This is a genomic window from Ruegeria lacuscaerulensis (genome assembly GCF_013033355.1).
GTDB lineage: Bacteria > Pseudomonadota > Alphaproteobacteria > Rhodobacterales > Rhodobacteraceae > Ruegeria > Ruegeria lacuscaerulensis_A.
Map to the genome: position 1 here is coordinate 228,211 of NZ_WQDY01000005.1, position 54,680 is coordinate 282,890.

At 55.7% G+C, this 54,680-nt stretch carries 60 protein-coding genes and 1 tRNA gene (1 of these 61 running past the window's edge); 36 read left to right on the plus strand and 25 right to left on the minus strand.

Annotated elements, in window-relative coordinates; genetic code table 11:
* Positions 1 to 53 precede the first annotated feature (53 nt).
* Both GOW48_RS11650 and GOW48_RS11655 read left to right on the plus strand, forming a co-directional pair.
* Entirely contained in the window at positions 54 to 1,016 is a 963-nt protein-coding gene (locus tag GOW48_RS11650; RefSeq protein ID WP_170753849.1) for a pirin family protein, read from the plus strand.
* A 67-nt stretch (positions 1,017 to 1,083) separates the two neighbouring features.
* The gene (locus tag GOW48_RS11655) at positions 1,084 to 2,052 is read left to right on the plus strand and encodes a 2-dehydropantoate 2-reductase (protein ID WP_170753851.1); all 969 of its coding nucleotides are present in this window, start codon (positions 1,084 to 1,086) and stop codon (positions 2,050 to 2,052) included.
* 8 nt (positions 2,053 to 2,060) lie between these two features.
* On the opposite strand, the gene GOW48_RS11660 is transcribed toward GOW48_RS11655, so the two are convergent.
* The 3 genes from GOW48_RS11660 to hrpB all read right to left on the minus strand — a co-directional run bounded on the left by GOW48_RS11660 (position 2,061) and on the right by hrpB (position 6,662).
* On the minus strand, positions 2,061 to 3,539 hold the full coding sequence (locus GOW48_RS11660) for an inorganic phosphate transporter (RefSeq protein WP_170753854.1): 1,479 nt from the start codon (positions 3,537 to 3,539) through the stop codon (positions 2,061 to 2,063).
* Positions 3,540 to 3,631: 92 nt separating this feature from the next.
* Positions 3,632 to 4,090 (minus strand): NUDIX hydrolase, encoded by a 459-nt coding sequence (locus tag GOW48_RS11665; RefSeq protein WP_170753857.1) that lies wholly within the window; start codon positions 4,088 to 4,090, stop codon positions 3,632 to 3,634.
* A 139-nt stretch (positions 4,091 to 4,229) separates the two neighbouring features.
* On the minus strand, positions 4,230 to 6,662 hold the full coding sequence (gene hrpB, locus GOW48_RS11670; RefSeq protein ID WP_170753859.1) for an ATP-dependent helicase HrpB: 2,433 nt from the start codon (positions 6,660 to 6,662) through the stop codon (positions 4,230 to 4,232).
* Positions 6,663 to 6,815: 153 nt separating this feature from the next.
* Here hrpB and meaB point away from each other — a divergent pair, with 153 nt between their 5' ends.
* From meaB to GOW48_RS11695, 5 genes are all read left to right on the plus strand, one after another.
* Positions 6,816 to 7,805, plus strand: coding sequence for a methylmalonyl Co-A mutase-associated GTPase MeaB (gene meaB / locus GOW48_RS11675; protein WP_170753995.1), 990 nt, complete (start codon positions 6,816 to 6,818; stop codon positions 7,803 to 7,805).
* 108 nt (positions 7,806 to 7,913) lie between these two features.
* Entirely contained in the window at positions 7,914 to 9,065 is a 1,152-nt protein-coding gene (locus tag GOW48_RS11680) for a Hint domain-containing protein (protein ID WP_170753862.1), read from the plus strand.
* A 160-nt stretch (positions 9,066 to 9,225) separates the two neighbouring features.
* The gene (rpmB, locus tag GOW48_RS11685; RefSeq protein ID WP_008756960.1) at positions 9,226 to 9,513 is read left to right on the plus strand and encodes a 50S ribosomal protein L28; all 288 of its coding nucleotides are present in this window, start codon (positions 9,226 to 9,228) and stop codon (positions 9,511 to 9,513) included.
* Between the two features lie 414 nt (positions 9,514 to 9,927).
* Complete coding sequence (locus tag GOW48_RS11690; protein WP_170355001.1) at positions 9,928 to 10,278, plus strand: hypothetical protein; 351 nt, start codon at positions 9,928 to 9,930, stop codon at positions 10,276 to 10,278.
* Positions 10,279 to 10,319: 41 nt separating this feature from the next.
* Positions 10,320 to 10,793 (plus strand): copper chaperone PCu(A)C, encoded by a 474-nt coding sequence (locus tag GOW48_RS11695; RefSeq protein WP_170753864.1) that lies wholly within the window; start codon positions 10,320 to 10,322, stop codon positions 10,791 to 10,793.
* A gap of 80 nt (positions 10,794 to 10,873) precedes the next feature.
* On the opposite strand, the gene GOW48_RS11700 is transcribed toward GOW48_RS11695, so the two are convergent.
* Positions 10,874 to 11,482 (minus strand): HdeD family acid-resistance protein, encoded by a 609-nt coding sequence (locus GOW48_RS11700; protein ID WP_170753866.1) that lies wholly within the window; start codon positions 11,480 to 11,482, stop codon positions 10,874 to 10,876.
* 60 nt (positions 11,483 to 11,542) lie between these two features.
* The gene (locus GOW48_RS11705; protein ID WP_170753868.1) at positions 11,543 to 12,238 is read right to left on the minus strand and encodes an NAD-dependent deacylase; all 696 of its coding nucleotides are present in this window, start codon (positions 12,236 to 12,238) and stop codon (positions 11,543 to 11,545) included.
* Positions 12,239 to 12,266: 28 nt separating this feature from the next.
* Between GOW48_RS11705 and GOW48_RS11710 the strand changes: the two genes are divergently transcribed.
* Entirely contained in the window at positions 12,267 to 12,710 is a 444-nt protein-coding gene (locus GOW48_RS11710) for a low molecular weight protein-tyrosine-phosphatase (RefSeq protein ID WP_170753870.1), read from the plus strand.
* Here the strand turns inward: GOW48_RS11710 and GOW48_RS11715 are convergent.
* Complete coding sequence (locus tag GOW48_RS11715; protein ID WP_170355006.1) at positions 12,707 to 13,648, minus strand: LysR family transcriptional regulator; 942 nt, start codon at positions 13,646 to 13,648, stop codon at positions 12,707 to 12,709. The genes GOW48_RS11710 and GOW48_RS11715 overlap by 4 nt on opposite strands.
* Positions 13,649 to 13,714: 66 nt before the next feature.
* The gene (locus GOW48_RS11720; protein WP_170753872.1) at positions 13,715 to 14,023 is read right to left on the minus strand and encodes a hypothetical protein; all 309 of its coding nucleotides are present in this window, start codon (positions 14,021 to 14,023) and stop codon (positions 13,715 to 13,717) included.
* A gap of 109 nt (positions 14,024 to 14,132) precedes the next feature.
* Between GOW48_RS11720 and GOW48_RS11725 the strand changes: the two genes are divergently transcribed.
* Together GOW48_RS11725 and lepA are read left to right on the plus strand one after the other, a co-directional pair.
* Positions 14,133 to 14,813 (plus strand): RNA ligase family protein, encoded by a 681-nt coding sequence (locus tag GOW48_RS11725; protein ID WP_331251796.1) that lies wholly within the window; start codon positions 14,133 to 14,135, stop codon positions 14,811 to 14,813.
* 86 nt (positions 14,814 to 14,899) lie between these two features.
* Positions 14,900 to 16,699 carry a translation elongation factor 4 gene (gene lepA, locus GOW48_RS11730; RefSeq protein ID WP_170753874.1) on the plus strand — a complete coding sequence of 600 codons (1,800 nt, stop codon included), beginning with the start codon at positions 14,900 to 14,902 and terminating at the stop codon, positions 16,697 to 16,699.
* A 34-nt stretch (positions 16,700 to 16,733) separates the two neighbouring features.
* Here lepA and GOW48_RS11735 read toward each other — a convergent pair whose 3' ends face one another.
* Positions 16,734 to 17,681, minus strand: coding sequence for an aldo/keto reductase (locus GOW48_RS11735; RefSeq protein WP_170753876.1), 948 nt, complete (start codon positions 17,679 to 17,681; stop codon positions 16,734 to 16,736).
* Positions 17,682 to 17,873: 192 nt separating this feature from the next.
* On the opposite strand from GOW48_RS11735, the gene GOW48_RS11740 reads away from it, so the two are divergent.
* Positions 17,874 to 18,188: a hypothetical protein gene (locus GOW48_RS11740; RefSeq protein WP_234899444.1), complete on the plus strand. Its 315-nt coding sequence runs from the start codon at positions 17,874 to 17,876 to the stop codon at positions 18,186 to 18,188.
* 116 nt (positions 18,189 to 18,304) lie between these two features.
* Positions 18,305 to 18,754 (plus strand): hypothetical protein, encoded by a 450-nt coding sequence (locus tag GOW48_RS11745; protein ID WP_234899443.1) that lies wholly within the window; start codon positions 18,305 to 18,307, stop codon positions 18,752 to 18,754.
* A gap of 384 nt (positions 18,755 to 19,138) precedes the next feature.
* Here the strand turns inward: GOW48_RS11745 and GOW48_RS11750 are convergent, their stop codons facing one another.
* From GOW48_RS11750 to GOW48_RS11765, 4 genes are all read right to left on the minus strand, one after another.
* Complete coding sequence (locus tag GOW48_RS11750) at positions 19,139 to 19,276, minus strand: entericidin A/B family lipoprotein (protein WP_209194128.1); 138 nt, start codon at positions 19,274 to 19,276, stop codon at positions 19,139 to 19,141.
* A gap of 74 nt (positions 19,277 to 19,350) precedes the next feature.
* Positions 19,351 to 20,145 carry a metal ABC transporter permease gene (locus GOW48_RS11755; RefSeq protein ID WP_170753878.1) on the minus strand — a complete coding sequence of 265 codons (795 nt, stop codon included), beginning with the start codon at positions 20,143 to 20,145 and terminating at the stop codon, positions 19,351 to 19,353.
* Positions 20,145 to 20,900 (minus strand): metal ABC transporter ATP-binding protein, encoded by a 756-nt coding sequence (locus tag GOW48_RS11760; RefSeq protein ID WP_331251797.1) that lies wholly within the window; start codon positions 20,898 to 20,900, stop codon positions 20,145 to 20,147. Before GOW48_RS11760 ends, GOW48_RS11755 begins: the two co-directional genes overlap by 1 nt.
* Positions 20,897 to 21,376: a Fur family transcriptional regulator gene (locus GOW48_RS11765; RefSeq protein ID WP_170753880.1), complete on the minus strand. Its 480-nt coding sequence runs from the start codon at positions 21,374 to 21,376 to the stop codon at positions 20,897 to 20,899. The genes GOW48_RS11760 and GOW48_RS11765 overlap by 4 nt, the downstream gene beginning before the upstream one ends.
* Positions 21,377 to 21,468: 92 nt before the next feature.
* Here GOW48_RS11765 and GOW48_RS11770 point away from each other — a divergent pair, with 92 nt between their 5' ends.
* Positions 21,469 to 22,527: a zinc ABC transporter substrate-binding protein gene (locus tag GOW48_RS11770; RefSeq protein ID WP_170753883.1), complete on the plus strand. Its 1,059-nt coding sequence runs from the start codon at positions 21,469 to 21,471 to the stop codon at positions 22,525 to 22,527.
* A gap of 15 nt (positions 22,528 to 22,542) precedes the next feature.
* Here the strand turns inward: GOW48_RS11770 and GOW48_RS11775 are convergent, their stop codons facing one another.
* Positions 22,543 to 22,884 carry an ArsR/SmtB family transcription factor gene (locus GOW48_RS11775; RefSeq protein ID WP_170355015.1) on the minus strand — a complete coding sequence of 114 codons (342 nt, stop codon included), beginning with the start codon at positions 22,882 to 22,884 and terminating at the stop codon, positions 22,543 to 22,545.
* A 338-nt stretch (positions 22,885 to 23,222) separates the two neighbouring features.
* Here GOW48_RS11775 and GOW48_RS11780 point away from each other — a divergent pair, with 338 nt between their 5' ends.
* The 6 genes from GOW48_RS11780 (at position 23,223) to GOW48_RS11805 (ending at position 26,972) form a co-directional block, all read left to right on the plus strand.
* Complete coding sequence (locus tag GOW48_RS11780; RefSeq protein ID WP_170753885.1) at positions 23,223 to 23,855, plus strand: ATP-dependent Clp protease proteolytic subunit; 633 nt, start codon at positions 23,223 to 23,225, stop codon at positions 23,853 to 23,855.
* Positions 23,856 to 23,990: 135 nt separating this feature from the next.
* Positions 23,991 to 25,256: an ATP-dependent Clp protease ATP-binding subunit ClpX gene (gene clpX, locus GOW48_RS11785; RefSeq protein WP_170355017.1), complete on the plus strand. Its 1,266-nt coding sequence runs from the start codon at positions 23,991 to 23,993 to the stop codon at positions 25,254 to 25,256.
* Positions 25,257 to 25,319: 63 nt separating this feature from the next.
* Positions 25,320 to 25,679: a RidA family protein gene (locus tag GOW48_RS11790; RefSeq protein ID WP_170753888.1), complete on the plus strand. Its 360-nt coding sequence runs from the start codon at positions 25,320 to 25,322 to the stop codon at positions 25,677 to 25,679.
* A 79-nt stretch (positions 25,680 to 25,758) separates the two neighbouring features.
* On the plus strand, positions 25,759 to 26,142 hold the full coding sequence (locus GOW48_RS11795) for an NADH:ubiquinone oxidoreductase subunit NDUFA12 (protein ID WP_170355019.1): 384 nt from the start codon (positions 25,759 to 25,761) through the stop codon (positions 26,140 to 26,142).
* Between the two features lie 12 nt (positions 26,143 to 26,154).
* Positions 26,155 to 26,604, plus strand: a complete 450-nt coding sequence (mlaD, locus tag GOW48_RS11800) for an outer membrane lipid asymmetry maintenance protein MlaD (RefSeq protein WP_170753891.1) — start codon at positions 26,155 to 26,157, stop codon at positions 26,602 to 26,604.
* Positions 26,604 to 26,972: a DUF2155 domain-containing protein gene (locus GOW48_RS11805; protein WP_170753893.1), complete on the plus strand. Its 369-nt coding sequence runs from the start codon at positions 26,604 to 26,606 to the stop codon at positions 26,970 to 26,972. Before mlaD ends, GOW48_RS11805 begins: the two co-directional genes overlap by 1 nt.
* Here the strand turns inward: GOW48_RS11805 and aat are convergent.
* The 4 genes from aat to GOW48_RS11825 form a co-directional block, all read right to left on the minus strand.
* Positions 26,927 to 27,559: a leucyl/phenylalanyl-tRNA--protein transferase gene (gene aat, locus GOW48_RS11810; RefSeq protein WP_170753895.1), complete on the minus strand. Its 633-nt coding sequence runs from the start codon at positions 27,557 to 27,559 to the stop codon at positions 26,927 to 26,929. The genes GOW48_RS11805 and aat overlap by 46 nt on opposite strands.
* Before the next feature lie 48 nt (positions 27,560 to 27,607).
* Complete coding sequence (accC, locus tag GOW48_RS11815; RefSeq protein ID WP_170753898.1) at positions 27,608 to 28,957, minus strand: acetyl-CoA carboxylase biotin carboxylase subunit; 1,350 nt, start codon at positions 28,955 to 28,957, stop codon at positions 27,608 to 27,610.
* Between the two features lie 9 nt (positions 28,958 to 28,966).
* On the minus strand, positions 28,967 to 29,464 hold the full coding sequence (accB, locus tag GOW48_RS11820; RefSeq protein ID WP_170355024.1) for an acetyl-CoA carboxylase biotin carboxyl carrier protein: 498 nt from the start codon (positions 29,462 to 29,464) through the stop codon (positions 28,967 to 28,969).
* Between the two features lie 150 nt (positions 29,465 to 29,614).
* Positions 29,615 to 30,151, minus strand: coding sequence for a LuxR C-terminal-related transcriptional regulator (locus GOW48_RS11825; protein ID WP_170355025.1), 537 nt, complete (start codon positions 30,149 to 30,151; stop codon positions 29,615 to 29,617).
* A 206-nt stretch (positions 30,152 to 30,357) separates the two neighbouring features.
* Here GOW48_RS11825 and GOW48_RS11830 point away from each other — a divergent pair, with 206 nt between their 5' ends.
* The 5 genes from GOW48_RS11830 (at position 30,358) to GOW48_RS11850 (ending at position 36,243) form a co-directional block, all read left to right on the plus strand.
* Positions 30,358 to 31,653, plus strand: a complete 1,296-nt coding sequence (locus GOW48_RS11830; RefSeq protein WP_170753900.1) for a helix-turn-helix domain-containing protein — start codon at positions 30,358 to 30,360, stop codon at positions 31,651 to 31,653.
* Between the two features lie 78 nt (positions 31,654 to 31,731).
* Positions 31,732 to 32,112 carry a response regulator transcription factor gene (locus GOW48_RS11835; protein ID WP_170355027.1) on the plus strand — a complete coding sequence of 127 codons (381 nt, stop codon included), beginning with the start codon at positions 31,732 to 31,734 and terminating at the stop codon, positions 32,110 to 32,112.
* On the plus strand, positions 32,109 to 32,411 hold the full coding sequence (locus GOW48_RS11840) for a hypothetical protein (RefSeq protein WP_170355028.1): 303 nt from the start codon (positions 32,109 to 32,111) through the stop codon (positions 32,409 to 32,411). The genes GOW48_RS11835 and GOW48_RS11840 overlap by 4 nt, the downstream gene beginning before the upstream one ends.
* Positions 32,411 to 35,089 (plus strand): ATP-binding protein, encoded by a 2,679-nt coding sequence (locus GOW48_RS11845; protein WP_170753902.1) that lies wholly within the window; start codon positions 32,411 to 32,413, stop codon positions 35,087 to 35,089. The genes GOW48_RS11840 and GOW48_RS11845 overlap by 1 nt, the downstream gene beginning before the upstream one ends.
* A gap of 77 nt (positions 35,090 to 35,166) precedes the next feature.
* Positions 35,167 to 36,243, plus strand: coding sequence for a FliM/FliN family flagellar motor C-terminal domain-containing protein (locus GOW48_RS11850; RefSeq protein WP_170753905.1), 1,077 nt, complete (start codon positions 35,167 to 35,169; stop codon positions 36,241 to 36,243).
* A 6-nt stretch (positions 36,244 to 36,249) separates the two neighbouring features.
* On the opposite strand, the gene GOW48_RS11855 is transcribed toward GOW48_RS11850, so the two are convergent.
* The 4 genes from GOW48_RS11855 to GOW48_RS11870 are packed head-to-tail and all read right to left on the minus strand — an operon-like array spanning position 36,250 to position 38,427.
* Complete coding sequence (locus tag GOW48_RS11855) at positions 36,250 to 36,681, minus strand: protein tyrosine phosphatase family protein (RefSeq protein WP_170753907.1); 432 nt, start codon at positions 36,679 to 36,681, stop codon at positions 36,250 to 36,252.
* A gap of 9 nt (positions 36,682 to 36,690) precedes the next feature.
* On the minus strand, positions 36,691 to 37,122 hold the full coding sequence (locus GOW48_RS11860; RefSeq protein WP_170753910.1) for a DUF6691 family protein: 432 nt from the start codon (positions 37,120 to 37,122) through the stop codon (positions 36,691 to 36,693).
* On the minus strand, positions 37,122 to 37,544 hold the full coding sequence (locus GOW48_RS11865; RefSeq protein ID WP_170753912.1) for a YeeE/YedE family protein: 423 nt from the start codon (positions 37,542 to 37,544) through the stop codon (positions 37,122 to 37,124). Before GOW48_RS11865 ends, GOW48_RS11860 begins: the two co-directional genes overlap by 1 nt.
* A gap of 19 nt (positions 37,545 to 37,563) precedes the next feature.
* Positions 37,564 to 38,427 (minus strand): MBL fold metallo-hydrolase, encoded by an 864-nt coding sequence (locus tag GOW48_RS11870; protein WP_170355034.1) that lies wholly within the window; start codon positions 38,425 to 38,427, stop codon positions 37,564 to 37,566.
* A gap of 246 nt (positions 38,428 to 38,673) precedes the next feature.
* Between GOW48_RS11870 and GOW48_RS11875 the strand changes: the two genes are divergently transcribed.
* Positions 38,674 to 38,889, plus strand: a complete 216-nt coding sequence (locus tag GOW48_RS11875; RefSeq protein WP_170355035.1) for a hypothetical protein — start codon at positions 38,674 to 38,676, stop codon at positions 38,887 to 38,889.
* 9 nt (positions 38,890 to 38,898) lie between these two features.
* Here GOW48_RS11875 and GOW48_RS11880 read toward each other — a convergent pair whose 3' ends face one another.
* Positions 38,899 to 39,117: a hypothetical protein gene (locus GOW48_RS11880; protein ID WP_170355036.1), complete on the minus strand. Its 219-nt coding sequence runs from the start codon at positions 39,115 to 39,117 to the stop codon at positions 38,899 to 38,901.
* Positions 39,118 to 39,279: 162 nt separating this feature from the next.
* Here GOW48_RS11880 and GOW48_RS11885 point away from each other — a divergent pair, with 162 nt between their 5' ends.
* A complete protein-coding gene (locus GOW48_RS11885; protein WP_170355037.1) occupies positions 39,280 to 39,549 on the plus strand; it encodes a DUF2312 domain-containing protein in 270 nt (89 codons plus the stop codon).
* A gap of 127 nt (positions 39,550 to 39,676) precedes the next feature.
* Here GOW48_RS11885 and GOW48_RS11890 read toward each other — a convergent pair whose 3' ends face one another.
* Complete coding sequence (locus GOW48_RS11890; RefSeq protein ID WP_170753914.1) at positions 39,677 to 40,552, minus strand: hypothetical protein; 876 nt, start codon at positions 40,550 to 40,552, stop codon at positions 39,677 to 39,679.
* A gap of 184 nt (positions 40,553 to 40,736) precedes the next feature.
* Between GOW48_RS11890 and GOW48_RS11895 the strand changes: the two genes are divergently transcribed.
* From GOW48_RS11895 to GOW48_RS11920, 6 genes are all read left to right on the plus strand, one after another.
* Positions 40,737 to 40,812: transfer RNA gene (locus GOW48_RS11895), tRNA-Thr, on the plus strand.
* Between the two features lie 164 nt (positions 40,813 to 40,976).
* Entirely contained in the window at positions 40,977 to 42,182 is a 1,206-nt protein-coding gene (locus tag GOW48_RS11900) for a tyrosine-type recombinase/integrase (protein WP_108861800.1), read from the plus strand.
* 94 nt (positions 42,183 to 42,276) lie between these two features.
* Complete coding sequence (locus tag GOW48_RS11905) at positions 42,277 to 43,194, plus strand: hypothetical protein (RefSeq protein ID WP_170756467.1); 918 nt, start codon at positions 42,277 to 42,279, stop codon at positions 43,192 to 43,194.
* A 116-nt stretch (positions 43,195 to 43,310) separates the two neighbouring features.
* A complete protein-coding gene (locus GOW48_RS11910) occupies positions 43,311 to 43,511 on the plus strand; it encodes a helix-turn-helix transcriptional regulator (protein ID WP_170753919.1) in 201 nt (66 codons plus the stop codon).
* Between the two features lie 60 nt (positions 43,512 to 43,571).
* On the plus strand, positions 43,572 to 43,988 hold the full coding sequence (locus tag GOW48_RS11915) for a helix-turn-helix transcriptional regulator (RefSeq protein WP_170753921.1): 417 nt from the start codon (positions 43,572 to 43,574) through the stop codon (positions 43,986 to 43,988).
* Positions 43,985 to 45,598 (plus strand): tyrosine-type recombinase/integrase, encoded by a 1,614-nt coding sequence (locus GOW48_RS11920; RefSeq protein ID WP_170753924.1) that lies wholly within the window; start codon positions 43,985 to 43,987, stop codon positions 45,596 to 45,598. Before GOW48_RS11915 ends, GOW48_RS11920 begins: the two co-directional genes overlap by 4 nt.
* Positions 45,599 to 45,958: 360 nt before the next feature.
* On the opposite strand, the gene GOW48_RS11925 is transcribed toward GOW48_RS11920, so the two are convergent.
* Both GOW48_RS11925 and GOW48_RS11930 read right to left on the minus strand, forming a co-directional pair.
* Positions 45,959 to 49,003 carry an efflux RND transporter permease subunit gene (locus GOW48_RS11925; protein ID WP_170753926.1) on the minus strand — a complete coding sequence of 1,015 codons (3,045 nt, stop codon included), beginning with the start codon at positions 49,001 to 49,003 and terminating at the stop codon, positions 45,959 to 45,961.
* A 3-nt stretch (positions 49,004 to 49,006) separates the two neighbouring features.
* Positions 49,007 to 50,266, minus strand: a complete 1,260-nt coding sequence (locus GOW48_RS11930) for an efflux RND transporter periplasmic adaptor subunit (RefSeq protein ID WP_170753928.1) — start codon at positions 50,264 to 50,266, stop codon at positions 49,007 to 49,009.
* A gap of 397 nt (positions 50,267 to 50,663) precedes the next feature.
* Between GOW48_RS11930 and GOW48_RS11935 the strand changes: the two genes are divergently transcribed.
* The 4 genes from GOW48_RS11935 to ppk2 all read left to right on the plus strand — a co-directional run.
* Complete coding sequence (locus tag GOW48_RS11935; protein WP_170753930.1) at positions 50,664 to 51,929, plus strand: MFS transporter; 1,266 nt, start codon at positions 50,664 to 50,666, stop codon at positions 51,927 to 51,929.
* Between the two features lie 159 nt (positions 51,930 to 52,088).
* Positions 52,089 to 53,240 carry a patatin-like phospholipase family protein gene (locus tag GOW48_RS11940; protein ID WP_170527435.1) on the plus strand — a complete coding sequence of 384 codons (1,152 nt, stop codon included), beginning with the start codon at positions 52,089 to 52,091 and terminating at the stop codon, positions 53,238 to 53,240.
* 295 nt (positions 53,241 to 53,535) lie between these two features.
* Positions 53,536 to 53,769: a hypothetical protein gene (locus tag GOW48_RS11945; protein WP_170527438.1), complete on the plus strand. Its 234-nt coding sequence runs from the start codon at positions 53,536 to 53,538 to the stop codon at positions 53,767 to 53,769.
* A 159-nt stretch (positions 53,770 to 53,928) separates the two neighbouring features.
* Positions 53,929 to 54,680, plus strand: partial view of a polyphosphate kinase 2 gene (gene ppk2 / locus GOW48_RS11950; protein WP_331251871.1) — the 5' portion only. 37 nt of this gene lie beyond the right edge of the window; only the first 752 of its 789 coding nucleotides appear in the window; the start codon lies at positions 53,929 to 53,931; its stop codon lies beyond the right edge, outside the window.

The following is a 54,680-nucleotide window of genomic DNA, read 5'->3' on the forward strand; positions in this document are numbered from 1 at the left end:
AATGTGTTATACATTGCAAAAATGCACGAAATACAGATCGCAGGAGCATAGCAATGAGTTGGAATCCGACCCACAGCCCCGAATGCATGTCCGAAAACACCTCTCTTGAGACGTTGATCATTCCTCGCGCGCGTGATCTGGGCGGGTTCGAGGTGCGCCGGGCTTTGCCCTCAGTCGAGCGGCAGCTTGTGGGGCCGTTCATATTCTTCGATCAGATGGGCCCGGCCGAATTCATAACCGATGGCGGCATCGATGTGCGTCCGCACCCTCATATCGGGTTAGGCACTGTGACCTATCTGTATCGGGGCGAATTTGAACATCGCGACAGTCTGGGCACCCATCAGATGATCTATCCCGGTGAGGTCAACTGGATGGTGGCCGGGCGCGGTGTGACCCATTCCGAGCGGACAAGCGACCAGACTCGCGGTACACGGCACAGTCTGTTCGGCATCCAGACCTGGATCGCCTTGCCTGAACAACACGAGGATATGGCCCCGGATTTTGAACATCATAAGCAAGGCGCGCTGCCCCATATCCAGGATCACGGCGTGTCCGCTCGCTTGATTCTGGGGTCAGCCTATGGCGAGACCAGCCCTGTGACGATGCTGTCCGAAACGTTTTATCTGGATGTGCAGCTTGATCCGGGCGCGTCCTTTCCCCTGCCAGATGATCATGAGGACCGAGGGGTCTATGTCACCCAAGGCGCGGTCGAGATCGCAAATGATACATTTGATGCGGGCCGCATGATGGTGTTCCGCCCCGGCGACCGGTTGTCTGTGAAGGCCGGCCCGACCGGCGCGCGCCTGATGCTGCTGGGGGGCGCAACGATGAACGAGGATCGTTACATCTGGTGGAACTTCGTGTCGTCCTCGAAAGAAAAGATCGAGGTCGCGACACGGGAATGGAAAACGGCAGATTGGGCGAACGGGGCGTTCCACCTGCCGCCCGGCGATGATCAAGAGTACATTCCGATCTCGGCCGAGCTGGAACGCAGCCGCCCAAGGCTTGCTCGCTGACGACGCGTCAGGGGGCCTTGTCCACGACTTCGATCCCGGCGATCTTTACCGAAAGGGGAGGGTCGCCATGAAAATCGTGATCGCTGGCGCGGGCAGCATCGGGTGTTATTGCGGGGCTTTGCTGTCTCAGGGCGGCCACGATGTCACACTGCTTGGACGTGCGCGTATCTTTGCTCCGATCAAGGACCGAGGTCTGACGGTCACCGACTTCTCGGGTCTGCAGCAACATGTCTCGGACCTGACCCTGTCCGAAGTTCCAGCCTGCCTTGCAGATGCCGACGCCGTCATCGTTGCTGTCAAAACCCCGGCGACGGCCGAGATGGCTGAATTAATCGCGCGATACGCACCGTCGTCAGCGCCAATATTGTCGTGGCAGAATGGGATGGAAAACACCCGGACTTTGCGCGCGGCCCTGCCGGGGCGGGACGTGCGGGCCGGGATGGTTCCGTTCAATGTGGTCCCGACCGACCCCGGCAGTTTCCACCGGGCGACTTCGGGAGAGATTGTAATCGAGAGCGGTGCCGGCGCGCTGGGGCAAAAGCTGAGCAGTCCGAACCTGCCAGTTGTTGAAAGCGATCAGATCGAGGCGGTGCAATGGGGCAAGTTGCTGATCAACCTCAATAATGCGCTGAATGCCTTGTCGGGACTGACGTTGAAGGACCAGCTTTTGGATCGGGAATGGCGTAAGCTGATGGCCGATCAGATGGCCGAAGCCCATGCGGTTCTGAAATCAGCAGGTCTTTCCGTGGCCTCGACCACACCGCTTCCGGCTTGGATGACGCCTTTCATCCTGCGCCTGCCGACCCTGCTGTTTAGTCGAATAGCCGCCCGGATGTTGACGATTGATCCTTCGGCGCGCACATCCATGGCCTATGATCTGATGGACGGTAGGCCAACCGAGATTGACAGCCTGCAAGGCGAGATCCTTCGCCTCGCAGCTGTCCAGGGCCGGGCTGCGCCGATTTGCCAGAAGGTTCGCGACCTTATCGAAGGTCGACCCACCACTTCGATGACCCCGCGGCAAATCAGGGGTTGAGCATTGTTTTATTGAAAGGCCGTCAGTATCCAGAAGATCACGGCTGACATAGCAGCAGCAGCCGGAACCGTAACAACCCATGCCGCGATAATGGTCATGAAATGCGAACGCCGCACCAGTTTGCGCCGCTTATGCTCTTCCCGCGCCAAACGACGCTGGGGCGGTCGCTGCTGGTTCGAGGCTTTCCAGCGGCGATCTGAATGCCATTCACGATAAAAACCAACGCCGAACACGGCGCCAACAGCGATATGTGTCGAACTGACGGGCAGACCCAGCCAGCTTGCCACGATCACGGTAATCGCAGCCGACAGAGCCACGCAAAAGGCACGCATCGGGTTCAGTTTGGTGATTTGGCTGCCAACCATGCGGATCAGTTTGGGACCGAACAGGAACAAGCCGAAAGATATCCCGAAGGCCCCGATCACCATAACCCATGTCGGAATCGCAACTTTTGAGGCAAAGTCACCGAACTCGGCCGCGTGCACGATTGCAGCCAAGGGGCCGACTGCGTTGGCGACATCGTTGGCGCCGTGGGCGAAGCTCAGGAATGTAGCCGAGATGACCAGCGGCAAACCGAACAAGGACTTCAGTGATTTGGTCCGGTTTTCCAGTCCTTCGGATTTGCGGCGCACCCATGGAATAGTTGCCGACCACGCCAAAATTCCTGACAGCAGCCCAACCAGCAGTGCGATTTCCAGATCGACTTTCACGATCCGCTTCAGCCCTTTAACGGCCAAATATGTTGCGAATGCTCCGGCCATGACGCCGACCAGAATGGGAACCCATCGCCGTGCAGCAGCGATCTTGTCATCCTGATATTGAATTTTGGCCTTGATCAACCCAAGGAAACCCGCAGCAATCACCCCACCCAATACCGGAGAGATGACCCAGCTTGCCGCAATGGCGCTCATGGTTGCCCAGTTGACGGCGCTTAGACCGGCTGCGGCAATACCTGCGCCCATAACTCCACCCACGACCGAATGTGTGGTCGAAACCGGAGCGCCAACCCAAGTGGCAAGGTTAACCCACATCGCCGAAGATATCAGCGCAGCCATCATAGCCCAGATAAACACGTTGCTTGTCTGAACCGAGGCCGGGTCGATGATGCCTTTCGAAATCGTGGAAACCACGTCTCCTCCGGCGAGCAATGCTCCAGCGCTTTCGGCAATCGCTGCGATAACAATGGCGCCACCCATGGACAGCGCATTGGCGCCGACGGCTGGGCCCATGTTGTTGGCCACGTCATTGGCGCCGATGTTGATTGCCATGTATGCGCCGAACGCGGCTGCTGCGACTACGATTAGTCCACCATCTGCCTGGCCAAACAGAACTGCCGCCGACAAACCGGCAAGGGCAATAAAGGCCAGCGCAATCCCCGGTGCCAGCATGGGGCGTGCCACGTGGACATTCGCGGTTTCAACGCGTGAGATACGGTTCAGATCGCTGTCCAGCGTCTGCCATCGGGTTTTTGAGCTTTGGTCTGACATAGTGTTTCATACCGAAAATCGGATCGACGCATGCCGCTATCCGGTTTCCGGTTCAGGGACAACACCGTTGTAATCAATTTGTCGCTTAATTGTTACAATTGCCTCAGCAAGTCACGCAACTCGGGCTCGTGCACCCTCTTGGCTGCGGTCGTGGGCGATACCCACTCGCGTGTGCGCTGATCTTTTTCTGGGAAGTCTTCGGCTAGGTCCTGAACCTCGATGCGGAAAACCGTCGTCAGAACGGGTTGTGCCGAGCCATCCTTGAGGACTTTCTCATATGCAAATTGCCCGACGGGTTTTTCCTGAACGGTTCGCGCCCTTACCCCGGCTTCTTCCCAGGCTTCCTGTCTTGCGGTCTGTGCACCATTGAGCCCGTCAATCGGCCAACCTTTTGGTATGATCCAACGTCCGGTATCGCGGCTTGTAATCAGCAGAACCTGCACGCCCTCGTTTGTATTCCGAGTGCACAACGCGGCAAATTGCACCCTGCGCGGGCGCAGGATCAGAGGTCTTGCGACCTCTTCCCAGATATTGTGCAGCCATTTTGTCATGCTCTTACGCCCTGTGGTCAGGGCGCCTCCTCAGAGCAGCACATAACAACGAAATGGTATATGTTCAATGAAGGGGTGAAGGTTTGATAGGTGTTGGCGGTCTTTGTGCCCGGAAAATGATCAGACTGTCATCAGCGGATCAACGTCGGCGTTTTGCGCGCAGTGTCGGATCAGCTTGGGTTGGATCCTCTGGCCACGGGTGTTTTGGATACTGGGCGCGCATATCCTTGCGAACGTCTTCGTACGAGCCGGCCCAGAACCCCGGTAAGTCCCGTGTGATCTGGATTGGGCGCTGGGCAGGGGACAGCAGAGTGATCTTGAGGGGCTCGCCGCCCACCATCGGATGGCGGGTTACTCCGAACAGTTCTTGCAACCGGACCGAGATTTCGGGGGCCGCACCGCCGTAGTCAATCGGCACTTTCCGACCCAAAGGTGTTTCGAATGATCCGGGCGCGCGTCGGTCCAGCTCCTGTGTCTGGTTCCAATCCAACCGGGCGCGCAATGCAGGTAGCAGGTCGAACTTTTTCCAGTCGTCAGCCGATCGCACGCCGGAGAGCATCGGCAGCAACCAGTCCTCTAACGACGCGGCCAGCCCGGCAGGCGAGAAGTCGGGCAGGTCAACGCCCTCGGCCCTGACCAATTCGACCCGCGCGGCCAGACGCGCCGATGCGCCGTTCAACCGCAGACCCAGATCGCGCACTCCGTCCAGCATTGCCATAGCCAGTATGTCTTCGGGCACGTCTTTCCAAATGCGGTCGTCCAGAGTTATGGTACCCAGCCGCTCTTGCCGACGCGCAACAACGCGGCGGTCCCGTTTGGACCAGACGCAGCTATCAACCCAGTCGATCTGATCCGCGAACAGATCGCGAATTTCGCGCTCGGATATTTGCGCGGCCATGCGCACACGCGCCTCACGGGGGTTGCCGTCGGTGTCTGTGACAACCAGATAAGGGCTCGCTGCCAAAGTGTCGGCACTGTCCAACACCACACCTTTTCCGCCAGACAGAACATATCGCGGATCGTCACCCTTGCGACGCTGGCCGATACGGTCGGGGTAGGCCAGCGCAGCCATGGCTGCGGGGCTCAGATCAGATGGCTTTCCATTTCGGCGCAGCCGCTTGGCTTCGGCCTTTATGCGGTCAATTGCCCCCGAATTCACTTGCCAGATGCGATTGCGCTGAAAAGCGCGCAGATCGCGTAGTGCTTCTAGCCGCAGCAACATATCGGTCGGCGCGCCGCGCAGCGGGTCTCGTTCGGCCATCAGCGCGGCCAGAGAAGATGCGTCCGACCCGGCACGCTCTAGCATGTGGCCTAACCGGGGATGCAGGGGCAGGGCCGAAAGGGCGCGTCCGTGATCGGTGATCCGCCCCTTGCCGTCCAAAGCGCCCAACATGGTCAACAAGCTGCGGGCTTCGGCCATGGTGCCTTCGGGCGGAGGGGTCAGAAAAGCGAGGTCGTTTGATTCAGCCCCCCAAAGCGCAAGCTCCAGCGCCAGACCGGTTAGGTCGGCGGCTTCGATCTCGGCTGGGGGGTAGGCCGCGAGCGCGCCCTCTTCTCCTTTGGACCAAAGGCGATAGCAGACCCCTTCTGCCACGCGCCCCGCGCGGCCTGCGCGCTGGGTAGCCTCGGCACGTGTGACGCGTTCGGTGACCAACCTGGACATCCCCGAGCCCGGATCAAACCGCGCGCGTCGCGCCTGCCCCATATCGACCACAACACGAATATCTGGAATGGTCAGAGAGGTTTCGGCAATCGACGTGGCAAGAACGATCTTACGCCCCTCCTCAATCGGAGCTATGGCCTTGCGTTGTGCTGCAAAGGGCATTGCGCCGAACAGGGGGCGCAGCGTGCATCTGTTAGGCAAGCGTCCGGCCAAAGCGGCCTCGGCGCGGCGAATTTCACCTTCCCCGGGCAGGAACACAAGCATCCCACCTGCCGTTTCACGCTCGGCCTGAACCACCAGATCGACCAACGCATCCAACCGCCGTGCTTGCGGACCAAGCGGGCGGTCCAGCCAGCGTGTCTCGACCGGAAAACTGCGGCCCGCAGACGTCACTAGCGGAGCGCCCATCAAATGTCCGACCGGTTCAGCGTCCAATGTCGCGGACATTGCCAGCAGGATCAGATCGTCGCGCAGCGCGCCCATCACTTCGAGGCAAAGCGCCAGCCCTAGATCGGCATTCAAGGACCGTTCGTGGAATTCATCGAAGATCACCGCGCTGACGCCGGGCAGATCGGGTTCGGATTGCAGCATCCGGGTCAGAATGCCTTCGGTCACAACCTCGATCCGGGTGGATTTGGACACTTTTGCCTCGCCACGCACCCGGTAGCCGATAGTTTCCCCCACGCGCTCGCCCAGCGTTTCGGCCATGCGTTCCGCTGCGGCACGGGCAGCCAGCCGACGGGGTTCCAGCATCACGATCTTGTCAGCGCACAGCCCTGCCTCGAGCATTGCTAAAGGCACACGAGTCGTCTTGCCCGCGCCCGGGGGCGCTTGCAGCACGGCGCGCCCCGAAGCTCGTAGGGCGTCCAGCAGATCGGGGATGGCGTCTTCAATGGGCAGGCGAGTCATGCGGGCTTTATCCGCCAAGCATCGGGCCGCGTCCAGTTCTGTGGTTTGCGGGTGACGACCTGCTTACATCCAGACGGATTCCGGCGCAGTCCGGTCTGGACAAATCGGCTTCAGCGACGGCAAGTAGTCGTGCCGCAAAAGATCGGGGTTAAAATGGAAATAGACAGCCTGAGTGACAGGATTTTAAACGGGGATCGGCGCGCGCTGGCCCGTGCAATAACCTTGGTAGAAAGCGGCCGCGCCGACCACCGAGCGCAGGCCAGCGAATTGCTGGCGCGTCTCGCAGGCGCGGGGAGACAGGCATTGCGGATTGGGCTGTCAGGTACGCCGGGCGTCGGTAAATCCACGTTCATCGAAAGCTTTGGCATGATGCTGATCAGTCAGGGATTGCGCGTGGCGGTTCTGGCCGTCGATCCCAGTTCGACCCGTTCTGGGGGCTCGATTTTGGGCGACAAGACCCGGATGGAGCGCCTAAGCCGGGAACCTGCCGCCTTTATCCGACCTTCCCCCAGCCAAAGCCATTTGGGCGGTGTTGCGCGTCGAACGCGCGAAGCCATCGCCCTGTGCGAGGCAGCTGGGTTTGACGTGGTTTTGATTGAAACGGTTGGAGTAGGGCAGTCGGAAACCGTGGTGTCCGAGATGTCAGACCTGTTTCTTTTGCTGCTGGCCCCTGCAGGTGGGGACGAGCTGCAAGGGGTCAAGCGCGGTATTATGGAGATGGCCGACATTATTCTTGTCAACAAGGCGGATGGAGATCTCAAGGCAACGGCCACACGGACCTGTGCCGACTATGCAGGAGCGCTGCGTTTGCTGAGAAAGCGCCCGCAAGACCCTGAAGGATTCCCCAAGGCCATGACGGTCTCTGCGGTTGAAGAGCATGGGCTTGAGCAATCCTGGGACGAAATGCGCTCTTTAACAAATTGGCGCAAGGAAAGCGGTTATTGGTCCACGAACAGAGCGGAGCAGGCGCAGTTCTGGTTTGAACAGGAAGTGCGCAATGCGCTCTTGTCGCGGCTTGCGACCCCACAGGCCCGCGCCGAGATGGAACGGCTGGGCAACGCGGTTCGAGAAGAGGGACTAAGCCCGTCAGTGGCGGCAGAAACACTGTTATCGAACCTGATGCCAGGCCAGGGATACTCCTGAAGACAAGAATTGCGTGATGTGAACCGAGTTTCCCGTACTGCGTGCGGGGGGCTGTCGAGTGCGCGTAAAGATGGTATTGTGATCGTATAAATCGCAGGACCTGAGACTATGCCTCGTATCAATGGGACCAACAGTGGCGATGATATTGACGTCACAAACGACAGCGGGACGCTGAACGGCACTCCCCAAGGGTCTCCTATTGATAACATTCGCGGTCGAGGCGGCGATGACGATATCACGGTCACGGACAGCACGATTTCCGACAACGTGGTTGGGAATACGGGTAACGACAACATCGTCATTTCCAATAGTACTGTGATTGGACGAGTCTCGGGCGGTGCAAATTCCGATACGATAACAGTCAGCGGGTCTGATGTCGGCTCTATCAGGCTTGGGGCGGGTAATGACACGCTCAATTTCAGCAGTACGACCGTCAACGATGACGTCGTCGGCGGAAGCGGTACAGACACGCTGAACCTACCGGAAGGCACGGTCGTTAACGACGCCACATTCGGTACGTTCACGGTTGAGGCCGGGGTTGCCTATTCGGTGTCCAGTGGCACGTTCACGCTGCCGTCGGGCGCAACCGTCACATACAGTGCTTTCGAAAACGGGTCGGGCGTGCCGTGCTTTACTCGAGACACCAAGATTTTGACGACCAAAGGTGACCGTTGCATCCAGACGCTGAAGGTTGGGGACGAAGTTCTGACGCTGGGACAAGGCGTGCAAGCGCTGCGATGGATTGGGCGACGCAGCATTTTCAAGGCAGATTTACAGGCCAACCCTCGTCTGCGACCAGTTCGTATATCAGCAGGGGCGCTTGGTGATGGCCTGCCGCACGAAGACCTTTTGGTATCGCGACAGCATCGAATGCTAGTGCGGTCCTGGATCGCGCAGCGAATGTTTGGTGCGCCTGAAGTTCTTGTTGCCGCGATCAGACTTGTTGATACGCCCGGCATTTTCGTTGACGAGAACGTGGATGAGGTGGAGTATTTCCACCTGCTGTTTGATGCGCATCAGGTTGTTTTTGCCGGAGGAGCGCCGACTGAAAGCCTTTTCACCGGTGTTGAGGCGTTGCGGGCGTTGGACCCCAATGCGCGGCGTGAGATTTTCGAGATTTTCCCAGACTTGGCCAAGGGTCTTCCCACGCGAGAAACCGCCAGATTGATACCTGAGGCACGGCAGCAAGCCCGGTTGTTGGAACGCCATCTTAAAAACGGTAAACCGCTTTTGTGGTCGCAATCGGGACCTGCTGGCTGAACAAACAAAGTTGGCGTAAAGAATCCGCGCGATCCGTCTTGACCCTTCCGTCGATTCCCACTACACGCATCCAACCAGTTTTCGGGCGCGACTTCGGGTTGCGCCCCTTGTGATTTGGCCGAGGTGTTATGCCGGGCCTCCAGAAACAAAGGAAGAAACCATGTCGCGCCGTTGCGAACTGACCGGAAAAGGCCCGATGACTGGCAACAATGTCAGCCACGCCAAAAACAGAACTCGTCGTCGTTTCCTGCCGAACCTGAACGACGTTACCCTGCAGTCGGAAACCCTGGGTCGTGGCGTAAAGCTGCGCATCTCGGCGGCTGCTCTGCGCTCGGTCGACCACCGCGGTGGTCTGGACGCGTTCCTGGCCAAAGCCAAGGACGACGAACTGTCGGCTAACGCGCTGAAAGTGAAAAAGGAAATCGCCAAGGCGCAAGCCTCGGCCTAAGCCTTTTTCACATGTAAAATATTCGGCCCTGTACCCATGATGGCGCAGGGCCTTTTCTATTGCATCAAAGCCAAAAAGCGCGATTTGGTGACAATCCGTGGATATGGAGTGATTTTGTTCACATACCTCCGCTCTGAATGACGTTATGTTTAAGCATATTCATCCGACGGAGATCATTCTCATGTCTTTCAAATCTCTCGAATCTTTCTCCCTGTTGGCCGCTTTTTTCGGCAAAACCTTTGGGACATGTTTTCGGATGCAACGTCAGGTGAACAGGTTGCATACAAGCCTGACCAAAGGGTCTGTCAAGCGTACCGAACGGGACGGTTGATACTTTCCTCCTGACCCACGGGCTTCAAGCGTATTCGATTGCGCTTGAAGCCCTCTTAACGTCCGGCCTATATCAAAGGCGAAATGAAAGCTGTTCTGCATAAGACGTTGCCTTTTGTATTGTCGCTGCTTGTCTTGCTCACCGGGCAAGGAGTAGCCGCGTCTAGGGGCATGGAAACTGCCGTTGGGCAGATGGTCTTGTGTACCGGAGACGGCCCTGTGGTCGTCTATACGGATGCGGATGGACAACCCACGCAGCCTCCGCATTTCTGTCCGGACTATGCGATGACGTTGCTTGGGGCGGTCCTTGATGTTTCGTCCCGCGTGCCCGAAGCGCCAAAGCCCGATCAGGTTCAACCCGCACGGACACGCCGCAACCTGATTGCGGCACCAATTCCACATCACCCTGCGCGGGCTCCTCCTGTCGTGTTCTGACAATCAACTTATTCTCAGACACTTAAAGCAGGAGAAGCCAGATGCGCTTTTCATTCAAACTATTGGCCACTCTGGCCGCCGCCACCATTGCAACCGCCGCAGTGGCACAGGATTCGATTGCCGTCGAAGATGCTTATGCGCGTTCGTCCGGCAAGACTGCCAAAGCCGGTGCGGCGTTCATGATGATCGAAAACACCGGTGACGCAGATGACCGGTTGATCGCCGTTGAATCTGAGGCTGCGGCGCGGGTTGAACTGCACACGCATGAGGTTGATGCCAACGGCGTTGCCAAGATGATCCATGTCGAGCAAGGGTTCGTGATCCCGGCGGGTGAAGCTCGTGCGCTGAAACGCGGAGGGGACCACGTCATGTTCATGGGGCTGACGGCGCCTTTCGAAGAAGGATCCACTGTCCCCGTCACTTTGATCTTCGAAAAGGCAGGCGAGGTCGAGGTCGACATTCCGGTTGATCTGAAGCGTCACGACGCTGGTGGGCACGGGTCGCATTCGCACTGAAGCTACGCGCGTCTTCGCGCCGCTTTGCGGCGGTCATCCACGCGTCAGGCCGGGCTGAGCCCGGCCTGTTTGCGTCGAGTCTAGCGGTTGACGACGCGCATCGAAACGCGGTCGCGGGCGGATTTGAAACGCAATGCGAGGAAGATCATGACCCCCGAGAAGGCCAGCGCCGAGAACGCAATGGCCCAGCCCAGTGCCACCATTCCGCTGCCTGGCCAGAACATCAGAACCAGCCCAATCAGCAACGCGACGATCCCTGAATTGCGGAAGGTTGCCGAATCTGGATGCTGATCCGGTATTTGTCGCCACGCTGCCAGCGAACCGACGCCAACAATCAGGGCCCATGCACCCAAAAGGAAGAAGGTCAGTCGCGCCACGCCCTCGGGCCAGATCAGAAGGACCAGCCCAATAAGCAAAGCGCCTATTCCGAATCCTCCGATCAGGCCGCGTCGACCGAACCCAAACAGGGTGACGCCGCCGTCAAGCACCAGTAGCAGACCGACTAGACGCAACAGAAGCGAAATGCTGCCCGTCGGCCAGAACAACGCTGCAACCCCCAACACACCGGCGAGAATGCCGCGCAACAAAAAAGTCCACCACAGATTGGCCAGCTGCTCTCCCATCGCTTCGCGACCGTCCAGGCTGTGGCTATCAAGGATTTCTTCGTGCGGCGTATGAGGGTCGGTCATGTGGGCCTCCGGTTGTGGTCGCGGGTTCAGTATACAATAAATCTCTTTTGTATCTGACATCTATTGTTGCCCCAGCAGGTCGTCGACCCAGCGTGGGACTGTTTCCGACGCCGGGCCGAGGATGACCGTTTCAAAGCTGGACGCGCCATCCGAGGGTTCAAGGTTTAATTCGACGGTCCGTGCACCAGCATTGGCAGCCTCGTGCACGAAAGCGGCGGCCGGATAGACCTGCCCAGAAGTTCCGATCGAAGCAAAGATCGCAGCCTCGGAAAGGTGATCGTAGATGGTTTCCATGTGATAAGGCATCTCTCCGAACCAAACTACGTCGGGTCTGGCAGACGGTGCGGCACATGCGGGACAGGATTCACCCACGGACATCTCCGGGGGGGCAACCCAGCGGTGGTCGCACGCGGCGCAAAGCGCCCCTGCAAGGGTTCCGTGCATATGAAGAACGTTTTTGGCCCCGCCGGCTTCGTGCAGGCTATCTACGTTTTGGGTCACGATCACAACATCACCGGGCCAGTTGCGTTGCAACCGGGTCAGCGCTTGATGGGCCGGATTAGGTTGCGCGTTCGCCGCCTGAATGCGGCGGGCATTGTAGAACCCCTGTACCAAAGCCGGGTCACGCGCAAACCCTTCGGGTGTAGCGACATCTTCTATCCGATGCTGAGACCAAAGCCTGCCTTCGTCCCGAAATGTGCCCAACCCGCTTTCGGCCGAGATTCCTGCTCCGGTCAGGATGACAATCTTTTCCATTCCTACCTCACACGTTACACCTTGGTGCATGAGCCACCGTATCCTGTTTGTCTGTTTGGGCAATATCTGCCGTTCACCCGCTGCCGAGGGCGTGTTTCGCGCCCGTGCACCACATTATGCGACTGATAGCGCCGGGACCTCGAGCTGGCATGTCGGCGACCCGCCCTATGGGCCGATGCAGAAGGCAGCAATGGCACGGGGGGTAGCACTGGGCGATTTGCGCGCCCGGAAATTTGTGGCCGAGGATTTCAACCGGTTTGATTTGATCCTTGGTATGGATGCCGACAACATCGCCAATATCGAGGATCTGCGCCCCGAGGGCAGCGACACTCCGGTCCGCTTGCTGACCGATTTTGCCCTAGAAACCTGCGCGGACCATGTGCCCGACCCCTATTACACCCGTGATTTTGACGGAGCTTTGGACTTGATCGAGGCCGCTGTGGAAGGCCTCGCCGCTCATCTGCGTGGTTAGGCCATCACCTTAAGCCGACCGTCCAGCCAAGGCAGTTGCGTCAAGGCTGGGTCCACGATCTGGCTGCGCATCAGTCGGCGCATCATATCGGCCACCTCTTGCGGAACCTGATCGGACCAGTCGGTGCGGGTGAACAGCGAGATCATTCGAGAAAAGTCCCCAAACGGGGCAGGGTGCGCCTCAAGCCCGTCGTGGAACCGGGCGGCGCGCATGAACCCTAAGGGCGTGGTGATGGCCCAGCCAAGGCCGCGCGCGACCATCGCCATCAACGCAAGGTGCGAACCGATCTCGAACCGTTCCTCGAACTCTAGTTTCTGGCGGGCCAGATGTGCCTCGATCTGGCGACTGATAAGCTGTTCACGGGCATAACGCAGAAAGGGTAGGGTCTGCACTGCATCCTGCGCTCCTTTAGGGGTCACCAGAATGAACGGGTCCTGCACCAGCGGGTATTCAGCAACGCCTTCAAGCACTTCACCCGAATGGGCTGATACGGCCATGTGCAGGCGCTGTGCCTCGAGATCGGCGAACAGATCAAGACTGGGCAGGGTGATCAGTTTGAATTTCGAACGCGTCAGGCTGTCGGCCAGCAATGTCGCCAGTCTGGGTGTCAGGTCATTGTCGAAATCGTCGATCAGCCCGATGGACAAGGTAGTCAGATGACCCAGATCCATCACGGTCAATTCGCTCTGGGCCATTTGCAATTCGGCCAAAACCGTCTCAGCGCGGGTCAGAAAGCTGCGCCCGGCCTGCGTCAGCCGCATTGGGCGGCGTCCGTGGTCGACCAGTTCGGTGCCCAACGCGTTTTCCAGATTGCGTAATTGCTGGCTTACCGATGGCTGGCTGAGCCCGGTGATCTCGGCCGCCTGCGCCACCGAACCGGTGCGCGCCAAGGCCTCGAACACTTCAAGGCCCCGCAAAGTCAGCCCTTTCATCACCATCGCACACCCCTTTTGCTGCGCCTTTTCTGGGGCGCAGGACGGGTCAGGTCAAGGATGCTGAGGTATTTAGCTACAGATCGCCTGCGCCATCTGGCCAAAATTCTGATATCGATCCCATAGCGCATCATCCCGCGCGGTGCGTGACATTTTCAGCTCCTGCGCCTGATGGGGGTCAGCGAACCATTTCGAGACGGTCTTTTGGTCGCTGCGCGTCAGCGCCTGATCGGCCACGCGTTGAATGCAACTGCACCGATCCCGCGTCGCAGCCGAACGGTCCGACGCCAGACACGCCCGCTTGATTTGCGCGGCCTCAACCGCCAACGGAGAACTTGCCACGGACGCAGCACAGAATGCTATTAAGAGGAACTTTTTCATGCTCGAGCCTCGTTTTTGCCTGCCCGGAGGGATCTTGTGCCCCTCTCGGCCTTAAGCGGAGTATGAATCAAACTGGTTTAGGGATCAATCGGGGGGTGCGAAAATGTGATTGGGCAGTGGAGCAAAGTCGCATTTGCTTAGGCAAACCAACGAATTTGAAAACAAAATGCTTAAGAAATACGGCGGCGCATTCCATTTGCCACAATCCCCTGGGGCTACCAGCGATGACAAAATCATGCGCAGTGTCGACGGGCTGGTTGCCGCCGATGAGGTGGTCTTCACCGAGAAAATGGACGGTGAGAATTCGACTATTCACAACCAGGGCTGCCAACCACGCAGCCTTGATGCCCGATACCATCCGTCGCGCGATTGGATGAAAGCTTTTGCGGCTGGCATCTCACCTCAACTGGCCGAGAATGAGCGTATTGTTGGCGAGCATCTCTTTGCACGCCACTCTATCGTATATCGCGCTTTACCATCCTGTTTTCTGGGTTTTGTATGGATCAAACAAGAGGAGGTTCAGGCCTGGGACGCGACTCTCTTTCGCTTTGCCGAACTTGGGATCGCGCCGGTACCAGAACTGCATCGCGGGCCGTTTTCGGATCAAGTTGTTAGCACTGTTCTTTCCAACCTCGATCTCGATAGGCAAGAGGGTTTCGTGGTTCGTGATATGGCTGCATTTTCGGAACAGGATATGCCAACCCGCCTGGCCAAGTATGTGCGCGAAGATCATGTGCAAAGCGACACGCATTGGATGAATGCTGAACTGATCAAAAACGAGCTTGCATGACATCCGACAAGCCGCGCGAACAAAGGCGTTCGCATGGGGCTGTCCCACCTTGACCAGCGACTGTTTTCGAACCATATCCCGTCGCTATGACAGACCTCGCTCATATCCGCAATTTCTCCATCGTCGCGCATATCGACCATGGCAAATCCACCCTTGCTGACCGGCTCATCCAAGAGACCGGAACGGTCAAGGATCGCGACATGAAGGAACAGCTGCTCGACAGCATGGATATCGAGCGTGAACGCGGCATCACAATCAAGGCCAACACGGTCCGCATCGACTATACCGCCGACAATGGCGAGGCATATGTGCTGAACCTGATCGACACCCCCGGCCACGTGGATTTCGCCTATGAGGTCAGCCGGTCGATGCGCGCGGTCGAGGGCTCTCTGCTGGTCGTGGACTCGACCCAGGGGGTCGAGGCGCAGACGCTGGCAAATGTATACCAAGCCATCGACGCTGATCATGAGATCGTGCCGGTGCTGAACAAGATCGACCTGCCCGCGTCCGACTGTGACCGTGTGGCAGAACAGATTGAGGATGTGATCGGCATCGACGCGACCGACGCCATTCAGGTTTCGGCCAAAACGGGGCAGGGTATCCACGAGACGCTGGAAGCCATCGTGCAGCAACTGCCCGCGCCGCAGGGCAACCTCGACGCGCCGCTCAAGGCGATGCTGGTGGATTCGTGGTATGACGCCTATCTCGGCGTGATCGTTCTGGTCCGCATCATGGACGGCACGCTGAAAAAGGGGATGCGGGTCAAGTTCATGTCGAACGGCACTCTGCATCACGTCGACCGAGTCGGTGTCTTCCGGCCCGAGATGGAGATGGTCGATAGCCTCGGCCCCGGTGAGATCGGTTTCCTGACGGCCTCGATCAAGCAGGTCCGCGACACGCGCGTGGGCGACACGATCACCAATGACCGCAACGGCACCGAGGACGCGCTGGACGGCTTCAAACCCGCGCAGCCGGTGGTGTTTTGTGGCCTCTTCCCCGTCGACAGTTCCGAATTCGAAGACCTGCGGGATGCGATCGACAAACTGGCGCTGAACGACGCTTCGTTCTCGTTCGAAATGGAAACCTCGGCGGCACTTGGTTTTGGTTTCCGCTGCGGCTTCCTAGGGCTGTTGCACCTTGAGGTCATCCGCGACCGCATCGAACGCGAATATGATATCGAGCTCATCACCACTGCGCCCTCTGTGATCTATCACGTCTACATGAAAGACGGCGAGATGATCGAGCTGCACAACCCCGCCGATATGCCTGACCCGTCCAAAGTGGATCATATCGAGGAACCGCGCATCAAGGCGACCATTCTGGTGCCCGATGAATACCTCGGCGACGTGTTGAAACTGTGTCAGGACAGGCGTGGCATCCAGATGGACCTGACCTATGCGGGCAGCCGCGCCATGGTCGTCTATGACCTGCCGCTGAACGAGGTCGTTTTTGACTTCTACGACCGCCTGAAATCGGTGACCAAGGGCTATGCCTCGTTCGACTACCAGATGACCGGTTATACCGAGGATAATCTGGTCAAGATGTCGGTTCTGGTGAATGACGAACCGGTCGACGCGCTGTCAACCATGGTTCACCGCGACCGGGCCGAGATGCGGGGCCGCGCGATGTGCGAAAAGCTCAAGGACCTGATCCCGCGCCACATGTTCAAAATCCCGATCCAGGCGGCGATCGGAGGCAAAGTCATCGCGCGCGAGACCCTCTCGGCCCTGCGCAAGGACGTGACCGCGAAATGCTACGGAGGCGACGCCACGCGGAAACGCAAACTGCTGGACAAGCAGAAGGCGGGGAAAAAGAAGATGCGTCAGTTCGGCAAGGTGGATATCCCCCAGGAGGCGTTTATTTCGGCGCTGAAGATGGACAGCTGAGGCTGTCCATTTCTTCCTCTTGGTTTGTCCAAGTTTACGCGGATTCTGGATCGGCGTCCGATTGTCCGAGGTCGGTGAGTTCAGTCCAGACCGCCTCAGGTATGTCCCAATCGGCCCACTCAAGCGTTTGGTTTACATGCTGGGGCCACGTCACCCCGCAAACTGTTGAAGCAATGTTTGCATCTCGAAGCGAGAATTGTAGCGCCAGCGCGCCCATTGGAACATCGTATCGGGCGCAGATATCTTCGACCGCGCGCACAGGCGCGAGCATTTCTTCTGTTGCTGGCCGGTAAACGTAAAAGTGGTGAACCGCGCTACCTCTTGCCAGAATTCCTCCCGCGTAGGGTGCTGCATTTAAGACGGTGACACCCTTGGAAACGGCTTGTTCGATTAGGGGCGAAGCATTCACGTTTACAAGTGTGTGCCGGTTATGCGTCATCACAACATCGAAGTCCCAGTCGCGCAGCATAGGCGACAAGACGTCCAGCCGTCCGCCGGCCAAACCAACGGCAGTTGCAAGGCCTTCCTCTTTGATTTTGAACAATTCGTCCAGCGCACCTCCGCTGCGCGTGATCTCTGACATATCACCAGCGTATTCCGGGTCGTGGAGGTGAAGGATGTCGACGCTGTCTACGCCGAGTGCCTTCAGGCTTTGTTCTAAAGACCGCCTCGCTTGGGTAGCGTCGAACACGCTCGTCTCCATGTCGCGGTCGATTTTCGTGGACAATACACAGCCTTCTGGCAAACCACCGAGTTCACGAATTACGCTCCCAATGCGGTCTTCACTTCGGCCCATAGCATAGCCGCGGGCGGTATCGATAAACCCGTCGGGGCGGGTAAGTATTGTGCGCAAGGTTTCTCGCGCCCTATTCTCATCAACTTCGTAACCATAGATTTGCGGAATGCTACCTATTCCTGTTGACCCAAAACCAATTCGAGGAATTCGCACCCCGGTTAGACCGATTTCGTGAAACGTCGTCATGGCTCCCCCTCTTCTGAAATTCGAATCAGAATATATGAATATTCGACGGGATTCTTATGCACTTCAAGCTGGAGGGCTGAGTAAAATCACTCGAAAGCCAAACAGGATATCCAAATATGTGATCCTCCTCACAGCCCAACTTTTTGAAACTTGTTAGTGTTGACCTAGCGGCAACTTCGGCAGGAGGCCCCTATGTCCATGGTCCCCATAATCGCCCTCGGATCGGCAGGTCTCTATTCCATTGCCATGATCTCGATGAAGTTCTGGTGGAAAATCCCCGGCCTCGGCCTTAGCCTGTTGATCGTGGCAACCCTGCTGGCCGCCGCAACGCTGGAGCTTGCCGCGCTGCGCGAGGAGCGGTTGGGCATCATCTATACCGGCATTCTGGGGGCCGAGGTTGTGCTGATCGCCATTGCCTCGTTCTTCTTGTTCGGTGAAGACTTCTCGATGCGGGAAGGGATCGGGATTGCCTTGGTTGTCGCCGGAACCGCCTTGGCGTGGGCCTGATTAACCGCAATCTGAACCCTTCATGAAGCTTCCTTCACAAATGTTGTAACGCGTCTGCACCCTCCCAATCTGTTCAGCAGGCCAGCACCGGCCTGGACAAAACGGAGGAAGAGACAATGACCAGATTTATGACTGCCGGAGCAGCCGCTCTGGCCACGAGCCTTACTCTTGCAACAACAGCCATGGCCGACACGCCCGACCTGCGCGGCACGTGGGTGGGCAGCTATACTGCCGTCGGCCCGAACCGGACAACGACCGGCGATGTGCCCCGGTTCAACAACGCCGAGTGGGTGCTGGATATCCAGAAGCAGCAGGACAATGTGTTCTGGGGGCCCAGCAAGTGGCGGTCAAGTGCCGCTCAGGACTGGCGAATGCTGGATGCCACCGGGACCATCAGCCTGGACGACCCGACCCGGATCAGCATCGTCGAAAGCTCGGCCAATCCCGAGATCGGTGTGAATGCGCTGATTGATGCTCGGTATGAGGACGGCAAGATTTATGCGGATTTCCGTAGCCTGCGTCGCGGAACGACCTACAGCACCGTTCTGGAACGTCAGGTGAACTGAAGCGTTTCCGGTCCGGTTGGGCTGTAGGGGGTACCGGCTGTAGTTAATCTGCAGCGCTTAGTGGGTAATTCCGGCCGGGTCGGAGCGCTTCTCAAATTGGTCTCCACAGGGAGGAGACGGGTCGGGCGGTGGCTGGATCGCTCGCGATAAGGGCAGGATGGCCCGATGTCGGAATGTGTTCCCGGCATCGGTTTCCTAACCCGTGCGGACCTTCAGCGCAGCCTCGTGTGGCGAAACGAAGCCGCTGTCCGACCCAACTTGTTGAAAATCCTGAAAATGGTGCGGCTGCGCGTTCGCCAGATTTTTGGTTGCCCCGGTGATCGCGTCACCGAGTGTAGAGAATGCGCTGCTGTATCACCGGCTTCAGGTCACAAGCCGCAGTCGTTAAATAGCCTGCTGTACGTCACTTGCAGTGTTGCTAATCGCGTCGCCAGCTTTGCCGATGTCTTTCCCGACACCTTTTGCCGTTTCACACGCTGTCAAAGTCAATAGGGCGGCCCCAATTAGTAGAGTGCGGATCATCGTTTGCTCCATAGGTTTTGTTCTCTGAGCGTCGTAGCAGTTTTTCCCGTATGTAACCAGCGGTTTGGGCGGTTTCAGTTTCGGTAAAGGTAGGGGCCGCTGACCCCGGTTACCAGAAACACCAGGGCCGCGGCGCAGACAATGCTGGGACCGGCGGGCGTATCGGCCATATAAGCCCCCGCCAACCCACCCAACGCCGCCAAAGAGCCAAGGATCGCGGCGCAGACAGCCATGGCTTCGGGGGTTCGGACCAAAGATCGCGCAGCCGCTGCAGGGATGACCAGAAGCGCCGCAATCAGCAGAATACCCACGACTTTGATCGCCACGGCCACAGCCAGGGCCATAGCCAATGTCAGCCAAAGTTCCTCGCGTTTGGGATCAATACCAGACGCATAGGCCAAGTCTGGATTAAGTGTGGAAACCAGCAGGGCAGACCATCTCTGAACCATCACGGCCAGAATAAGAGCGCCACCGACCCAGATCGTCACCAAGTCTGTTTTTGCCACGGCCAAAATGTCGCCGAATAGAAAGGCATCCAGGTCAAGCCGGACGTCCGACAGAAGTGCGACGCTCACCAGTCCGGCCGCCAGTGCGGTGTGGGCGATGACTCCTAACAGAGTATCCATCGCGAAGCCTTTTCCCCTCAGCAGCGTTACGGTTAGTCCCATTGTAAGGGCCGCAACGATGATCGCGGGCAAAATTGGCAGGGAAAATGCGAGGGCCAGAGCAATTCCCAACACAGAAGCGTGCGCGGTTGCTTCACCCAAGTAAGCCATGCGGCGCCAAACCACGAAACATCCAAGCGGAGCGGCTGCGATGGCTACTCCGACACCAGCGAGGGCCGCGCGTACCATAAAGTCATCCAGCATCAGTCTGCCTTTTCCTGCGAGAGTGTCGAGCCGTGATCATGGTCGTGTGAATGACTATGTTGGTGTTGGTAAAGCGCCATTGTTCCCTTCGTCCCACTTCCGAACAAGGCGCGGTATTCCGGTGCGTCTGCGACCGAGCGCGGAGAGCCCTCGCAGCAGATATGCCCGTTCAGACACAACACACGGTCTGAGGCCGCCATAACGACATGCAAGTCGTGGCTGACCATTACGATCGCGCATCCCAGATCGTGTCTAACCTGCTCGATACGTTGATAAAACGCGGCGGCACCCGGCTGGTCTAGCCCCTGGGTTGCCTCGTCCAGAAGAAGCAATTGCGGCTTCTCCAGCAACGCGCGCGCCAAAAGGACACGCTGAAACTGGCCGCCGGACAGCTTGGTCATCTGACGGTTTCGCAAGTCAGGTACACCCGCATGGTCCAACGCGGTTATGGCGTCACGTGCGGAAACGCGGCGGGGCAGGCTGAGGAACCGTTGAACCGTCATGGGCAAAGCCGCGTCCAGTGCCAGCTTTTGCGGAACATAACCAATCCGCAGGTTTTTGGCCTGTTTGACAGTCCCATGTGCGGGCAAAGCCGCCCCGATCATCGCGCGTAGTAACGTGGACTTACCTGATCCGTTTGGCCCGACAATCGTTACGATCTCACCTTCCGAGACAGTTGCGTTCACATGTTCAAGGATAGTTCTGCCGTCCGCGCGGATCGACAGGTCTTTCAGCGTAATCAGAGTTCTTTTCACGCCTGCAATCCTATGCATTCGGGGCACAGACCCTCGGCTTCGACAACGACGCGTTCGATCTGGAAGCCCGAAGTGTTCGCGGCAGCGCCCAGCCTGCCCTGAGTCAGTTCAGTTTCTGTTTCCGCGACGGCCTTGCACGCCCGGCATATCAGGAAGGCCGGTACATGGTCGTGTGTCGGATGCGCGCAGGCAGCATATGCATTAAGTTGTTCGATACGGTGGACAAACCCGTTTTGAACCAGAAAATCCAGGGCTCGATACGCGACAGGCGGTTGCGACCCCATCCCTTCGGTGGATAACACTGCAAGAATTTCATAGGCTCCCATGGCCTTATGTTTTTCAAGCAGGATCTCTAGGACGCGCCGCCTGACAGGCGTAAAGTGCAAGCGTTTCGCTTTGCATTTGGCCTCGGCTTGCGCAAGGGCAGTCTGAACGCAATGCGTGTGATCATGTTGCCTGAAACCGACTGTACTCATTAGGGGCTCCGTCATTTTGTGGCTTGATATGTTATAACGTGGGGCATATCAAGCGACCAGTAAATGTAATAACATATCATTCAGGAGGCATTATGCTGCGTTCCACGGTATGCGTTCTTGGCGCTGTTATGACTAGTCAGGTTGTTGCGGAACCGCCCAAGGTAGTTGCTGATATTGCGCCGATTCATTCGCTTGTTGCGCGCGTTATGGATGGTGTCGCGGAGCCCGTACTGATCGTGCCGCCTGGGGCGTCGCCTCACAGCCACGCGATGCGCCCGTCCGAGGCGCGCGCGTTGCAATCTGCTGACATTGTCTTTTGGGTTGGTGAGGAATTGACGCCTTGGATGGACAAGCCGCTGAGCACTTTGTCGGCAGGGTCAAAAAAGATTTCTTTGCTGGAGGTTGACGGTACGATCCTGCATGAATACCGCGATGTTGTTGAAGAGAGTGGTCATGACGACCACACGGATCACGACGACCATGCTGGTCACAAGGACCACGAAGACCATGGTCATGAGGACCACGCGGATCATGATGACCATGGTCATGAGGACCACGCGGATCATGATGACTATGCTGGTCACAAGGACCACGACGACCATGGTCATGATGATCATGCTCATGACCACGACGGAACAGACCCACATGCGTGGCTTGATCCGGAGAATGCGCGGACATGGGCTTTTGCGATTGCCAATATTCTTGCCGAGGTCGACATCGAAAATGCGCAGGCATACCAAGACAATGCCAAAGCGTTCGACAATGAATTGACTCTGCTTGGCGACCAGATCAACGCAGATTTGGCCGACATGAAGGCGCATCGTTTCATCACGTTCCACGACGCCTATCAGTATTTCGAAAAGCGTTTTGGGTTGGAAACATCAGGCTCTGTCAGCTTGGGGGACGCGGCCAACCCCGGTCCCGCGCGCTTGGCAACGCTTCGGGAAAAAGTTTCAGAAGATCAAATAGACTGCGCTTTTGCCGAGCCTCAATACGACACCCGGCTGGTAGAGACCGCGATTGAGGGGTCAGGCGCCACGATCCTTGATCTGGACCCTGTCGGAATCGCTGTTGATCCAGGTCCGAAGCTCTATCCCACGTTGTTGCAGGCTATGGCACAGAGCTTTTTGGTTTGCGCAAACGGGTCGTGATTTTAACAGTTCGGCTCATGCTGTCTGTTCCTCACAAAACAATTCATAGACCACTTCGAGCATGCGTTTGGGGCGGTCATCAGCAAGGCGGTAATAGATCGCCTTGCCCTCGCGGCGCGGCATAACAAGCCCTTCAAGGCGAAGTCGTGACAACTGTTGCGACACAGCAGCCTGACGCGCTGACAGCAACTCTTCTAGCTCTGTCACAGATTTTTCGCCGGATATAAGATGACACAGGATCATCAGCCGTCCTTCGTGGCTGATCGCCTTCAGAAAATTCGAAGCCCGCGTCGCGCTTCCTGCAATGAGCTCGATGTTATCGTTTGGTATGTCCTGCTTAACCTGCGCCAGTGCCATTATCTTGTCCTTTATGCCCAGTCGGGCGATGGTCTACGTAAAATCCGGACTCGGTTACTCGAGCCGCTTAAGTGCACATACTGACCAAATCTGTCCATATGCATGAATCAAAATGACGTGATGGGAAAGAGAGCATCCGCAGACAAAAGAAGCCCCTAGTTGAAAACGGGCAGTGGCGGTGTCGCGCCACGCAGAAACAACTGCCGATGGCCGACAAAAAGCAATGTGTTGATCAGAAGTCTCCAGCCCCCCTTGCAGCCCCTCTATGGCAACACTAAGACTCAGGTAACGTTTCTTCGGGTAAAGTCCCGATCCATAGCAAAGCAGGCAGGTTCCTAATGTTTGATCCCGTTGATACCTACATGAATACGCTCGTCCCCATGGTCGTTGAGCAGACCAGCCGGGGTGAGCGCGCCTATGATATTTTCTCGCGCCTGTTGAAAGAGCGGATCATTTTTATCAATGGCCCGATCCATGACGGAATGAGCCATCTGGTGGTGGCTCAGTTGCTGCATCTTGAGGCCGAGAATCCTAACAAAGAAATCTCAATCTACATCAATTCGCCTGGCGGTGTCGTGACAAGCGGTTTGTCGATTTACGACACAATGCAGTATATTAAACCTAAGTGTTCGACATTGGTGATCGGTCAGGCGGCCTCGATGGGGTCGGTTCTGTTGGCCGGGGGCGAGAAAGGAATGCGCTTTTCGCTGCCCAACAGCCGTATCATGGTGCACCAGCCCAGCGGCGGATATCAGGGGCAGGCGAGCGATATCATGATCCACGCCGCCGAGACGCAAAAGCTGAAAGATCGACTGTATGACATCTATGTGCGTCATACAGGGCAGACAAAAAAGGCTGTTGAGAAAGCACTGGATCGCGACAACTTCATGAGCCCGGAAGAAGCAAAAGACTGGGGTCATATCGACGAAATCGTCGAAAACCGTGCGAAAATGGACGGCGAAGAGAGCTGAGAATAAGTCCTCGCGTCACGTGCGCGAGGTACATTTTTGAGATTGTAGCCGCCTCAGTGGTGGCCTAAGCTGCAGCAACATGCGGCAAGCGCGGCCCCGGGCGGGGCCGCAGGGACGAAGCCCGAAAGGTAGAACATGGCGACGAATTCAGGCGGTGACGGCAAAAACACGCTCTACTGTAGCTTCTGCGGCAAGAGCCAGCATGAGGTGCGCAAGCTGATTGCCGGACCCACAGTGTTTATCTGTGACGAATGCGTCGAACTGTGCATGGACATCATCCGCGAAGAGACAAAGGCCAGCGGCCTGAAATCCAGCGACGGAGTGCCGACACCCAAGGATATCTGCGAAGTGCTGGACGATTACGTGATCGGTCAGGCCACGGCCAAGCGGGTCCTGTCGGTGGCCGTGCACAACCACTACAAGCGTCTGAACCACGCGCAGAAGGCGGGCAGCGATATTGAGCTTGCCAAGTCCAACATCCTTCTGATTGGCCCCACGGGGTGCGGCAAGACGCTGCTGGCCCAAACTCTGGCGCGAATTCTGGATGTGCCGTTCACCATGGCGGATGCGACGACTCTGACCGAAGCGGGATACGTGGGTGAGGACGTCGAAAACATCATTCTGAAACTGCTGCAGGCGTCCGAATACAATGTCGAACGTGCGCAGCGCGGCATCGTCTATATCGACGAGGTCGACAAGATTACGCGCAAATCTGAAAACCCGTCGATCACGCGCGACGTATCGGGTGAGGGTGTACAGCAGGCGCTGCTGAAACTGATGGAAGGCACCGTGGCCAGCGTTCCGCCGCAGGGCGGGCGTAAGCATCCGCAGCAGGAGTTCCTGCAGGTGGACACGACCAACATCCTGTTTATATGCGGCGGTGCATTTGCCGGTCTGGACAGGATCATTGCACAGCGTGGCAAGGGCTCGGCCATGGGTTTCGGGGCAGACGTGCGTGACAATGATGAGCGTGGCGTCGGTGAGATTTTCAAGGATCTGGAACCTGAGGATCTGTTGAAATTTGGCCTGATCCCTGAATTTGTTGGACGTCTGCCGGTTCTGGCAACGCTTGAGGATCTGGACGAGGATGCTCTGGTCACGATCCTGACCAAGCCCAAGAACGCGCTGGTCAAGCAATATCAGCGCCTGTTTGAACTGGAAGATGCCGAGCTGGCCTTTACCGATGATGCGCTCAAGGCGATTGCCAAGAAAGCCATCGAACGGAAAACCGGGGCACGTGGTTTGCGTTCGATTCTGGAAGACATCCTGCTGGATACGATGTTCGAGCTTCCGGGTCTGAAAAACGTGACCGAAGTTGTGGTCAACGAAGAGGCCGTGACATCTGAATCGCAGCCTCTAATCATTTATGCGGATGCGGCCGAATCTGCTTCGGCGGGTTAAGACCTTACATATCTGATCCATGCGGCGCGGTTCTCCGCGCCGTTTTCTTATGAGGATACTGAAATGATCAAGCGCATCTCATCAGGTGGCGAATTTGAACCTAAGCTAGGGTATTGCCGCGCCGTGGTTGCCGGAGGTTGGGTGCACGTCTCTGGTACTGTCGGGCAGGGTGATACCGTGGTTGAGCAGTGCCGTTCGGCACTGACGGTGATTGAAAAGGCACTGACCGAAGCTGGTGCAGGCTTTTCAGACGTCGTTCGTGTAACTTACATGTTACCCGACAAGGCTGAGTTTGAGCCATGCTGGCCAATTTTGAGCGAGACATTTGGTGCGAATCCTCCGGCCGCAACAATGATCGAATGCGATTTGATCGACCCGAAATACCGAATTGAAATAGAAGTGACCGCGTATTTGCCGGAATAGGGGGTGCGGTCCTTGTGACACTGGACCTTGGCGCGCCTTTGGTCCATATCTGCGGAAACAGAATTGCCGGAGGCAGCCCATGGGGATCCTGAACAGTCTTTTGCGAGCCGTGACCTGGTGGAACGGGGCCACTCTGAACACGCAGATTTACACTGCGCGCAAGGGTGAAAAGGTCGGCGAGGACAACCAGGGCAATGTGTTCTACCGCAATGCGGATGACAGCAAGCGCTGGGTCATTTTCAATGGCGAAGCCGAGGCGAGCCGTGTCGATCCTGACTGGCATGGTTGGCTGCACCGTACATGGGACGAGCCCCCGACTGACAAACCATTGCCGCACAAATCGTGGGAAAAACCACATCAGGAAAACCTGACCGGTTCGGCGCTTGCCTATACTCCTGCAGGGTCCCTGCGTCGCCCGGACCCGATTGAACGTTCCGATTACGAGGCTTGGAGCCCCGAATAAACGAGGCAAATTATGTCGAGCTACAATGTTTCCGAAGTCCTGGTTGGCGGCGCCGTGTTGGCCTGTGCCGTTGCTTTTGGGGTCTATGCCAGCCAGTCCACCGGCCTGTCGCAAGGTGGTACGGGTTATGAACTGGGCGCATCTTTCCGGTCGCTTGAAGGCGTCGGTGTTGGAACAGATGTGCGATTGGCCGGGGTCAAGATCGGTACTGTAACGGACGTAACGCTCAACTCCGAAACCTACCGGGCGGATACGACGTTTTCGATCTCGGACGGTATTCTGGTTCCGGATGACAGCGCGATTGTAATTTCGTCCGAGGGATTGTTGGGCGGTAACTTCGTTGAAGTGATGCCGGGCGGCTCGCCTTTCTATTTCGAGCCTGGGGATCAGGTCACTGATACCCAGGGCGCGGTCAGTCTGATTTCGCTTCTGGTCAAGTTTGTCGCCGGGGATGGCAGCTAATGCGGCGTCTCGCCATTGTGCTTGCCATGCTGGCCGCCACGGGCGCATCGGCGCAGCAAAAAGTCCAGTCGGGGCCGGGTGCGATGCTGCGTGGGTTGGACAAGGTCAGCGGCCAAACCGTTGACGTCGAGATGCGGAACGGTGAAACACAGCCCGTTTTTGGTCTGGACGTCGCGTTGGGCGATTGCCGCTATCCGGCCGAGAACCCGACAGGTGATGCTTTTGCCTATCTCACGATTTGGGAAAATGGCAAGACTGACCAACTGTTTGACGGTTGGATGATCGCCACGTCACCGGCGCTGAATGCACTGGACCATTCGCGCTACGACGTTTGGGTTATTCGTTGTATAACGCCATCCGGCGATTGAGTTAAGTCGGCGGTAAAATCCGCGCTGGCGCTGATCGCCTTTTCCAGTTCTTGCCGATATTGCGTGCGGGGTATTTCTATCGCACCCAAAGAGGCCAGATGCGCTGTCAGAAATTGGGTGTCGAACAGATGAAATCCTGTTCTGCGAAGCCTGTCTGTCAGATAGGCCAATGCGATCTTTGACGCATCCGTTCGTCGCGAAAACATGCTTTCGCCGAAAAACGCGGCCCCAAGGCAAACGCCATAGACGCCGCCTATCAGGGCCGATTCCTCCCACACTTCCAGCGAGTGTGCATGGCCCGTTTGATGTAGGTGTTGGTACAGGTTGCGCAACTCGTCATTGATCCACGTGTCGGCGCGGTCGGCGCAGCCATCGACGACCCCAGCGAAGTCCCGGTTGATCGTGATGGAGAACCCGCTGTTGCGTATGCGCCGCGCCAAACTGCGGGAAATGTGGAATCCGTCCAGCGGGAACACACCGCGAAATTTGGGGTCGACCCAGAACAGCTCGGGGTCATCGCGATGCTCAGCCATCGGGAAAATGCCGATGGAGTAGCCGTGCAGTAAGAGGTCGGGGGTCAGGCTCATACTGGAATCTCAAAGGGCGAAAGGTAAAAACCCTTCGCCCTTAGTATGTTAGTCTGCCATGTTCTCGGCAAGCCACTTTTCCAGCCAATGGATGTTGTAGTCACCGCTGTGAAGATCAGGCTCTTGCAGCAGGGCGTGAAACAGAGGCACGGTCGTGTCGATACCATCCACGATCAGCTCGCCCAAGGCACGTTCCAGTCGCGCCAGCGCCTCGGCCCGGTCGCGACCCTGTACGATCAGCTTGGCAATAAGTGAGTCGTAATAGGGCGGGATCGAGTATCCGTCATATAGCGCCGAATCCATCCGCACGCCCAGACCGCCGGGCGCGTGATAGGCCGTGATCTTGCCGGGGCAGGGCGAGAAGTTGGGCAATTTTTCCGCGTTGATCCGAACTTCGATGGCGTGGCCGTTGATTTCCAGATCGTCCTGGCCGAAGGACATCGGCAGACCCGAAGCGACGCGGATTTGTTCGCGCACCAGATCGACGCCGAAGATGCCTTCGGTCACCGGGTGTTCCACCTGCAGACGGGTGTTCATTTCGATGAAATAGAACTCGCCGTTTTCATACAGGAACTCGATGGTGCCCGCGCCGATATAGTTGATCTTGGCGACTGCATCGGCACAAATCTTGCCGATCTTTGCGCGTTCTTCGGGGGTGATGCAGGGGCCGGGGGCCTCTTCGAACACCTTCTGATGGCGACGTTGCAGCGAGCAGTCGCGCTCACCCAGATGAACGGCTTTGCCTTTACCGTCGCCAAAGACCTGAATTTCGATATGGCGCGGCGTGGTGAGGTATTTCTCGATATAGACCTCGTCATTGCCAAAGGCGGCTTTGCCTTCGGCGCGAGCGGTCATGAAGGCGCTTTCCATCTCATCCGCCGTCTGTGCGACTTTCATGCCGCGCCCACCACCACCGGCAGTGGCCTTGATAATGACGGGATAGCCGAATTCTTCACCAATGCGCTTGGCGTCTTCCAGCGTCGGAACGCCGCCGTCGGAGCCGGGAACACAAGGAACACCAAGGGCTTTCATCGTGTCCTTGGCGGTGATCTTGTCACCCATCACGCGAATATGTTCAGCGGTGGGGCCGATGAAGGTGATGCCGTGGTCTTCGACGATCTGCACGAACTCGGCATTCTCGGACAGAAAGCCATAGCCGGGGTGGATCGCCTGTGCGCCGGTGATCTCGCAGGCCGAGATGATGGCGGGCACGGACAGGTAGCTTTGCGGGCTGGGCGGAGGGCCGATGCACACCGATTCGTCCGCCATGCGCACATGCATCGCGTCACTGTCGGCTGTTGAATGCACGGCGACCGTTTTAATCCCCATCTCGCGCGCGGCGCGGATGACGCGCAGGGCGATCTCGCCTCGGTTGGCAATCAGGATTTTGTCGAACATGGGCCCGCCTTACTCAACGATGACCAGAGGGGTGCCGAATTCCACAGCGTCGCCGTCACCGACCAGAATACGCTTGATGGTGCCCGATTTGGGCGCGTGGATGTGGTTCATAGTTTTCATCGCTTCGACGATCAGCAACGTGTCGCCTTCTGACACCGATGCGCCGACCGAGATGAACGAAGGCGCGCCCGGTTCGGGCTGCATATAGACGGTGCCCACCATAGGCGAGGTCACAGCACCGGGATGGCTGGCCGGATCTTCCTGCGCTGCGGGGGCCTCGGGTGCAGCAGGGGCTGCTGCTGCAGGGGCTGCTACGGGTGCAGCAGCGGGAACGGCCATCTGAACCGGCGCGGCCGCAGCCTGGGTCATACGGCTGACGCGGACGTTCAGGCTGTCTTCTTCGCCATACTCGCGTTTGACCTGCAATTCGGTCAGGTCATTTTCTCGCAGCAGTTCAGCCAGAGCTTTGATGAATGCCACGTCCGCTTCGTGTTTGGTGTCTGTCATGAGTGTCCTCGACGGTTCCCCTTTGGCCCGTCTGTGCGTTGCGGGCTTTGGTCTGATTACGCAGCGTTATAAGCCAAGCGCACTGCCATGAAAAGCGCGTCTCGACCTGTCGCGGTGCGGTTTTGGTCGAGTAATTCAAGCAAAAAGTCGCTAAAGCGGCATTCCAGAGAGTTTCGCCACAAGTTCAGGTAGTTTTCGGGCGCCGAATTTCTCAAGCAGGCGAGCGCGGTAGGCTTCGATAGTGCGGTAACTCAGGCCCAGTTCGACGCCGATTTCCTTGGCGGATAAGCCGCGGCATGAAAGAATAGCAACCTCGCGTTCGCGCTGAGTTAGTTCGACCAGAGGGCGTTCCTCGGAGATGTCGGAAAAGCTCCAGATGCCGTGTCGGAACGGGTCGTCAGGGGTCAAGGATCGTCCACGCGCGCGGCACCAGAACAGATCGCCATTGCGTCGACGCATGACTCGTTCATCCGTGTAGTAGCCTGTGCCGCGCATCACCTGCAGGCTGCGCGCGCCGATCCTCTCCCAATCCGCGACTGATGGGTAAAGGTGCAGCAGCGGCATATTGCGGTACTCTGTTTCTTCCCCGCCAAACGTACGCGCGAATTGCAGGTTGCAGCGCCGGATGATCCGGTTCTCCAGCTCTACAAGGCCAATGGGGGCGTATTCGAACGCAGGGTCACTCATGCTTGCATCGTGCCGGGAATTGACACGGAATTGAAGGGGTTGGGCTCAGAAACTGACGTTTCGGGCGCGAGCGTGCGTTCTGTCAGAATTGTTAACTATGTAAATAGAGATTGAAAACTAGTCCTTAAGTAAAAGTATTTATTGAATAGTTCTGAAAATAGAAGGTAGGTTAGTCGCGGAATATGCCTTTGGGGAGGGGCCAAAACATGCGCGATACACTGACAGGTAGCCGAATTCGCGAGCGGCGTCTGATCGCGGGGTTGCGGCAGGCGGAATTGGCCCGAAAGGTCGGGATATCAGCGTCTTATTTGAACCTTATCGAGCATAATCGCCGAAGGATCGGGGGCAAGCTGCTTGTTGACATTGCATCGGCTCTTGCTGTCGAACCTTCGGTGCTGACGCAGGGGGTCGAAGCCACCTTGATCTCGGCATTGCGGGAAGCGGCGGCGGACGCAATCGGACAAAACGCTGAAATCGATGCGGTTGAGGAGTTCGCGGGGCGGTTCTCCGGTTGGGCAGGTGTGCTAGCACAGATGCATCGTCGCGTAGTCTCTCTGGAGCGCACAGTCGAAACGCTGTCGGACCGTCTAACCCATGATCCGCATCTTGCGGCTTCGATGCATGAGGTCTTGTCGACCGCCGCCGCCATTCGTTCGACCGCTGCAATTCTGGCTGAGACTCAGGAAATCGAGCCGGAATGGCAGGACCGTTTTCACCGCAACCTGCACCAGGATGCAGAACGGCTTGCAGACAGTTCGAAATCGTTGGTGACTTATCTGGACGATGCTGACTCGGCGGATGACCGACGCGGCGTACCACTGGAGGAGGCGGAGGCTTTTTTCGAGGCGCGCAGCCACCATTTTCCTGAAATCGAAAGCGGCGGCAGCAGTAGCGAAGTCGATCTTGAGGCGCTTGATTCCGCCGCGGTAAAAAGCGTGACCCGCGCGTTTCTGGATGTGTATGCACAGGATGCGCTGGCGATGCCGTTGGAGGCTGTAAAGGCTGCACTTAAAGGGTCTGAACCTGACCCGCTGCAGCTGTCGCGGCAGTTTTCGGTGGATATCGCGACCGTCTTGCGCCGGTTGGCTGCTTTGCCGCCGGGCGTTCTGTCGCGACCGACTGGGTTGGTGATATGTGATGCCTCAGGCAGTATTCTGTTCACCAAGGCGGTGCCGGGCTTTGCGATGCCACGCTTTGGCGAGGCGTGCCCGTTGTGGCCCTTGTTTCAGGCATTAAACAGACCTCTTGTGCCCATCCGAAAGCGGATTGTTCAGTTGGGGCGTTCAGCGGCCGAATTTGACTGTTTTGCCTATGCATGGCCGCAAGCGGCTTTAGGCTATGACGACGCACCAGTGTATCGTTCTGTGATGTTGGTGCGATCAGTGGATGAAGGCCCTCAGGATACGCAGAATGTGGCTCGTGTTGGCCCCAGCTGTCGCGTGTGTCCGAACGCTGAATGTGAATCTCGTCGTGAACCGTCAATTCTGAGCGAAGGTTTTTGACAGTTTCCTGACAGACGGCGTAAGCTGGCCTAGACAGGTTTACGGATGGGTAGCCCGTCACGGGGAGGAATACTACAAATGAGCCGTAAGGTTCTGTTAATTGAGGATGAGCCGAACATTGCCGAGGCTATTCGGTTTTTGCTGACGCGCGAGGGTTGGCAGGTTGAAACGCATGCCGAAGGATTGGACGCATTGCGGGTTATCCAAAGCGCCGACCCTGATCTGGTTATTCTGGATGTCATGTTGCCGGGCAAGAGCGGGATGGAAATCCTGCGCGACCTGCGCGAGCTTGAAGACTTGAAGACCTTGCCGGTTCTGATGCTGACCGCGCGCGGACAGCTGCGGGATCGCGAGATGGCCGAAAATGCCGGAGTCAGTCGTTTCATGACCAAACCGTTCTCGAATGCCGAGGTTTTGACCGCGGTGCGGGATTTGCATGCTCAGGCTACGCGGTCATGAGCATTAGCGAAGATCGACGGCCTCAGGGTGTTCGGCCTTCGCTGTTTTTGGAACGTCAAAGCTATCGCCGTCGCCGGCTGTCGGATGCCGCTCGCTTTTTGCCGATTCTAGGCGCCGCTTTGTTTGCCATCCCATTGCTGTGGCCGGGGTCTGATGAGGCAGGAGACGGCATTCGGCTATCGTCGGCCATTCTTTATATCTTCGTATGCTGGGCCGTTCTGATTGGCATCAGTTTGGTTTTTGGTTTTGCAGCCAGACGTATGGCCACTCAAGACGAAACCGATCAGAGACCAGACTGATGGCAACGCTGAACGTCCTGATTCTGGTGTGTTTGGGCTATGTTGTACTGTTGTTCGGCGTGGCCTTTGCGGCTGACAGGCTGGCAGCTGCAGGCCGTGGGGCGTGGCTGCGATCCCCCTTGTTCTATACGCTGTCGCTGTCGATCTACTGCACCGCCTGGACATTCTATGGCGCGGTCGGGAACGCTGCGCGATCGGGGTTGGAATTCGTGACGATCTACCTTGGTCCCACGCTGGTCATGATCAGCTGGTGGTGGGGCCTTCGCAAACTGGTAAGGGTGGGGCGCAGCCAGAGGGTGACCTCGATCGCAGACCTTATTTCTTCGCGCTACGGAAAATCCAACACCCTGGCGATTTGTGTGACCGTATTGGCCGTTCTGGGGGGCACGCCCTACATCGCCTTGCAGCTTCAGTCCATCACCCTGTCTTTCTCGATTTTCGCCGAGGCCGATCCGACAGGTCTTTATCGCGAAGGATCCAGTGTGTTTTGGGTCGCTGCTGGATTGGCAGTCTTCGCGATTCTGTTCGGAACACGGAACCTTGACGCCAATGAACGGCACCACGGGGTTGTGACCGCCATCGCGCTGGAGTCGGTGGTCAAGCTGTTTGCCCTTCTGGCTGTTGGAATCTTTGTGGTTTGGGGCGTCGCGGGCGGGCTTGGTCCTATGTTGGACCAGATCGATTCATCCGAAATCGGTCAATGGAACGTGGATGCGGGGCGCTGGACTACTTTTGTGTTTCTGTCGGCGGCATGTTTCGTCTGTTTGCCTCGGATGTTTCAGGTCATGGTGGTCGAAAATTCGGACGAGGCGCATCTGAGAACAGCCGCATGGGCGTTTCCTCTGTACCTGCTGCTGATGAGTTTGTTTGTCGTGCCCATCGCAGTTGTGGGGTTGGACCTTTTACCCGAAGGATCCAACCCTGACCTTTTCGTACTCACCGTGCCTCTGTCTCAAGGGAATGAGTGGCTGGCGATGCTCTCGTTCATCGGCGGGTTTTCGTCCGCTACATCCATGGTGATTGTCACTGCCATGGCGTTGTCGACTATGGTGTCGAACCATGTTGTCATGCCGATCTGGCTTAGCACGCAAGGGGGGGCAGGATCGGTCTCGGGGGATGTCCGGCATGTTGTTCTTATGGCGCGGCGGATATCCATTGCAGTCGTCATGGCGCTTGGGTTCTTTTACTACCGTTTGTCTGGTGGCGGCGCGGCACTGGCGTCTATTGGCTTTATAGCTTTTGCCGGAATTTCCCAGATTTTGCCTGCCCTTGTGGGTGGTTTATTCTGGCGCGGGGCGACCCGGACAGGGGCTCTTGTCGGGTTGACCGTTGGGTTTGTGTTGTGGATTTACACCTTGTTGCTGCCGGAGATGGGTGGCGGGTTCATGTCTGGTACCATCATTCAGAACGGTCCTTTCGGTTTGGAGTGGCTGCGTCCTCAGGCGCTGTTTGGGATCGAAGATATGGACCCGATCGTGCATTCGGTCATGTGGTCACTGTCTCTGAACACGGTGGCGTTCTGCGTGGCCTCGTTGCTTAGTTTTCCCAGCCCGCTGGAGCGCTTGCAGGGTGCGCAGTTCGTCAATGTGTTCGACCATTCCGTAGCGCCTCGCGGTTGGAGCGGCTTCGTGGCGCAGAGCGAAGATCTGATGATCATGACCCAGCGTATTCTGGGCGCGGGGCCGGCGCAGGATTTCTTTCAGGCCGAGTCGGAACGGCAAGGTGGACGTTCCAGTCTGCCAGAGCCGACACCTGCCTTTCTGGAACGGCTTGAGCGAGAGCTCAGCGGCTCTGTCGGCGCGGCGACGGCGCATGCGATGATCGGGCAGATTGTGGGCGGCTCGTCTGTCTCGGTCGAAGACCTGCTGGCTGTGGCCGATGAATCGGCGCAACTGTTGGAATACTCCAGCCAGTTGGAGACAAAGTCGGCCGAGCTGACCCGGACGGCGCGCCAGTTGCGGGATGCGAACACAAAACTGACTCAAATCTCTGAGCAAAAAGACAATTTTTTGGGCCAGGTCAGCCATGAATTGCGCACGCCCATGACCTCAATCCGGGCTTTTTCCGAAATCATGCGCGACACTGACGGATTAAGTCCCGAGGAACAGACGCGCTATGCTGCGATCATCCACGATGAGGCGCTTCGATTGACCCGCCTGTTGGATGATCTGCTGGACCTGAGCGTGCTGGAAAGTGGCAGGGTGAACCTGAACATGGGGGGCGATACGCTGCGCTCGGTTTTGGACCGGGCCGTCTCAAGCGCCCTGGCGGGATCAAGCAGTGGTATCGAGGTGCGGCGATCCAAGTCGGCCGAACGTATTCCGCTTCACACCGACTTGGATCGGTTGGGGCAAGTTTTTATCAACCTTATCTCGAATGCGCAGAAATACTGCGACGCGGATGAACCTGTTCTGACCATCTCGGCTCATGACGTTGGTGGGCAAGTGGTGGTTGATTTTGCCGATAACGGCAGCGGCATTCCTCCGGAAGCTCGTTCAATGGTGTTCGAGAAATTTGCCCGTGTGAGCGGTGAAAAGGCCGGAGGCGCGGGCCTCGGCCTGGCGATTTGCCGCGAGATCATGCAGCGGCTGGGGGGTGAGATCACCTATCTTCCCGGTCAGGGCGGCCCTGCGTTCCGGGTTCGCGTTCCATTGGCCTACCGTCAGGCCGCTCAGTAGTGGGCGCGTAAAGACATTCGTAACCTCAGCTGGGTTAGACCGGATGTCAGGCACAGGAACGAAGGGCGGTTTTGGGAATGACGCAACCGGTCGGCACGGCGTTGGCGCGCAAGCTCTCGGCAAGTCAGGAGGAGCGGGGTGACAAACCGCGCTCTGTTCTGCGGGCTCTGCGATTGGCATTCGCACGAGCGGCAGGGGATGTGATGAAGCTGCCCATGACGGTGATCGGCGCAAAACAATCATGTCGACCGGTGGATACATTGGCTGAAGTTGCCAAGGATGACTGGCTTTTCGTGCTGCTGGGAAATGGGGATGGTGTTTCAGCGGCCGTGTGCCTTGATCCTGGCGCAATGTCTGCAATCGTTCAGGTGCAGACATTTGGGCAGGTCATGTCGGACCCGCCTACCGCGCGCGTGTGCACGGATACGGATGCGGCTATGGTCGCACCTCTGATCGAAGAGGTACTGACCCGCGCGTCCCGTATCGTCGAATCCTCGAGCGATCAGGCGGGTTTGACGGGATATGAATACAAGGCGCGTTTGCCGGACAAGCGCACGCTGACACTGGCTATGGTCGAAGATATTTATGACGTATACGAACTGACGGTCGAGCTTGGCGGAGGAGTGCGACAGGGACAGATTTCCCTGTTTCTGCCGGATCGTCAAAAAGATGGTGACCTTGATGACCCCGACGAACAGGTCGCAGGCCCCAATCTCGAGCAGTCGTCGGGCGTATTGCGAGCGGAGCTGAACACGGTGATCTGCCGTATGTCGTTGCCCTTTGCGTCATTGTCTGGGTTATCGGAAGGTGATGTTCTTCCGCTGGTCGGGGCGCGTGTAGACAAGGCCGAAGTCTTGACGATTGACCGATCACGGGCTGCTGTGGGTCGCTTGGGCCAATGTGGCGGAATGCGCGCGGTGCGATTGAACGAACACGAAACTATACCCAGCCCGCTAAACGCGGCTGAGCATGAGTTTCTTGAAGCCCGGTCGCCAACGGCGCAGCCCAAATCCGAGCATGATCTTGAAACAGATATTGTTCCGATCACCCCAAAGGCACTGGAAACGATTGAGGATGAGTTGACCCTGGGCGACTCAGATCAGATTGCAGCCGAGATTTCAAAGCTTGCGGGGCTGGATGGCAAACCTGACTAATGCTGCCTAGTCGCTCACGCTGCGAAGTTGATCCAGCGCAGGTCTGAGGTTCTCAAGCGCGTAACCGGCCTTGGTGGTTGCATCCAGAATGTCATCCGTGCTCATCCGGTCACATTGCCCAAGGGCCCAGACAACCGAACAGCGCGTGCCCGAGGCGCAATAGGCCAGAACCGGGCCGCTGCAGCGTTCGGCAAGTTCGCGCTGAAGGGCGACGTTTTCCGGCGTCATCGTCTGGTGAGTCAGTTCCAGCACTTCGTATTCCATTCCAGCCGCGCGAACCGCCTGTCCAATCGCGTCAGATTGCAGGTCCATCGGAACTTCGCTGTTGGGTCGGTTGCAGATAACCCGAACAAAGCCTAAGTCAGCAATGGTCTGAACGTCCTCGACCGAAATTTGCGGCGAGACAGCGTAGCGGGGGGTAATTGGTCGAATCTCCATGACAATTGATTAGGCCGGGTTTGCGGCTCTGTCCAGTTGCGCCCCGACGACGGGTGCGGCGAACATCCCGGCAATCATGGCGATCAGGAACACCACTCCACCGATGCCACCATAGGTGACAGAGGCAATCGCTGGGCCGGGGCATAAGCCGGACAGACCCCATCCCATACCGAACATCACGGAACCTACGACCAGTCGACGATCCAGCTCGGGCCGGGACGCTTGCGGATACTTGCCCCCTGTCAATGGTTGACCGCGCGCGGCGATTTTCCAGGCGATCAACATCGGCAGGATCGCCCCGCCCATTACGAAGGCAAGCGTCGGGTCCCAGTTGCCGAACACATCCAGCCAGCCCTGCACCTTCGTTGTATCGGTCATACCCGAAATCAACAAACCCGCTCCGAACAGCGACCCAGCTAGCAAAGAGATCAGAACCCGCATCAAACCCATCCCAACATGTGTCGCAGCAGGTACAGAGTTACAGCACCTGAACCGATATAGATAAGCGTTGCCACGATACCGCGAAGCGAGAACCGCGATATACCGCAAACTCCGTGCCCCGAGGTGCAGCCATTCGCGATCCGCGTTCCGACACCAACCAGGACTCCTGCGATTATAACGACAGGCAGATTGCCGGTCAGATGAGTTTGCGGGGCAGGGGACATGAACAGCCACAGCACCAGGGGCATTCCGATCAGCCCCGCGACAAAAGCCAGCCGCTCGGCGGTGCGATCCGTGCTGTCGACCAGCCCCCCGAGAATTCCGCTGGCCCCCATTATGCGACCGTTCCCAAGCAGGTAAACTGCGGCGCCCAAGCCGATCAGTAGGCCCCCTGCCAATCCCCAAATCCACGCGACTTGCATTGTTCGCCCCCTTTCGGCGCTAAAGCTTGTTGATGGGAAGCTTCAGAAAAACATCACCTTTTTCGTCCGCAGGCGGCATCTGACCTGCACGCATGTTGACCTGCAGAGACGGCAGGATCAGGCGTGGCATACCAAGGGTCGCATCACGCGCGTCGCGCATCTCGACGAATTCCTCGACCGGTCGTCCCTGACCAATATGCACATTCAGAGCTTTTTGCTCGCCCACTGTTGTCTCCCACGCGTATTCGTCCCGACCGGGTGCTTTGTAGTCATGGCCGACGAACACTCGGGTTTCATCCGGCAGAGACAATATTTTTTGGATCGATGCATACAGCATCTCAGAAGACCCCCCAGGGAAATCACACCGCGCGGTGCCGAAATCCGGCATGAACAATGTGTCGCCGACAAACGCCGCGTCTCCAATCACATAGGTCAGGCAGGCGGGTGTATGGCCGGGTGTGTGCAACACATCTCCGCGCATCTGGCCAACGTGAAAGCTGTCACCTTCGCGGAACAAGGCATCAAATTGGCTGCCATCGCGCTGAAACTCGGTCCCTTCGTTGAAGATCTTGCCGAAGGTTTCCTGAATGGTCACGATTTGGTCGCCGATACCGATTTTGCCACCAAGTTCCTGCTGTAAATATGGAGCGGCCGAAAGGTGATCGGCGTGCACGTGGCTTTCCAAGATCCATTCTACTTTGAGGTCGTGCTTTCGGACGAAGTCTATGATCATGTCGGCCGAGTTGGTGTTTGTCCGCCCCGAGGCATGGTCGAAATCCAGAACGCTGTCGACGATCGCACAAGCTTGACCTTCGGGTTCCTGAACCAGGTAGGACACTGTGAATGTATCTGTATCAAAAAACGCTTTCACCTTAGGTGTCATTTTGCTCTCCGTACGTGCCTCAGTATTCATATATTAAATGCGGAATATAAGGCAATCAACAGTTCGTGACTTGATGTCTGTCAAGGCAGCTTAGGCTGGATTGGCATAGAATTTAAACAATCCGCAAAACCACGCGATGACCGGGCGCTTGGCAGGCGAGTTTTCGCCCGTGATCGGACTAAGATCGGCAAGTCTTAAAACGGTTACCTATATGAGGTTAATCAGACAGCATTTGGGAGGATGAACATGTCTACAAGCAATTTGTATTCCGAAGCTGAGCAGCTTGAAGCGAAGTTGCAGGGTGCCTGTCTTGAGACGCGGCTGGCTCTTCAACCCAGCGTGACCAAAATCATCGAGCGTATGCGTCAGCAAGGTGTCCACATCCCATCGCGGTTGCGGCGTTTGGATGCGGCGTTGTGCGAGGACGCAATGGAAGCGCGATTTGATAATCTGCCAGTCTAAGGCACATTCTCAACTGAACGAAATTCCAAGTATCACAAGCATCAGCCCGAGAACCGACAGGAAAAGCGAACCCAGGTTCCAAGGCAGAACGCCCTGAACAACGGCGCGCAACTCATCATCCGACAAACCGGACTTGCGCGCCTTCATCACCCGTAAAATGCACCAGACCAATCCCAGAAGGCCTGCGAGCGAGAGGGCAGCACCGCCCCATGTGATGATTTGAAACATGGTTCCCCACAAACGGTTCACTGATTTCTTCAGCGCTTATCGGATCGTACTGCGTCACACAAGCCTGACCATGGATTGTGCGCTTGCGGTAGGTGCAGAGGCAAGGTATCCCGCGAAAGCCGCTGTTACAGCATCAAACCGCAATCGCTGAGAGAGACGAAAATGGAAGATATGACCGAAGATCAGGCCACCGCCAACTATCGTGTGACAGCGGGTGAATTGCGCCAGTTCATTGAACGCTTCGAGCGATTGGACGCTGAGAAAAAAGACATTGCTGAGCAGCAAAAAGAGGTCATGGCCGAGGCCAAGGCGCGCGGCTACGACACCAAGGTCATGCGTAAGGTTATCGCTCTTCGCAAGCGTGACCAGGATGATATTGCCGAGGAAGAAGCTGTACTTGAAATGTACAAAGAAGCGCTGGGCATGAACTAAGTAATTCCGAGGCCCTTACAGCCTAATTTAGCGGGCGACAGGTCCCTATTTGACCGAAATTGTAGGGGCAGTAGAGGTGGCATCTCGATCATTGAGGTGCAAAGAATGCGTTTATCGATTTTCTTGTCTACGGTCGAAGAAAGCGGACGCCGGTTGTGGTCTCCAACCGGTCGATATCCTGTTCGTAAAGCTCTGAAAACGCGTCCACAATATCCGAATTCCAGCCAGCCAGGTCGAGTTCTTCTTCGATTTTGTCCGGATGCGCATTCTCTGTCAGAATCAGTGCAAGGGCGTCCGTGACCTCACCGCGAGTCAGGTTTGAATCTGGCTGCGTTAAATCTGCTGCCTTCTGCTTTCCTTCGTCCGTCAGCAAAGACAGAAGCAGATCGAATTCCTTGTTGATCGGAGTATCGTCCGGCAGATCCGCAATCGCGCGGATAATGTCGCCCCAAATGAACGGCGTGTCTTCGTTGCACCAAAGCGTTATTTTCACGTTGGGGGCAAGGTCGCGAATATCGTCAATCATACCGATCCAGCTGAGACAGCTCAGGTCAGTGTTGTCGATAACCGCCGCGCGTTCCGCTTCTGGCAATGACATTAACAACTTGGGGATAAAGCTCCCAAGGTTTTTTAGGGCCAAAAAGATCTCGACCTGATGGCCATGAAACGCGTGCTCGAGCAGGGCCATTCTTTCGCCCGCGCGAGGGTAAAGCTGCCCGTCCAAAAGAGTTGCTCCGCGATCACCAGCGAACTCGTTGCTCAGGAAGATCGCGCGTTGAGCGTTTTCGTCCGAGGGCAGCACATTTCGCAACCGATCCTCGCCTTTTGGGGTCAAAGAGCCCGAGTGCAACGCCTGAAACACCGGATTAAAAACTTGCCGAAATCTTCTGGGGCCAAAAAATCGGGTTCCTGTTTGGGACAGAGTTGTATTGTTGGTCTGTAAAGACGTGAGTAGCCGGCCTTCGTCGGTAAAAGCAGCACCGGCGTGGATGGCAACCTGCATCGTTGGTATACGTCCTTACGTCTTTGGCCTTGTCTGCCGGATTACAGTCTGAGCGTGGTACAGTCAAACCCGGGCTATTACAAAGCGCTCGCCCGATTGGACACGAAGAAATCGGACTTTCCTTAAGCAAGGATGAAATTTGAGGCTTGCAGTCCCTCGCCAGAGCCATTAATCGACACGCAATGCCCCTATAGCTCAGCTGGTAGAGCAACTGATTTGTAATCAGTAGGTCCGCGGTTCGAGTCCGTGTGGGGGCACCACTTTAACATCCAGTTGCGTTCGATTTTGACTGATAGTAGCTTGTAGTTGCAGGATTTCTACTTTCGGATTGTCCGATGTTGTCCTGCCACGTGCGCTGTAATCTGCCCCCAAATGGGGTACCAAATTGGGGTACGTGCCACACGGTGACTGGAAGGTACCCCCAATGCCTGTTTTGAGCGACGCACGGATTCGGGCTCTGAAACCTAGGGAGAAGCCCTACAAGCAGGCCGATTTTGACGGGCTTTATTTGCTGGTGAAGCCGAACGGTTCGAAACTCTGGCGCTTCAAGTATCGTTGGTTCCAAAAGGAAAAGCTGCTGGCGCTGGGCAAGTATCCAGAAGTGACACTGGCCGATGCGCGACGGAAACGGGACGACGCCCGCAGCCTGATCGCAAATGGCGAAGATCCTTCCAGCGTGCGCAAAGACAAAAAAGCCAGAGAAGAGGCAGAGAACAACGCTACCTTCTCCAAGTTGGCGGCAGAACTGCTGGAAAAGAAGCGCAGCGAAGGCCGTGCCGAAGCAACGCTGACAAAGACCGCCTGGTTTCACCGGCTACTTTCCGCAGACATCGGGAAAATGCCGATCACGCAAATAACAGCACGGGATATTCTGGTTCCGCTGCAGAAGATGGAAAAAAAGGGCAATCACGAAACCGCCGTACGGATGCGGTCTGCTGCCGGGGCCGTCTTTCGCTATGCCATCGCCCTGGGACTCGCGGATAACGATCCGACCTATGGTTTGAAGGATGCCCTGATCAGGCCCCAAGTACAGCACCGCGCGGCAATCACTGATCCGGCGCAGGTCGGTGCATTGCTCCGGGCTATCGACGGGTTTGCTGGTCAAAGAACTACGCGCCTCGCGTTGCAACTGCTCGCATTGACTGCCCTGCGCCCCGGAGAGTTGCGAATGGCGGAGTGGGATGAGATCGACGAGGCCAGAATGGCGTGGACCGTTCCGGCACATCGCGCCAAGATGCGGCGGCCTCACACAATACCGCTTTCCCGCCAAACCTTCGATCACTTGAAGGAACTGCGCGACCTGACGGGTTGGGGCAAGTTGCTCTTTCCATCGGTACGTTCATCCAAGCGCTGCATGAGCGACAATACTTTGAATGCCGCGCTGCGCCGCATGGGATACGAGAAGGACGAGATGACGGCGCATGGCTTTCGGGCAATGTTTTCCACACTGGCCAATGAGTCCGGCCGCTGGCATCCGGACGCCATTGAGCGAGCCCTCGCCCATGTGGAAAAGAACGAAATCCGCCGGGCATATGCACGCGGAACACACTGGGATGAGCGAGTTGATTTGACACAGTGGTGGGCAGATCAACTTGATAAGATGAAGAAGGAAAAACTGGGACATGATTGAATGTGAACAAGCCCCGGTAAAACCTACCGAACAATTGATCCAAGCTTGGGTCTATCAGAGCAGTTGGTCCCTCAAAGACGCGGTCCTACTTGCGTTGGGCATTTCGCCGGATGATGCCGGAGCCGCAAAGGAGCTGGATGACCACAGTGCGCTACTAACTAGAACGAAGCGGTCGGGTGAACGATTTGGCGCGCCTGTTTTTTGGCTTTGGTGGGCAGAGCGCAACAACCTACCGTTCCATGCAGATTGGTGGCTAGCCATCACACCGGAACGCCCGATCGTATTTGACGGTCAGCATTTTGCGCATCGAAGGAAGGAAATTCTTTCCCCTGAATACGCTGGGCAGGAACGGATTCTGATCGGGGAATGGATCCGAAAACCTTATTGGACAGCCCGCGAGGCAATCGATTTGTCGCTGAACTTTAAGCCATTCCGCACAGAAAGCTGGCGCGGTCACGCCCCGGAAACCGGAGAGACGATACGTGAGCGTGACGACAGGTTCCTGATATTGGAAAGGGCGTTAGAGATCGGGGAAATCAGTGAGAAGGCGCCTGCAAAGGACTATCTGCTTTGGCTGGCGAAAAGGGGGTATTATGTGTCCTTAGCGTGGCGGCGTGTCGTGGGGATGCCGCCTCACGATGGCCAGCATCCGGATACCGTTGCCGAGAATGCGGAAATCATCGCGGAGAACGAAAAACTTCGAGATATGCTGCGAGCGAAAGATGAGCGCCTGTCTGCTTTGGAAGCAAAGCTTGAGGCCTCTTCCTCCCCCGAAAACAGCCGGGCGCAAAAGTCTGCAAGCACTACACGGATCGCAACGCTTCAAAAAGCCCTCATTGCATGCGCAGTGGACGGTCACAGTTATACGCCCATCCAAAAACGCTCTGACGTGCCGAAGCAGATTGCGGACAAAGCTGCTGAACTTGGCTGCGGGGTGGATCAGCAAACGGTTCGTAGGCTTCTAAAGGAGGCAAGTGAATTGCACGTCAACAGCAACTATTGGAGCGACTGAACCCTTAAAAATATAATTCACATCGTGGATCCACGATCGGACTTCGTGGATAATCGCTGCACAAGACCGGACCTCGTCAGCCTTGGACCATCTGTAACAAACATAGATGGACTACGATGCAATTTGACGATCTTCCCAACGAAGCGCTGCTGCGCGAAAAGCAGATCCTGCACCCTCACGGTCCCGTGCCTGTATCCCGTTCGACGTGGTGGGCAGGCGTCCGTGCTGGGCGCTTCCCTCAGCCTGTACGTCTCGGGCCTCGCACAACAGCTTGGCGTGTTGGTGATATCCGCGAACTCTTGCGGGAGGGCGCTTAATGCACCAGCTCCCGAACCTTTCTCTTTCCCATAACTGGGCATCTCTGAATGGGGGTGCCGATGGCTAAATTCAGCTACAATTCTGCTATAGGGGATCTGTTCGCAGATCCCTCTACTGCCGGTTCGCAACCGCCTGCGTATGACACCAATCAAGGCGGGGTTCAGACTCAAGTTCAGCTTCATTCCAATCCGCCCGCTCTGACGCCAGTGCAGGTTGCTGCATTGGAGGCGATAGAAGCTGAAAACCTCGGCGAAGACGAACGCTATCTCAAAGACGTTGAAGTGGCTAAACGCTTCGGTATCGCTCGCCAAACAGTTTGGAAACGCGTGGAGCTTGGTGTTCTACCGGCACCGATCAAGCTGCCTCCAAACAGCAGTCGCTGGCGCCTATCCAGCCTGCTCGCATTTGAGAAAAAACTGGCTGAAGCATCACACCAAACCAAGAAGAAAAGTCGCAAGTCAGGGCGCAAAATATGACACGGGCCCACTACAAGGTGAAGGTCTGCCAAGACCAAGTCTATTCGGTAGATGAACTGTGTAAAATCTACAATGTTCGCCGCAATGCCATCACCGACTGGATGAAATCCGGCCTGCGGAAATCAGACGATCTGCGTCCTTTTATTTTTCGTGGGGCTGAGCTGCAACGCTACCACAATGGCCAGAAGCGCAAACCGCTCGCTAAACTGAAACAGGGTGAGTTCAATTGTTTGAGCTGCGGCAGCGCATGTTATCCCGCTCCACAGTCGATCTCGCTGATGACAACCTCCAGTCATAGGTACATGGCGGTGGGCGTCTGCGCTACCTGCGATGCCCAGGTAACAAAGTTACTGAAAGCGTCAGAATACGACAGAATAGAAAAATGCCTTATGTCGGGTACCAGCCTGGCTCTGATAGACGAAAGTAATTGTGAGATCCCAGCTGATACCGGGAATAAACCCCGCTTTCGCGAGACGGTTTGGTACCCGACAAACGATCGGATCGTGCATGAGTGGCAAATCTATGCTGGGCGCTTTGAGACTTCGACCAAACGCGCCCATCTGCGGAGCATCCGCATGCTGGAGGTTTTCCTAGGAGGCAAAGCCTTCGACAAGGTCACGCCAAAGGACGCCGCAGACTTTCGTGATCATTTGGTTAATCTTGGCCAAACGCTCAAAGAGCATGGTGGTTTGAGTAATTCTACCATCCGGCACCACGCGTCGCAGGTTCGCCAGTTCTTCGAATGGCTCCGGCTTCAGGACGGCTACAAGCGTTTGAGTCAAAACATCCCACTCTATCTGGAGCTTCCAAAGGCGGTACACGCCAAAACCCTGCCGCGTGATGATCGCGACTATCTGACGATCGAGCAGGCGGAAAAGATGTTGGAGAAGATGCCTGATCGCACGATTGCGGAGCGCCGTGATCGCGCCATGGTGGCTTGTGCTTATGCCAGTGGGTTACGCGCCGCAGCGCTCACTACGCTGAGACTGAAACATATTGACCTTTGTAAAGGGGAGCTGGTTCAGGACGCCTTAGAAATGCGCGCAAAGAATGGGAAGAGCTTTCGCAGTGTTTTCTTCCCGCGTACTGAAGCCTTCCAAGAGGTTTTCGTAAGCTGGCTTTCGGAGCTAATGGTAATGGGCTTCACCCAAGACGACGCTGTCTTCCCTGAGCTTGCACATCTGAAACAACGAGGATCAGAGATCAGCCCCGTACCCCCGATGAAATCCTCCTCAGCCGTGAGCTGCGCCTTTGATCTCGCCACCTCCCAGATCGGACGCAAATGCACACCGCACTCTGTTCGTGATACGCTCAAGGCGCTTGGGGATGAGCTTTGCACCTCTCCCAAAGACCGTAAAGCCTGGTCCCTAAATCTTGGCCATACGAACGAAAAAATCACTGAAATCTACTATGGAAAAATGTCGGACCATCAACGTCGCAGCATTATCGAGGGGCTTTCTACTGGTGGTTTGCTAACCGCCAAGGAAAACGCGATGGTGCTCGACTTCTATGAAAGCCGCTTCGAACGGGGCAGTGACGAGTACAACATGGCAAAACGTTTGGCCGAAAGGCGTGCGGCTGCCCGCGATGGAGATGAGGTGCTGGAGTAGGGGGCATTTACCGCGCTGAACACGAGCGGCGGAGATGCGCAGAAGGTAGACTTCGGAAATCTACGAGAACAGCGCAAAAAATTTCTTTCACCAAACGCCGAACATGCTGAGACGGGGTTAGGCAAACTTACCGCTCACAATGTTCCAAAAGAATCTCTGTGAGGAACTAAGAATCCTTCAGGATTGCGTAATAAATTAGGTTCCGCACTTTTAGTCGGGGTTTTCTGCAGGTTTGGAAAGGTCGTGCGAATTGAAGGTGGGATCCAAATCAGTTCGTACATGCAAAAGGACGCACTTAAAGCCCGGAACATGCCGAAAGCGCAAGGTGTTTGGCAGAGGTGGGGATTTTTAGGTTAGTGATTAAGCCGCTGTTTCGTCCTCATTTATTCTAAAAAAAATTGAGTACAGAGTCGGCACCACTATCAGCGTAAGAACGGTTGCAAAACTCAAACCGCAGATGATCACCACTGCGAGTGACTCGAAAAACGGATCCCACAGCAAAGGCATTACTCCAAGTACAGTAGTAAGTACTCCCAATGACACTGGGCGGACGCGTAGAACGGCTGAGTCAACAACAGCCAGCAATCGAGGTTTTCCACCGGCAATCTGAGTATCGGTTTCGTCAATAAGGACGATAGCGTTTTTGATTAACATCCCTGTTAGAGACAAAATACCCAGTATTGCCATAAATTCGAGTGGCGTTCTGGTTGCCGCGAGCCCCCAGACGACTCCAATGAGAGCCAGAGGTACTGTCAACCATATGATCAGTGGTTGTCGGACTGCGTTAAATAAGAAGAAAACTACGACAATCATCGCTCCGAACCCAAGCGGCATAGTCGAAGCTAAACCGTCGTTCGCACTTTGCGAGTCCCCGTACTCACCTCTCCATTCAAGAGAATACCCACTTGGCAATTTTATTGCCTCTACAAGTGGTCGGACTTGAGCGAAAAGGTCGCCTGAGAGTACTTCTGGTGCGTTATCGGCTTGTGCGGTGATTGCAAGCTTTCGGTCGATGCGCCTAAGGTTCCCAGCTTCGAAAACAAGGTCAAATCGGTCTACAACTTGGGATATTGGAATATACCCTCCGGCTACATCGCTATAAACTTGGATGTTTTTTAGGTCACTGATATTGCTTCGGGCTGCTTCGAACGGGCGCATAACTATGTCCAATAAGTTGTCGCCTTCGCGATAAATCCCTATCGGCGCCCCTACTTGATGCCAGTAAACTGCCCTGGAAATTTCCGCTTGGGTGAGACCGAGCCTGCGGGCGTTTTCCGTGTCAATAACTGGTCGAATTACCGGCTTTTGTTCGCGCCAGTCGTCTTTTATCGCGATGGCTCCATTTTCAGCGAATATCAGTTTTGCCTGTTCGGCGAGTTCCCGAAGCACAACGGGATCGGGTCCAGAAAATTCAGCTTCGACTTTCGATCCACCACCGGGGCCCAGTACAAACTTCCAAACTTTTGCATATGAGTCAGCGTAGTTTTGGTCAATCCATGACTGAATTTCAGGCTGTAACGCATCGATCTGCCGGTAATCCTCTACGTCCACCAAAATTTGACCATAGGCGGGGTTCTGGTCTTCACTGTCGTATACCAACATGAAGCGTAAATGCCCGCTGCCCACGGACAGATTAGTAGAGTTGACACCTGGCAGAGTTAAGAGATGCGCTTCAATCTCTCGCATGTCCTGACTGGTTTGTTCAATGTCGGTTCCCTCTGGCAAAAAGTAATCCACAACAAATTGCGCCCTAGTGCTGTTGGGAAAGAAGCCCGGCGGTACCAGCGCAAACCCTGCGATCGCAGAGAGAAAGAGCGCAACAACAAGCCCCACAGTCAGGTACCGGAACCGGATCGCATACGCGAGGAGAGCACGATAGGCACGGAGAATTGCATTCTCTGCAGGCGGTTTTTCCGAGGTTGGTTTCAGCAGCAGAGTGCAAAAATAAGGCGTGAGCCAAATCGCTACCAACCACGAAAAAAGCAACGAGATAGAAATGGTCCAGAAGAGGCTTCCGGCGTATTCTCCAGTGTTGTCCGGTGAAAAGCCAATTGGGGAAAACGCCAAAAGTCCTACAACTGTTCCTCCGAGCAGCGGCCATTTGGTTTGATTTACGACAGAGATAGCAGCGTCGCTGGTGGCTTCGCCGCGTTGAACTCGGACCAACGTACCTTCGACAACGACAATAGCGTTATCAACCAGCATGCCGAGCGCAATGATCAGCGCGCCTAGTGAAATCCTTTGCATGTCGAGCCCCAGGAGCTGCATGCCGGCAAGCGTGCCTGCGACTGTGACCAACAGAATACCTCCCATGAGTATTCCGGATCTTAACCCCATAAAAATTAGCAATATGCCTACAACGATGATGAGCGCCAGAACCACGTTCATGACAAAGTCGTTGATCGATTCTTTTACCGAAGCAGACTGATCAGAGATTGGCGAAATCTGGATTCCGATTGGCCTTAGGTTCTCCAGCTCGTTTATCCGTTGCTTCACGGCTTCGCCCATGTTCACAACGTTTCCGCCCAGGCTATTCGATATTCCAATTCCAATTGCAGGCTGACCGTCCCGAAAAAGTAGGGGGCTTGCGGGTTCAACGTAACCGCGCGACACGGTTGCGATATCTGAAAGTCGAAATGATGCACCACTACTCGGCACAGAAACGACTAGGTCTTTGATAGCGTCAATTGAGGCTACTGCCGCCGACGGACGTATCTCTATTCGTCGCGAGTTGGACTTTATGGAACCCGCGGGCGCTACGAGGTTTTGTCCCTCCAGAACTTGCCCAATTTGCTGCGGTGATATTCCAAGTTCTATTAACCTTGCTGGTGCATACTCTACAAAGATTGCTTCATTCTGTTCACCACTTAAGACCACCTTGGAAACACCGCTGACGGCAACCAACTCCCTCTGGAGCTCCTTCGCGTACTCGTGGAGCTCGGCTATTGAATAGCCATCGCCAACAATCGCAAAATATAAGGCATACACATCGCCGAAATCATCGTAGACCTGAGATTGGAGCGCGTTCGGCGGCAGGCTTGTTTGAGCGTCAAGAATCTTTGCGCGCAATTGGGCAAATCTTGCATGGAGTGACGGAAAATCAGGTGTCGTGGGGATTGTAAACTCGACCGTCACAGTGCTGAGTCCGGGTGATGAAACTGACTTCACCTCTTTTACCCCGGAGAGCTCTTGTAGAGCATTCTCAATAACCTCAGTGACTTCTTCGGCGACTTCTTCTGCAGTGGCACCCGGATAAGGTGTTATGACCTGAGCTTGCCTTATTATGAACTCAGGATCTTCGAAACGAGGAAGAGTTAAGTATGCAAAATAGCCAGCCACCAAAATGAGAATAGTCACCAACGCGGAAATTAGACGCTTCTCAATTGCAAACCTTGCGAGATCCATTTGCTACTCACCAACTTTTGAAATCGGGCGAACTACCATGTCTTCCTGCAGTTCGCTCAAGCCTGCAGTTACAATCATTTGCCCTTCTTCAAGGCCAGTTTTTACGAACACGAAGTCTTCAGATATTTCTCCCAATTCAACGGGTCGACGCTTGACAGTGCTGTTGGATCCATCCAATAGCCAGACATAAGGGGAACCGTCGGGGCTTGCCGCTAAAGCTGAAAGTGGAACCACAACATGTGTGTCGCTTTGCCCGTCCGCCCTAATAATCACGCGCGCTACCATCCCAGGCAGTACAATCAAGTCTTCAGGCGGGGTTACTGATAGACGACCTCGATAGGTTTGTGTTGCTGCGTCTGCTTGCGTAGTAAACTCGACAAGGTCTGCGTTCATTTCTACGCCCGGCAACGAGTCGAACGTAACCATGCTAACAACATTGTCGAAGCCAATTGACGACATTGCGATTATGTCAGCGCCGGGCAAGTCATAGCTTACATCTACAGTCGATAGATCTTGGATTAAGGCGATGGTTTCACCGGCTTGAACATTACGAAAATTGTCCACGTTGCGCTTGGCAATCGTTCCGTCGAACGGCGCTCGAAGCGTAGCATCGGAAAGATCGTTTTTTGCCGATTGAATTTGTGTTTTAAGGCCACGGATCGCCGCTTCTGCAGCAATTATTTCTTCTGGCCGTCCACCGATACGACCAATTGTAAGCTGCTCTTCTCGTGACACCAGTTCAGCTTCTGCCAGACGAAAGGCAGCTTCACGTTGTTGGTACTGCGCAGTAGGAATTACCCCCCTCTCCAAAAGCTGAGCTGAGCGGATGTAGTCTTCCCGAGCTTGGTCTCTTTGGGCTTGAGCTGCCTCAACCGAGGCTTCTAGAGCTGTAATTTCTTCAGGGCGTGCACCTGACCTCAGCACAATTAAATTCGCCTCGGCCTCTTCGAGTTGGCTGTTAAGCCTTTCTACCTCGACTTCAAAGTCTCGGGTGTCTAGTTGGGCAACAACGTCTTCCTGCATGACACTGCTAGAGGCCCTAATTGGCAGCTCTGTAATTCGTCCACTGACTCTAAAAGAGAGTTCAACTTCCTTCGACGGATAGACAATTGCAGGATAAATCCTTTCAAAATCAGATGAGGCTTTAAGAACAGTGAAGACTTTTGCTGGTCTTATCGTTGTGGGAGCGTCTTGTGCTGCTGCCACGATGGGTAAAGCACCAAGTAAAACAACCGCCAATGCCCCTCGGAAAATCAAATGCATAGTTTTTCACCTGCTTTTAAGATGCTCGCTCGTTGAGCGCACCCAAGGGGCCCATCAAGCTTCGCGAGAAAAGAGATCGCTTGAACCAACTCTGCCCGCACCTGCAGATTTTCACAAATTGGGCCGAGCCAAAATGGCTCGGCGAGAGCTTCAGGGAAGTGGACAGATTTTATTGTTGTATTATAAAGCGTAAGCGAAATATCCGACCAAAAAACTAAATTCGCGAAAGCCTGAAGGTCCACCGTAGTGCCCAGCGATTTTCGATTTCAGTAGAACTCGGTGTTAAGATCTTTAACGAGTAGCGTTGTTTGCTGGAAGATACCGCGCGTCTACCTGAGTAGAAGCGAGAAGTAGGAAAAACTTACCGAGCCTCGGTGCAACTTGGAGCTAGGGTGCATTGGCAATCAGAAACCAAGTTCTCAATCTTCAATCACTCTTCGTTGCAATGGCTGCTGTTCAGCTGGCCACTGCTGGATCTGGTACTTTGGTTCCACTCGCGTTTTCTGAAATTGGGGCGTCTCAAGAAGCCGCTTCGTTTGCGGCGTCCGCATACTCTGCAGGGTTTTTAGTCGGGTGTTTTGTTGTCGCCAGATCGATTGCTGATATTGGCCACATCCGTGCATTTGCTTCTGGCGCAGCTATCACGATAGCGGTGGCCATACTTTTTTCTGTTTCCACCAACACACCATTTCTTGTCTTTTTGCGGTTCCTCTCCGGTTTGGCCACCGCAGGGCTTTTTTCGATCGGTGACACGTGGATCAATGAAACTGCGGAGGAAAAGACCCGGGGAAGAGTTCTCGCAGTCTATGCGATAATAGTCGGCGTAGTCGCCGTGTTCAGTCAGTTTTTAGTTTTTGTAGTGCCCGGGGATATTCGAGAGGTATTCGTCTACGTCGCTTTGTTTTACTGCATTTCGATTGTGGTCATCTCGACTACTCGCTCATCTCCTCCCAATAATGAAACCACGGTACCCATTCGAATACGCGGTTTATTTAAGGACGCCCCAGCCGCAGTCTTGGGCGTATTCGCCATGGGTATGGTGTCTACAACTTTGTTGAGCGTTGTCCCCTATAATGCTGCTCAGCTAGGGGTCGAAATAATCGATGTGGCCCTTATGGTAGCCCTCATTTATCTCGGGCGTGTCCTTTTTCAGTTTCCGCTTGGATGGCTATCCGACAAGATGGACCGTCGGAAAGTAATCTTGATAGCTACGGTAACCGCAACAGTAGTTCTTCTTCTTATGGCGGTTCTGGTCGACGTGGACTACGACCACAGCGTCAATTCATTCGACTACAACTCAATCGGCTTCGTAATCCTTTGCGTTATTCTGATGCTACTAGGTGGAAGTTTGCTCACTCAATATTCTTTGCTTGTGGCGCACGCGTTGGACAGAACGGTTCCTGTCTACGTCTCTTCGGCAGCGGTAACTATGCTATTGGTTTGGACTCTCGGATCGATAAGCGGCCCCTTGATAGCCAACTTAGTTACCACTTTTTTTGGTGACATCGCGCTTTATTGGGTAAATTTTGCGGTCATGTTTTGCTTTGCACTGTATTTGGGGCAAAGGATTTGGTCAGTTGAACCCGTGTCACGAGCCGAGCAGACTTTTCACACTGAAGTCTTGCCAACCAGTACGGAAATGGCTCCTACCGAGAAACGTTAGCGCAATAATAAATTTGTGCTTGTTTGGCATGCTATACTTGAACGCAACCAAAAAGACTGCGACGCTTAATGCGCTCCCAGAGCTGGAACGACGATCAAGAGGTATGGTCCAGAAAAAAGTTGCTGGCCCGTGTGTTAGTTTAACCCAATGGAGCTAGTGGTGGAGAAGACGGGACGCGGGCATCGGAGTAAGCTGATTATTTTGCTACTGCTGCTTCTCCAACTGGGATGCTCAAATATATCTAGGAACCCAGTAAGTGAATTGGATCTAGAGAGTCCACAAGTTCCAGGCATCGAAGGTGCTCGTTATTGGGCCGATGTTGCTCCAGTCAATATCAGTGAACTGCTGGAAACAGCTCAACGTCAAAGGCGAACATCTGGGTTATCTTCAGATTATACACTAACACTATCGGGCGGAGGCGAAGATGGAGCCTTTGCTGCCGGCATTTTGAACGCATGGAGCGAATCCGGCACACGCCCAGAATTTATGGTCGTTACCGGTGTTTCAACCGGTGCTTTGGCCGCGCCGTTCGCCTTCCTGGGGTCTGACTATGACGATGAGCTCAAAGAGCTGTACGGTGGGTTACCACCGTCCCGGATATTCAGAGGACGACTTGTAACTGGTATCCTAAGTGGTTCTTCTGTCAAAAGCTCTGACCCATTAAAACAACTTATACAGTCTTACATAACGGACGATTTTCTAGCGCAAATTGCCAAAGAACATGGTCGCGGACGGCGTCTGTTGGTTCAGACAGTAAGCCTGGATGCACAAAGGCCAGTACTTTGGGATATGGGTGCAATCGCTAACAGCAATTCAGCGAATGCAAAAAAGGTATTCGCCGATGTAATACTCGCCTCTGCGGCAATTCCGGGCGTTTTCCCTCCGGTTTTAATTGATGTTGAGACTGATGAAGGTGTCCGGGATGAACTTCACGTTGATGGTGGTGTATATTCTCAAACCGCCTACGTGCCTGGATGGGATATCCCAAGGAAATATGCTCGCGGTGGCAAGCTGTATGCAATCCGAAACGGCAAAGTTGAGCCAGAACTTAGAGTTATTGAACCGGGGGTCTTCCAAGTGTCTGCACGCTCGCTTTCTACGCTAATCAAGGCGCAAGGCGTAGATGATCTTACGATTGCGTACAAACTAAGTCTGCAGCGAGACGCCGAATACCAAGCCACTTGGATTGGAACTGATTTCGAATATCCTCTAGCTGAGCCGTTTGATCCAGAGTACATGCAAGCGCTATTTGACTATGGTTATCAGCGTTTTAACTCTGCGACCCTTTGGAGCGATCGTCCGCCTCGGTAAGCACGATTACTTTATTGGCGCCAAAGGGATCGTTGCTTCAGTTGGCTTGTCAGGTAAATCATAATCATTAATGTATGCACTTATGTCGATGAGTGAAACTGAGCGCAACCGGTTACGACTTTGGCGCCGCTGGCAAGTCACGTTTGATCATTTTAAGTATCCGCCCCCTATGCAGAGGGTGCATCAAGCACTTGTTATTCATCCTCAACCGTGGACAACTCGCGGTTTGGCTAAATATACTAATTTGCCTCAGACAAGCGTGAGACGGCAGCTGACTTTCCTGGCGAACCCGAACGTGCAACGTGTAGACGATGGGTTTCAAATCACAGAGTTGGGATTGGCTTTGAACTGGACTGTGCATCGCGAACTTACAAAGTTCGTTCGAGGCGGGCACCGATTTAGCCAAGAGCTAATTTCCGCACACAAGCAGTCAACTGGTGCGAATGGTGTGGGCGGGGCCGACTACGAATGGCTTGCTACGCATATCTGGTGGCCAGTAATTGAGGCGCCGGAAATTCTGGACGCGTAGGTTGTTTAATAGTTTGGATTGGCAGCGCCTTAAAGCTTGAACGAGAGGATGTCGGTTGTTCGTAGACTTAAGCGCTTATGTGGTTGCAAAGACTGCAGGAAACGAACTCACAATAACTCTAACTCAATTACCTACAATTGTTTAATGGGGGCAATGGACGTGGCGGCAAAGAAAAAAATCTCTAAGAAGTCCTATGAGACAGAATTGAAGAGATTGCAGGTGGAGCTTTGCCACCTCCAAGGATGGGTGCAACGCACTAAAGCAAGAGTTGTTGTAGTATTCGAAGGGCGCGACGCTGCAGGAAAAGGCGGCGTCATCAAACGTATTACCGAGCGTGTGAGCCCACGAGTTTTTCGGGTCGTTGCGCTTCCTGCACCAAGCGACCGACAAAAGTCCCAAGTCTATGTCCAGAGGTATTTTGAACATCTGCCTGCAGGAGGCGAAATCGTCCTGTTCGACCGAAGTTGGTACAATCGCGCGGGAGTGGAACGGGTCATGGGTTTCTGTACCAACAAAGAATATGAGAACTTTTTGACCGATGCGCCCGGTTTTGAGCGATACCTTGTCAGGGAAGGTATCATACTTTTGAAATATTTTTTTGATGTTACTAGAGAGGTTCAGCAGGAGCGCTTCAAGGACCGCATGATCGATCCTAGAAAACACTGGAAACTAAGCCCGATGGACGTGGAGTCCTGGGCACGTTGGTGGGACTACACAGAAGCATATGAGAGAATGATATCGGAGACAGACAGTGTACATGCGCCTTGGTTCCGCGTTCCCGCAGACAACAAACGCCTAGCAAGGCTGAACTGCATTTCACACTTACTTCAGTCGATCCCGTATAATGAAGAGCCCTTTGTGCTTCCGGAATTGCCCAATCGCCGCGAACACAGGAAAGGTGCTCCGAAGTC

Coding starts and splice junctions, on each gene's coding strand:
- GOW48_RS11650 (WP_170753849.1), top strand. CDS start 54: ATGAGTTGGAATCCGACCCACAGCCCCGAATGCATGTCCGAAAACACC.
- GOW48_RS11655 (WP_170753851.1), top strand. CDS start 1,084: ATGAAAATCGTGATCGCTGGCGCGGGCAGCATCGGGTGTTATTGCGGG.
- GOW48_RS11660 (WP_170753854.1), bottom strand. CDS start 3,539: ATGTCAGACCAAAGCTCAAAAACCCGATGGCAGACGCTGGACAGCGAT.
- GOW48_RS11665 (WP_170753857.1), bottom strand. CDS start 4,090: ATGACAAAATGGCTGCACAATATCTGGGAAGAGGTCGCAAGACCTCTG.
- hrpB (WP_170753859.1), bottom strand. CDS start 6,662: ATGACTCGCCTGCCCATTGAAGACGCCATCCCCGATCTGCTGGACGCC.
- meaB (WP_170753995.1), top strand. CDS start 6,816: ATGGAAATAGACAGCCTGAGTGACAGGATTTTAAACGGGGATCGGCGC.
- GOW48_RS11680 (WP_170753862.1), top strand. CDS start 7,914: ATGCCTCGTATCAATGGGACCAACAGTGGCGATGATATTGACGTCACA.
- rpmB (WP_008756960.1), top strand. CDS start 9,226: ATGTCGCGCCGTTGCGAACTGACCGGAAAAGGCCCGATGACTGGCAAC.
- GOW48_RS11690 (WP_170355001.1), top strand. CDS start 9,928: ATGAAAGCTGTTCTGCATAAGACGTTGCCTTTTGTATTGTCGCTGCTT.
- GOW48_RS11695 (WP_170753864.1), top strand. CDS start 10,320: ATGCGCTTTTCATTCAAACTATTGGCCACTCTGGCCGCCGCCACCATT.
- GOW48_RS11700 (WP_170753866.1), bottom strand. CDS start 11,482: ATGACCGACCCTCATACGCCGCACGAAGAAATCCTTGATAGCCACAGC.
- GOW48_RS11705 (WP_170753868.1), bottom strand. CDS start 12,238: ATGGAAAAGATTGTCATCCTGACCGGAGCAGGAATCTCGGCCGAAAGC.
- GOW48_RS11710 (WP_170753870.1), top strand. CDS start 12,267: ATGAGCCACCGTATCCTGTTTGTCTGTTTGGGCAATATCTGCCGTTCA.
- GOW48_RS11715 (WP_170355006.1), bottom strand. CDS start 13,648: ATGGTGATGAAAGGGCTGACTTTGCGGGGCCTTGAAGTGTTCGAGGCC.
- GOW48_RS11720 (WP_170753872.1), bottom strand. CDS start 14,023: ATGAAAAAGTTCCTCTTAATAGCATTCTGTGCTGCGTCCGTGGCAAGT.
- lepA (WP_170753874.1), top strand. CDS start 14,900: ATGACAGACCTCGCTCATATCCGCAATTTCTCCATCGTCGCGCATATC.
- GOW48_RS11735 (WP_170753876.1), bottom strand. CDS start 17,681: ATGACGACGTTTCACGAAATCGGTCTAACCGGGGTGCGAATTCCTCGA.
- GOW48_RS11740 (WP_234899444.1), top strand. CDS start 17,874: ATGTCCATGGTCCCCATAATCGCCCTCGGATCGGCAGGTCTCTATTCC.
- GOW48_RS11745 (WP_234899443.1), top strand. CDS start 18,305: ATGACCAGATTTATGACTGCCGGAGCAGCCGCTCTGGCCACGAGCCTT.
- GOW48_RS11750 (WP_209194128.1), bottom strand. CDS start 19,276: ATGATCCGCACTCTACTAATTGGGGCCGCCCTATTGACTTTGACAGCG.
- GOW48_RS11755 (WP_170753878.1), bottom strand. CDS start 20,145: ATGCTGGATGACTTTATGGTACGCGCGGCCCTCGCTGGTGTCGGAGTA.
- GOW48_RS11765 (WP_170753880.1), bottom strand. CDS start 21,376: ATGAGTACAGTCGGTTTCAGGCAACATGATCACACGCATTGCGTTCAG.
- GOW48_RS11770 (WP_170753883.1), top strand. CDS start 21,469: ATGCTGCGTTCCACGGTATGCGTTCTTGGCGCTGTTATGACTAGTCAG.
- GOW48_RS11775 (WP_170355015.1), bottom strand. CDS start 22,884: ATGGCACTGGCGCAGGTTAAGCAGGACATACCAAACGATAACATCGAG.
- GOW48_RS11780 (WP_170753885.1), top strand. CDS start 23,223: ATGTTTGATCCCGTTGATACCTACATGAATACGCTCGTCCCCATGGTC.
- clpX (WP_170355017.1), top strand. CDS start 23,991: ATGGCGACGAATTCAGGCGGTGACGGCAAAAACACGCTCTACTGTAGC.
- GOW48_RS11790 (WP_170753888.1), top strand. CDS start 25,320: ATGATCAAGCGCATCTCATCAGGTGGCGAATTTGAACCTAAGCTAGGG.
- GOW48_RS11795 (WP_170355019.1), top strand. CDS start 25,759: ATGGGGATCCTGAACAGTCTTTTGCGAGCCGTGACCTGGTGGAACGGG.
- mlaD (WP_170753891.1), top strand. CDS start 26,155: ATGTCGAGCTACAATGTTTCCGAAGTCCTGGTTGGCGGCGCCGTGTTG.
- GOW48_RS11805 (WP_170753893.1), top strand. CDS start 26,604: ATGCGGCGTCTCGCCATTGTGCTTGCCATGCTGGCCGCCACGGGCGCA.
- aat (WP_170753895.1), bottom strand. CDS start 27,559: ATGAGCCTGACCCCCGACCTCTTACTGCACGGCTACTCCATCGGCATT.
- accC (WP_170753898.1), bottom strand. CDS start 28,957: ATGTTCGACAAAATCCTGATTGCCAACCGAGGCGAGATCGCCCTGCGC.
- accB (WP_170355024.1), bottom strand. CDS start 29,464: ATGACAGACACCAAACACGAAGCGGACGTGGCATTCATCAAAGCTCTG.
- GOW48_RS11825 (WP_170355025.1), bottom strand. CDS start 30,151: ATGAGTGACCCTGCGTTCGAATACGCCCCCATTGGCCTTGTAGAGCTG.
- GOW48_RS11830 (WP_170753900.1), top strand. CDS start 30,358: ATGCGCGATACACTGACAGGTAGCCGAATTCGCGAGCGGCGTCTGATC.
- GOW48_RS11835 (WP_170355027.1), top strand. CDS start 31,732: ATGAGCCGTAAGGTTCTGTTAATTGAGGATGAGCCGAACATTGCCGAG.
- GOW48_RS11840 (WP_170355028.1), top strand. CDS start 32,109: ATGAGCATTAGCGAAGATCGACGGCCTCAGGGTGTTCGGCCTTCGCTG.
- GOW48_RS11845 (WP_170753902.1), top strand. CDS start 32,411: ATGGCAACGCTGAACGTCCTGATTCTGGTGTGTTTGGGCTATGTTGTA.
- GOW48_RS11850 (WP_170753905.1), top strand. CDS start 35,167: ATGACGCAACCGGTCGGCACGGCGTTGGCGCGCAAGCTCTCGGCAAGT.
- GOW48_RS11855 (WP_170753907.1), bottom strand. CDS start 36,681: ATGGAGATTCGACCAATTACCCCCCGCTACGCTGTCTCGCCGCAAATT.
- GOW48_RS11860 (WP_170753910.1), bottom strand. CDS start 37,122: ATGCGGGTTCTGATCTCTTTGCTAGCTGGGTCGCTGTTCGGAGCGGGT.
- GOW48_RS11865 (WP_170753912.1), bottom strand. CDS start 37,544: ATGCAAGTCGCGTGGATTTGGGGATTGGCAGGGGGCCTACTGATCGGC.
- GOW48_RS11870 (WP_170355034.1), bottom strand. CDS start 38,427: ATGACACCTAAGGTGAAAGCGTTTTTTGATACAGATACATTCACAGTG.
- GOW48_RS11875 (WP_170355035.1), top strand. CDS start 38,674: ATGTCTACAAGCAATTTGTATTCCGAAGCTGAGCAGCTTGAAGCGAAG.
- GOW48_RS11880 (WP_170355036.1), bottom strand. CDS start 39,117: ATGTTTCAAATCATCACATGGGGCGGTGCTGCCCTCTCGCTCGCAGGC.
- GOW48_RS11885 (WP_170355037.1), top strand. CDS start 39,280: ATGGAAGATATGACCGAAGATCAGGCCACCGCCAACTATCGTGTGACA.
- GOW48_RS11890 (WP_170753914.1), bottom strand. CDS start 40,552: ATGCAGGTTGCCATCCACGCCGGTGCTGCTTTTACCGACGAAGGCCGG.
- GOW48_RS11900 (WP_108861800.1), top strand. CDS start 40,977: ATGCCTGTTTTGAGCGACGCACGGATTCGGGCTCTGAAACCTAGGGAG.
- GOW48_RS11910 (WP_170753919.1), top strand. CDS start 43,311: ATGCAATTTGACGATCTTCCCAACGAAGCGCTGCTGCGCGAAAAGCAG.
- GOW48_RS11915 (WP_170753921.1), top strand. CDS start 43,572: ATGGCTAAATTCAGCTACAATTCTGCTATAGGGGATCTGTTCGCAGAT.
- GOW48_RS11920 (WP_170753924.1), top strand. CDS start 43,985: ATGACACGGGCCCACTACAAGGTGAAGGTCTGCCAAGACCAAGTCTAT.
- GOW48_RS11925 (WP_170753926.1), bottom strand. CDS start 49,003: ATGGATCTCGCAAGGTTTGCAATTGAGAAGCGTCTAATTTCCGCGTTG.
- GOW48_RS11930 (WP_170753928.1), bottom strand. CDS start 50,266: ATGCATTTGATTTTCCGAGGGGCATTGGCGGTTGTTTTACTTGGTGCT.